Raw genomic sequence first — 57,671 nt, 5'->3', positions numbered from 1 at the left:
CTATCGAAGGGCGAATCTCACCGGATCTCTTTATTCCCTATGCAGAAGCTCAGCATTTGATTCAACCACTGACTCGGCATTTATTTGAATTAATCGTCAGTGACAGTAAGTTAATGGAAGATTACGTTCCTGCTGGGACGAAGCTTGCTTTTAATATCTCCCCTGTCCATCTTGCTGATGATGGCTTCCGTAAAGATGTCTTACACATGTTGCAGCAATTAAATACCGACATTTTTGCTCCGGTGTTCGAGATTACCGAGCGAGGTATGGTTGAAGAAGAATTAGCTATTGAGCAATTCGCCTGGCTGCGTTCCCAAGGGATACAAATCGCGGTTGATGACTTTGGGACTGGACACAGTGCGCTGATCTATTTAGAACGTTTTACTTTAGATTATATTAAAATTGATCGTGGCTTTGTTAGCACCATCGGCATTAATACGGTCGCGGCACCGGTATTAGATGCTGTATTAATGTTGGCGCAAAACCTCAATATCGAGACGGTTGCTGAAGGTGTTGAAACAGAACAACAACTCCAGTATTTGGCCCAACATGGGGTGAACTTCTTGCAAGGCTATTTACTTAGCAAGCCGTTATCTGTTGGGGATTTAGTCAAGTTTTGTAATAAAAAGAATTCGTAACAAAAACTCATTGGCTTAATGTTTGCTTTACCCCTGCAAACTGGTAATTTCATTTAAGAGTATTACTATTCGAATAACAGCAGGAGATCACCACCAATATGTTGTCACGCCTACTTGCTGCCTTAGCACTTGCGGCCCTGAGTTTTGGGCTACAGGCTGAAACTATTAAAGAAGGCAGCTCTTTTGCCATACTGGGTGAACCTAAATACTCATCAGATTTTAGCCATTTTGATTATGTTAATCCGGCGGCCCCTAAAGGCGGGGATATAACGCTATCGGCTATTGGTACCTTTGATAACTTTAACCGCTATGCATTGCGTGGCAACCCGGCTATACGCTCTGAGCGGCTATATGACTCGCTATTTGCCACCTCCGATGACGAAATTGGCAGCTATTACCCATTAATTGCCGAATCCGCGCGTTTTGCCCCAGACTTTCATTGGATTGAAGTGGATATCAATCCCCGTGCCCGTTTCCATGATGGCACGCCAATTACCGCGCAAGATGTTGCCTTCACTTTCAATAAATTCATGACCGAGGGTGTGCCACAATTTCGTATCGTCTATAAAGGCGTGCAGGTAAAAGCCATTTCTCGCCTGACAGTACGTTTTGAATTCCCGGAACCCAATAAAGATAAAATGCTGGGTCTATTTGGTTTGCCAGTGATGCCAGAGCATTTTTGGCGAGACCATAAACTCAGTGATCCTCTGAGTAAACCGCCAGTCAGCAGCGGCCCTTATCGTATTGGTAAATATAAAATGGGCCAGTTTATTACTTATGAGCGGGTCAGAGATTATTGGGCGGCTAATTTGCCAGTCAATCGTGGCCAATATAATTTTGACACCATCCGCTATGATTATTATTTAGACGATAAAGTCGCGCTAGAAGCCTTTAAAGCTGGGGCGTTTGATTTCCGTGAAGAGACCTCGCCAAAAAGCTGGGCCACACAATATGTGGGCGGCAACTTCGCCAAAAACTATATCGTTAAACAGGATATCGTCGATAACTCGGCACAAAATACTCGCTGGCTGGCATTTAATGTCCAACGCCCTATTTTTAGCGATCGCCGAGTTCGTCAGGCGCTCACCTTAGCTTTTGACTTTGACTGGATGAATAAAGCCTTTTATTACAACAGTTATCAGCGCACTAACAGTTTCTTCCAGAATACTGAATATGCTGCGACGGGTTATCCAGACAGTGCTGAATTAGCCTGGTTAGCCCCACTGAAAGGCAAAATACCGCCAGAGGTATTTACACAACTATATCAGCCACCACAAACCGACGGCAGCGGCGATTCGCGGGATAATCTGTTAAAAGCGCGCGAATTACTGAGTGAAGCTGGCTGGGAAGTAAAAAACCAGCAATTGGTCAATAGCAAAACCGGCAAACCTTTTGAGTTTGAATTGCTATTGCTCAGTGGCAGCAACTTCCAATATGTTCAGCCGTTCAAACATAATTTGCAGCGTTTGGGCATCACCATGAATATCCGTGAGGTTGACAGTTCTCAATTTGTTAACCGCCTACGCAGTCGGGATTACGATATGATCCCGACCGTTTACACTGCGTTCCCTTACCCTAGCCCAAATCTGCAAATCTTGTGGAGCTCGGCTTATATTGATTCCAGCTATAATGCTTCCGGTATTAAAGATCCGGCTATTGACCACTTGATTGAACAGATTATCAAACATCAAGAACAGCCCGAAGCCTTGCTGTCTCTGGGGCGCGCCCTTGATCGCGTCTTGACCTGGAATTATTTGATGATCCCGATGTGGTATTCCAATCATGCCCGCTTTGCGTATTGGGATAAATTCTCAATGCCTGCGGATCGCCCCACTTATTCGCTAGGGTTTGATAGCTGGTGGCTGGATGTCAACAAGGCAGCTCGCCTGCCAGCAGAACGTCACTAGGGGGCGGTTGTGGGCGCATATCTATTACGGCGGTTATTGCTGGTTATTCCCACATTGTGGGCGATTATTACTATCAACTTTTTTATTGTGCAAATCGCCCCAGGCGGGCCAGTTGATCAGGCGATAGCCAACATTGAACTGGGCCATTCCAGTGGCTATAGCGCAGGCGGCGGTGATGCTGGCTTGGGTGGCGCGAAAGTGGGCCTTAATGCTGCCCAGGTGGGTGACAGTAACTATCGCGGCTCACGCGGATTAGACCCGGAAGTCATTGCCGAAATCAAACAGCGTTTTGGATTCGACAAGCCGCTGCACCAACGTTATTTCGATATGTTATGGAGCTATGTGCGCTTTGATTTTGGCGACAGTCTGTTTCGTGGCGAATCGGTAATGTCATTGATTAAGCACAGTCTGCCAGTGTCCATCTCTCTCGGGCTATGGAGCACGCTGATAATTTATATCGTTTCCATTCCACTGGGGATTAAAAAAGCGGTGCGAAATGGCACAGCTTTTGATACTTGGAGCAGCACCTTAATCATTATCGGCTATGCTATCCCTTCGTTTTTGTTTGCCATTTTGTTGGTGGTGCTGTTTTCCGGCGGCAGCTATTTCGATTTATTCCCGCTGCGCGGACTGGTTTCCAGTAACTGGGATACGCTGCCGTGGTACAGCAAAATAACCGACTATTTGTGGCATATCACTTTACCGGTATTGGCCACAGTGATTGGCGGCTTTGCTACATTGACCATGCTGACTAAAAACTCCTTCCTCGACGAAATTCGCAAGCAATATGTTGTCACCGCGCGCGCCAAAGGGCTACCTGAAGAAAAAATTCTGTATCGCCATGTGTTTCGCAATGCCATGTTGCTGGTGATCGCCGGTTTCCCGGCCACCTTTATCAGTATGTTTTTCACCGGCTCACTGCTGATCGAAGTGATGTTTTCATTGAATGGCTTGGGATTACTGGGCTACGACGCCACCTTACAGCGCGATTACCCGGTAATGTTTGGCACTCTTTATATTTTCACCCTGATTGGTTTGCTGCTGAATATCCTCAGCGATATCACCTACACCTTGGTTGATCCACGGATTGATTTTGAGGGTCGCCAATAATGATACGGCTAAGTGCTATTAATCAGGCCCGCTGGGGGCGATTTCGTCAGAACCGCCGTGGCTACTGGTCGCTGTGGATTTTCCTGACTCTGTTTATTATTAGTTTGTTTGCCGAGCTCATCGCCAATGACAAACCGCTGCTGGTGAGCTATCAAGGGCGAATTTATATGCCCTTTATGGCTAATTACAGCGAGTCAACTTTTGGCGGCATTTTAACCACCGCCGCCGATTATCAAGACCCTTATGTTATTGGCCGAATTAAAGATCATGGTTGGGCTATCTGGGCACCTATCCGCTTTAGCAATAACACCATTAATTTTGCCACTGACGTGCCCTTCCCTTCGCCCCCCAGCCGCACCAATTTATTGGGGACTGATAGCACCGGTGGCGACGTGTTGGCTAAAGTCATTTATGGGTTCCGTATTTCGCTGTTATTTGGCCTGACACTGACGCTATTTTCCAGTGTGATTGGGATTTGTGCCGGGGCAGTTCAAGGCTATTACGGCGGCCGAGTTGACCTATGGGGCCAGCGATTTATTGAAGTCTGGTCAGGTATGCCAACCCTGTTTTTAGTGATTCTACTGTCCAGCATCGTACAACCCAATTTCTGGTGGTTATTAGGTATTACCGTGATATTTGGCTGGATGGGGTTGGTCGGTGTGGTGCGGGCAGAGTTTCTGCGCACGCGAAATTATGACTATATCCGGGCAGCACGGGCCATGGGAGTACGCGACCGAGTTATTATGTCGCGACATATGCTACCTAATGCCATGGTGGCCACATTGACCTTCTTGCCCTTCATTCTGTGTGGTTCTATTACCACCCTAACTTCGCTGGATTTCCTTGGTTTTGGCTTGCCTATGGGCTCTCCCTCATTAGGCGGGCTGCTCTTGGAAGGTAAAAATAACCTGCAAGCGCCCTGGCTTGGGATCACTGCATTCCTGGTATTAGCCGTGCTGTTATCTCTGTTGATCTTTATCGGCGAAGCGGTGCGTGACGCCTTTGACCCAAGTAAGGTGTACTGATATGGCGACCTCTCCACTCCTGGATATTCAGAATCTCAGTGTTGCATTTCGTCAGGCTGGCGTTGAACGTCAAGTGGTCAGCGAGCTGTCATTGCAGGTAGCACCGGGTGAAACACTGGCTTTGGTGGGGGAATCTGGCTCTGGCAAGAGTGTCACCGCCTTGTCAATATTGCGTTTATTGCCCTCACCGCCGGTAGTTTACCCGACAGGGGATATTCTGTTTGCTGGTAAATCACTGTTACATGCCGACGAACCGACATTGCGCAGTATTCGTGGTGACCAGGTTTCAATGATATTTCAAGAGCCTATGGTCTCACTCAACCCACTGCATACCATTGAAAAACAGTTGGCTGAAGTTTTGTCGCTGCACCGAGGTATGCGTCAAGAAGCGGCTCGAGCGGAGATTATTCAGTGCCTTGACCGGGTAGGAATTCGCAATGCCAAAGGCCGACTGGCTGATTTCCCGCATCAGTTATCCGGTGGGGAACGTCAGCGCGTCATGATTGCCATGGCGGTCTTGACCAAACCCAAATTGCTGATTGCCGATGAACCGACCACCGCGCTGGATGTATCAGTTCAAGCCCAGATTTTGAGTTTGCTGAAAGAGTTAAAGCAAGAAATGGGTATGAGTTTGCTGTTTATCACTCATAACCTGAATATCGTGCGCCGGCTGGCAGACAATGTGGCGGTGATGCGTGAAGGCCGCATTGTTGAGCAGAACAGCCGCCAGACACTGTTCAGCGCCCCGCAACACCCCTATACCCGTCAATTATTGGATGCCGAGCCACAGGGCGACCCACTGCCACTGACCATGGACTTGCAACCCTTACTGCAAGTTAAAGGGCTGCAAGTGGCTTTTCCCATTAAACGCGGCTTACTGCGCCGCACCGTTGCTCATCACTATGCACTGAAAGATCTCAGTTTTGATTTAAAGCCCGGTGAGAGTTTAGGTTTAGTGGGAGAATCTGGCTCAGGGAAAAGCACCACTGGGCTGGCACTGCTGCGCTTGCTGCCCTCTAAAGGTGAGATTTGGTTTAGTGGTCAGCCGCTACACAGCTTCTCGCCCAAGCAAATGTTGCCTTATCGTAGCCGCATTCAAATTGTGTTTCAGGACCCTTATTCAGCCCTAAACCCACGCTTGAATGTTCAACAGATCATTGCTGAAGGGCTGGAAGTGCATCAAAGGCTCAGTGCAGTACACCGTGAGCAGCGAGTAATTAAGGCCATGGAAGAAGTTGGTCTGGACCCAGTGAGCCGCTACCGCTACCCAACTGAGTTCTCTGGTGGGCAGCGCCAGCGCATTGCTATTGCGCGAGCCCTCATTTTGCAACCTCAATTACTGATTCTGGATGAGCCAACCTCATCATTGGATAAATCAGTACAGGCACAAATTCTGGCCTTGCTGAAATCCTTGCAGCAACGTTATCAACTCAGTTATCTGTTTATCAGCCATGACTTACAAGTCGTTCGTTCGCTCTGTCATCAGGTGATTGTGTTAAAACAGGGCGAGGTGGTGGAGCAAGGTGATTGTCAGGCGATATTTGCCGCACCCAAGCAGCAATATACTCAGCAACTGCTGCAATTTGCTGATTAATTTGGTGTAAATCAGGAATTAAGACACAAAAAAGCGCCAGCATATTTGCGTGACAAACAGCGCTGACGAAATGCCGCTAACGAGTGCTCGATAGCGTATCAGAAGGGATAAAGTGCCGTCATGGTTTCGGCAATGGCCACACCCACATCTTTCAGGCGGCAGATAGTGGCACTCTCATCTTGATTGTGAACAAATAAGCAAGGCTCGCCTTCCCATTCAACAATCGCGGAATCCACTTGTATCTCTTGTAACGAGAGATGCAACCGCTGCATGATAATTTGCGCGTGTTTACCATCGTGGCTAAGTAATTTCAGCCCCATGAGGTCATTATTGGTCTCGTCTATCGCCGTCAGTGGTATCGGCTCAACTTTCACGCCGATAAATCCAGATAACCAACGGTAACTTTGCGGCAGACGATGTACTACCGAAAGTTGGATATTATTCACGTGTTTTTCCTAGTCAAATATAAAAATGCAAAAAATCATAAAAGCACCACAATGACTCACACTTACTAAAGTTATAGCTGCTAAGTTGTCATTGTGCCTGGTTCAACCTCTACCAAAACACAACATTGATAACAATTTAGAAACTAAAAATCTACAATGTCATTTTTATGCTGTTTCTAACCTTGATTCAGCCACCGATGCCAAGCACGGGACTGTTGGTTTGGGATTTAGATCCCATTTTTTGTTATATTTATACCTTTATGGCGGCTATCTCAACCATTTTTCTTGCAAACTTGTTACTTAATACCAATCAACATTTTACATTTCAAGAACAAACAAAGACCAACACAAGCAAGAGAAATCCACTTAATTAGTTGATAAATAACTATATTCAATGATATCCATCACTCTTTTATGAGTACCAATAATGGATAAAAGTCCGGTTGATACAATTGAAACTTTTTTATTTCATCGCTCAAAAAGTTAACAATATGGTGTCAAACATAACTATGCAATAAATAATGATATGCATGCTTACTATATTGATGGAGCGCAATAATTTTGTGCTTTTTAGTGGCTATTAGAGCGATATTTAGCAGAGTGAAGGGAAAAGCAGAAAGGAAATATGAGCAAAATGTTAATTAATAAATAAGTGATACGAAGGGAGCGCTCGCCAGCCTCTCCTCTTCATATCACTCAATTAATTATTTTACCGCGCCCTTATGGGGGCGGCTGGCATAAAGATACAGCAGCATGGCGACAATAATACAGAAGGCCATTGAGCTCACCATTGGCCAGGCACTACGCGATGGTGCCATCGACAATAGCGTTCCCACTATCGCACCAATACCAAAGCGTAAAGTTCCGGCCAGAGAAGAAGCCGTGCCCGCCATATGTGGGAAGTCATCCAAAATAACGGCCATGGCATTTGAGGTGATCATCGCGATACAGCCGACATAAGCCGCCACACCCAATACCAGCGCCCAGAATCCCAGCCCGGTGGCACATACCACCAGCAGCCAGATGCCCATCACCAGTTGGACTAACATACCAAAGCGGAACATTTTCAGTGCGCCAAAACGGCGAACATTGCGGCTATTTATCAATGTCATCAAGAACAGAAAGACAATATTCAGTGCAAAATAGTAGCCAAAGTTCTGCGGAGAAACGCCGTTTAACTCAATATAAACAAAGGGACCGGCACTCAGGAATGAAAACATCCCGGCAAAAGAGAAGCCGCTGGCCAGCATATAGCTCAATACCCGCTTGTGGCGGAATAAGGTCGCGAAATTGCCGATAGTGGTACGCAAGTGAAATCGCTGTCGCTTCTCTTGCGGTAAGGTTTCTTTGATAAACAGTGAAACCAGTATCGCCGCCACCAAGGCGGCACCGGCCATGGTCCAGAAAATCGCATGCCAGCTAAACCACACCAGTAGCGCGCCACCAATAATCGGTGCCATTAGTGGGGCAATAGTCATCACTAAGACCACAAAAGACATCATGCGGGAGAAGTCATCTTTGGTGAACATGTCTCGCATCAATGCATTGATCACCACACTGGCGGCGGCGGCGGACAAACCATGCAAAAAACGCATGTTAATCAATTGTTCAATTGACTGCGCCATAGCACAGGCCATCCCCGCCAGTGCGAAGATAAGCGTTCCCCAGAAAATAACCGGCTTACGCCCGATGCTATCGGCCATCGGCCCATAGAACATCTGCCCGATAGCAAACCCCAGCACATAAGCGCTTAGGGTCATCTGCACCGCGCCACTCTCTACGCCAAACTCTTGCGCAATGGTAGGCATGGCGGGTAGATACATGTCAATCGCCAAGGGCATCAGCATCGACAGCAGGCCCAAGATAAAGATTAAGCCAAAGTGGGATGTCCGGGTCTTCCCGTCATTTTGATTACTGGCATGCACGTTCAACAGCTCCTTCCATAACCTACTGCGGGTTATATCAACGGCAAAACAGCGTGGAGACAGTTCGCCCACGCTGCAATAGAAAATCACTTACAGATGGGGAGCGCCGACACTCGCAATCTCTTCTGCCGTCAGTGGACGATACTCGCCAGGTGCTAAATCATCGTCTAACTTGATATCGCCAATTCGCTCACGGTGCAGTTCAAGCACCCGATTCCCGACGGCGGCAAACATCCGCTTAACCTGATGGTAGCGCCCTTCGCTAAGGGTCAGGCGCACCAACTGCGGCTCAATAACCTCAAGCTGCGCTGGTTTGGTCAGGGACGTTTCATTATGTAACTGTACGCCGTCCGCAAACTGCTGCGCCGTATCATCCGCCAGCGGATGCTCCAGTGTCACCAGATAGGTTTTTTCACAATGGTGACGCGGAGAGGTGATGCGATGTGACCACTGGCCATCATCTGTCATCAGGACTAGCCCGGTAGTATCAATATCTAATCGGCCCGCGGCATGAAGTTTGTAAGCTACTGGCTCATCAAGGAAATACAGCACCGTCGGATGATCGGGATCTTCGGTAGAACACACATAGCCCTGCGGTTTGTTCAGCATGAAGTAACGTGGGCCAACTGTTTGTTGCAGTGGGTTACCATCAAATCTCACGTCTTGTTCTGGCGTCAGCTTAATAGCGCCACTTTTGACCACTTCGCCATCAATGGTTACTCGTTTTGCCCGCAGCTCGCGCGCGACCAACGCCCGGCTGACACCTAATTGCTGAGATAAAAACTTGTCCAATCGCATTGAATCTACTTTGCCTGTTGTATAGTCGTGCCAGTAACAGGCACGATACCCGCAATCACGCCTACATCTTAAAGATGCGGGGGATTATACGGTGTGGAATGAATGAAGCAGTAAAGTGGTATAGGGGAAAATAATTTGCTGCCTAACCGACCTAATTCACCAGTATAGCGGCGGTTGCCATATCATCCTAGGAACAGTTGCAGTGAAACCCTTATTTAGCAACCACATCGTGGTAAAATTCAGCAATCGCCCTAATCCCGCCGATGGGCACAATAGAGAGTAGAAATTTTTTCACTACTCGTAGAGAGAAATATTGTTTATACCCGGTAAAAGAGTGTTGCAAATCATGTATTCAATCTATGGTCACGCAGTGTAATGGCATTCACATTACGCCCCTATCAGCAAGAAGCGGTGGATGCGACGCTGGCCCATTTTCGTCGTCACACTGAACCCGCACTGATTGTTTTACCCACCGGGGCCGGGAAAAGTCTGGTCATTGCCGAGTTGGCAAAACTGGCACGTGGGCGCGTTCTGGTGCTGGCACATGTTAAAGAACTGGTGGCGCAGAATCATGCCAAATACTGTGCCTATGGTTTAGAGGCTGATATCTTCGCCGCCGGTCTGCAACAGCGCCAAAGTGCAGGGAAAGTGGTCTTCGGCAGTGTGCAATCTGTGGCGCGCAATCTTACTTTGTTTGATAGCGCCTTTTCGTTGCTGATTATCGATGAGTGCCATCGCATCAGTGACGAGGATGACAGCCAATATCAGCAAATTATTCAGCACCTGCGTAGCACTAATCCGCGTCTACGGCTGCTGGGGCTGACCGCCACGCCTTATCGTCTGGGTAAGGGCTGGATTTATCAATTCCACTATCACGGTATTACCCGTGGTGATGGGAAATCTCTGTTCCGCGATTGTATTTATGAATTACCCCTGCGCTACATGATTAAGCACGGTTTTCTGGTGCCACCAGAGCGGCTGGATATGCCGGTGGTACAATATGATTTCAGCCGTCTGACCAGCAACAGTGACGGTATGTTCCGTGAAGCTGATCTAGACCGCGAACTTAAACAACAGCAAAGAATTACTCCGCATATTGTTAGCCAGATAATTGAGTATGCCGCCCATCGTCGCGGGGTGATGATTTTTGCCGCCACCGTTGAACATGCTAAAGAGGTTTACGGGCTACTACCCCAAGGTGAAGCCGCGCTGGTCAGTGCCGGAACGCCTCCCGCGGAGCGCGATGCACTCATTAGCGCCTTTAAGCAGCAGCAACTGCGTTATTTGGTCAATGTTGCCGTGCTGACAACCGGCTTTGATGCCCCACATGTCGACCTGATTGCGATTCTACGCCCGACTGAGTCGGTCAGTTTATATCAACAAATCGTTGGCCGCGGTTTGCGGCTCTCTCCGGGTAAAGAAGATTGTCTGATTCTGGATTATGCTGGCAATCCCCATGACTTATTCACGCCAGAAGTGGGTACCAGCAAACCTCACAGTGATAGCCAACCGGTGCAGGTCTTCTGCCCTGACTGCGGTTTTGCCAATATTTTCTGGGGTAAATGCACTGAGTCAGGCGAGATTATTGAACATTATGGCCGCCGCTGTCAGGGCTGGTTTGAGGATGACTCTGGGGCGCGGGCACAATGTGACTATCGCTTTCGCTTTAAGTCCTGCCCACATTGCGGTGCTGAGAATGATATTGCCGCCCGCCGCTGTCATCAGTGCCAGGAAGTGCTGGTCGATCCCGATGATATGTTAAAAGCTGCCCTGAAATTGAAGGATGCACTGGTACTGCGTTGCGGCGGAATGAGTTTGGAAGCGGGGCATGATGCGAAAGGCGAGTGGCTAAAAATCACTTATTACGATGAGGATGGCACCAATACCAGTGAGCGTTTTCGCCTGACCACGCCCGCTCAGCGAATGGCATTTGAGCAAATTTTCTTACGCCCTCACCAGCGGGCGCCCGGTATTACCCTCAAATGGCAAAACGCCGCAGATATCATCGCGCAACAGGCATTACTGCGTTACCCGGATTTTGTTGTCGCCCGTCCTCGCGGACAATGGTGGCAAATCCGAGAAAAGATATTTGACTATCAAGGGCGTTTTAGAAAAGCAGACTCACTGGCTTAATGAGTTGACGTTGCAGCAAGGCGGCAAGTGAGTGCATCCCGATGAGCTTACATCAGTAAGTGATTCGGGTAAGCGAACGTAGCCAACACCGCTGTAGCGTCAAATACGCAGGGAATATGCGGTATTGTTTGCTGTCTGGTTGAGACTTCGCTAGAATATCGCCCGCTTTGCTCTGGGTTTACCCAGTCAAAGCCGAGTATCGAACCTGTTGCTGGGTCGCCTGTAGCAGGGTAAATTTTCTTTAAGAGAAAACAAAATGACCACTATCAATGTAGAAGTACGTAACGACCAGGGTAAGGGTGCGAGCCGCCGCCTGCGTGCAGCAAATAAATTTCCGGCAATCATTTACGGTGGTTCTGAAGCAGCAATTTCTATTGCTCTTGACCATGACACCACCAAGAACCTTGAATTGAAACCGGGCTTTTATGATTCCGTACTGACTCTGGTTGTTGACGGTAAAGAAACCAAAGTTAAAGTACAGGCTGTTCAGCGTCACGCTTTCAAGCCAAAACTGACTCATATCGACTTCGTTCGCGTTTAATCGCGTCGCTGTCGATATTCGGGACGCCGAAGTAAAAAACGCCGCTTATGCGGCGTTTTTTATTGGCTAATTTTATAATTTTCTCATCACGCAATCTATTCTACTTACCGGCATTGCGCTGCAACTGATCGCGCAGATTCGGCGGCGTGCCTTTAATGGTCAATGTATCTGTCGCTGCATCCCAGAAAATACGCTCACCGAGTAATAGCGCGTCAAAATTGATACTCAACCCGCCGCCACTGCCTGCGAACTTGGTCAACTGACGTAGAGTACCGCGATCCGCCGGGAAGCTCTCTTCTAATCCATAGCCTTGTTCAGCAGAGAACTGTTGGAAATCTTTTTCGCCCAACTTCGGCAACTCTTGCGCAAGCTCTTGTAAGGCAATCTCCTCACCGGCCTGCAACTGCTCATTACAATAACTATAAACTTGCTGGCGATAGGCTTGACGCTCATTTTTACCCAGTTCAGCATCCGCACAGTAATCATCAACGGCTTGTAATAAACCGCGATTCTGCGCTTTGGTATCTAAACCTTCCGCAGCAGACAGGAAATCCATAAAGAAGTCAGATACTTTGCGCCCGATCCGCCCTTTCAGGAATGAAAGATAACGGGTAGATTCCGGGTTATTTTCCCACTCAGTCAAATCAACACGAGCCACAATGTCAGCGCGGTTTATATCAAGATAGTGAGTGGTGCTCAGATCTAACTGCTCGTTTACTCGCATGCTATTACAGCTGCTCAGCACCGAAATCAGCAAATATTCCACCGCCAGATAACGATATTGGCAAAACAGCACCACACCGCCTTCAGCAAAGGGATACTTGGCTAACTCATCGCGTAAGCGCCCAGTTGCCGCACGGCTAAAGCTGAGGAAGTCTTCATCACCCTTACGGCTTCGTTTCAGTGCTTCAGCCAGCTCACTTTGCTCATTAAATAACCCGTAAGCTTTGCTTTTGGCACTGTAGACCCGATGCAGCTCGGCCATCATTTCTTCAACTACAGCATTGGCAGGTAACAGCGAATCGCGCAACACCACATCAAGCGTTTGTTCATCACGTTTGATAAGCTGATGTAAGGCTATCTGGTCAATATCCAGACTCATGATAAATACTCCTTTTGGCTAGGGGCGTATTCAATCACTGATGCCTGAGAGCTGCAACCCAAAAGCTATCGCCGCCCTCAATTAATGGCTAATGATTCTTAATGCTATAAAATAGCGGAAAAGCGCGACTCTATACGGTAAGATATGGGACTTTGTCAGGTGTTGAGCACAATTTTTATGCCACAATCATCCCGTTATAGCGACGAACACGTTGAACAATTGCTGTCTGAACTGGTCAGCGTACTGGAAAAACACCGTACCCCAACCGATCTTTCTTTGATGGTTTTGGGAAATATGGTAACAAATCTGATCAATACCAGCATTGCCCCGGCGCAACGCAAAGTATTGGCGCGTTCTTTCGCTGAAGCCCTGCAAGCTTCAGTACGTGAAGATAAAGCTCATTAATTTATCGGCCAAGACTGCAATCTCAATATGGTGACAAATCGTCAGCGCTATCGTGAAAAAGTCTCCCAGATGATCAGCTGGGGGCACTGGTTCGCCTTGTTTAATATCCTGTTCAGCCTAGTGCTGGGTAGCCGCTATTTGTTTGTTTCCGATTGGCCTTCATCGCTGATTGGCCGTATCTATGCCCTTGTCAGTTGGCTCGGGCACTTTAGTTTTATCGTTTTTGCCGCCTATTTATTGGTGATATTCCCACTGACTTTTGTGGTGATGTCGCAACGATTGCTGCGCTTCCTTTCTGCGGCCTTTGCCACTGCGGGTTTAACCCTGCTCTTGGTCGATACTGAAGTTTTCACCCGCTTCCACTTACATCTTAACTCCGTGGTATGGGAGTTAGTGATTAACCCCGACCAAACTGAGCTAGCGCGTGATTGGCAACTGATGTTTATTGCCGTGCCGGTCATTTTTCTGGTCGAGATGCTTTTTGGTACCTGGGCGTGGCAAAAACTACGCAGTCTCAACCGGCAGCGTTTCGTTAAGCCATTGGTTGCGGTGTTCATTTCCGCATTCTTTGCTTCACATCTAATTTATATCTGGGCCGATGCCAATTTCTATCGCCCAATCAGTATGCAACGCGCTAACTTGCCGCTGTCATACCCAATGACCGCGCGTAAATTCCTTGAAAAACATGGTCTACTTGACCAACAGGAATATCAGCGCCGCTTGGTAGAGCAAGGGAATCCGGATGCATTAACGGTTGAATATCCACTCAGCCCGATTACTTTTAGTGATAAAGGCAGCGGTTATAACCTGCTATTGATTGTGGTTGATGGTATCCGCGTCGATAGCCTGCAAAAAGATATGCCCGCGTTAGCTGAGTTTGGTCACTCAAACATTCAGTTTGACCGACATTATAGTTCGGGTAACCGCCAAGATACGGGTCTGTTTGGCCTGTTTTATGGCATATCTCCAACTTATCTGGACGGGGTTCTCGCTGCCCGGAAACCTTCTGCATTTATTACGGCATTAGGTGCGCAAGGCTACCAATTTGGTCTGTTCTCATCTGATGGCTTTGCATCGCCGCTCTACCGCCAAGCGTTATTATCTGATTTCACCTTACCTGCGCCAACACAGCAGACAGACAGTGAAACGACAGCACAATGGCAACAGTGGTTGTCAACTCTGACCAGCAGTGCGCCGTGGTTCTCATACATTAATCTTAATGGCGCAGTCGAAGCACAAGACCCCATCAAAGGTAATCAAGTTGCCTTGCCAACTGACTTTATTCGTCACTATAAAGCCGGGGCGCAAGATGTGGATCAACAGATTGCGACCATTCTGGATACCCTGAAACAACGTGGGCAACTCGATAAAACAGTGGTGGTGATTACTGCCGCCCATGGTGTCGAATTTAATGACTACGGCAATGATAATTGGGGTGCAGGCAGTAGCTTCAATCGTCAACAGCTACAAGTGCCACTCATTGTTCACTGGCCGGGGACACCCGCGCAAGCAGTTAACAAGCTAACTAACCACGAAGACATCATGACGACACTGATGCAGCGGTTGTTGCACGTCAAAACGACATCAGAAGATTATTCGCAAGGGGAAGATTTATTCGCCGCGCAGCGCAATCATAACTGGGTGGCCACCGGCGATAACGGCATGCTGGTTATTACTACGCCAACACAAACGATTGTGTTAGATAATAACGGTGAATATCGGACCTATGATCAGCAAGGCAATGAAATCAAAGATGAAAAGCCTCAACTCCCATTACTGTTGCAAGTGCTGACGGATATAAAACGTTTTATTGCGAACTAGCTCTAAAAACTGAGCACGATACGTTTAAAAAACCGGCAACTGTTTTTATCCGGTATTGCATTAGTCACTGTAAAATGTAGTATAAATACCGTAGCATCGGCATGTAGCGCAGCCTGGTAGCGCACCGTCATGGGGTGTCGGGGGTCGAAGGTTCAAATCCTTTCATGCCGACCAAAATACCTAAAGAAAACCAACCTGTTAAGGTTGGTTTTTTTGTTTGTGGGGTTTGGTGAGGGTAAAACAATGGTAAGAGGATGGTAAAACTCCGACTATATTTGACCCGTGTGGTTCAATACTTCTATTCAATGTTTACCCGATGACACGCAATATGTCTAAAGCATTACAGATTTAAAGTTCTTCACCGTTGCTGGCGATAACTTTCTTATACCAGTCAAAACTCAGTTTACGCGAGCGCGCCATTGTGCCGCTACCATCATCATTTTTATCAACATAGATAAAACCGTAACGTTTGCTATATTCGCCAGTGGTAAATGACACGCAATCAATGCAACCCCATGGGGTGTAACCCATCAGATCAACACCGTCCTCAAATACCGCTTTTTTCATCTGCTCGATATGCGCTTTGAGATAAGCAATACGGTAATCGTCGTGGACCATGCCATCATCAGCCACTTTATCGATAGCGCCAAAACCGTTTTCAACAATAAATAACGGTTTTTGATAACGCTCATACAATACACTGAGTGAATAACGTAAACCGACCGGATCAATCTGCCATCCCCAGTCAGAGGCTTTAACATGTGGGTTAGGCACACTGCCCTCGAAACCAGACAGCGAATTGCCACTTCCTGGATTGGTCGCTGAAACCGCGTTACTCATGTAGTAACTCAGCCCCATATAGTCAGCACAGCCCTCACGTAGAGTCTCGAGATCGCCCTCTTCCATATTGATGGTGAAGCCACGGCGCTCCCATTCATTCAGAATGTACGAAGGATAATAACCGCGCATATGAACGTCACCGAATAAATAACGCTCACGCATAGCTTCCACGGAATACATCATGTCGTCAGGGTGGCAAGAGAACGGATATAGCGGCACCATCGCAACCATACAGCCAATCTTGAACTCAGGGTTAATCGCATGGCCCAGTTTGACCACTTTGGCGCTGGCAACAAACTGATGATGCAGAACCTGATACATCGTCTCTTCAGGATTTTCTTGTTCAGTGAACACCACGCCAGAACAGCAATAACCAAATAACGGATATTTCCAGTTACGTTGATTATTGATCTCGTTGAAAGTCATCCAATATTTGACTTTGCTTTTATAGCGCTCCATCACCACTTCACTGAATCTGACAAAGAAGTCGACCACTTTGCGATTTTTCCAGCCGCCGTATTCTTTGACTAAATGCCATGGCATTTCGAAGTGAGATAAAGTAATCACCGGTTCGATGCCGTATTTCAACAGTTCATCAAACATATCGTCGTAAAATTGCAGGCCAGCTTCGTTCGGTTGCAGTTCATCACCCTGCGGGAAAATACGTGTCCAGGCAATAGAAGTACGGAAACATTTGAAGCCCATCTCGGCAAACAATGCGATGTCTTCTTTATAATGGCCATAAAAATCAACCGCTTCATGGTTTGGATAGCGATACCCTTCCTGCACACCATCGGTCATAACACGGTCAACGCCGTGTGCACCGCCGGAAAGTACATCGGCAATACTTACCCCTTTACCGCCTTTATCCCAGCCGCCTTCGACCTGATGTGCTGCGACCGCGCCGCCCCATAAAAAATCTTTCGGCAATTGTTTGTGGCTCATAACTTTCTCCCTTAGTACTGTGGGCAACTATTCGCCCTGAAAATGAAATTCAATGGCGGGTGGTTGCCCGCCTAAATCTTAAAACTATTTTAGCCTTGATTCATTTGTGCCTGAGCAATAGGTGCTGCTGATGTTTTTTCCTCTACACTTTCACTCTCATCGGTAAACCCAACCAGCCAAGTGAACACGGCACCCAAGACGAAAGCGACAGTGATAGACAGTAAGAAACCGAGGAATTGGGCCATATGCCCCTCTTTAAAGAAGACGGGGAGCACAGCAATACCCGGTAAACAGTAGCTCCAGGACACCGCATTAAAACTCCCGGCAATAGCCCCGCCAATTCCACCAGCAGCGCAACTGCACAAGAAAGGTTTTTTCAGTCGTAATGCCACACCGTAAATGGCCGGTTCGGTAATACCGAATAAAGCGGTGATCCCGGCCGACAATGAAATACCTTTCATTTCACTGTTGCGAGTTTTTAGGTAAACACCAAACATGGTACCTGCCATCGCGAAGACGGCTGAAGCTTGCAGACCGGTAAAGGTGTCGTAACCCAGAGTTGCATAGTTACCCACCGTCACTGGCGTAATGCCCCAATGCACCCCTAAAGTCACCAATGGTTGCCAGAATGCCCCGACCATAAACCCTGCAATCGCTGGGCTAAGGTTATAAAGTGTATTGTAAACACCGCCGATAGCACCGCCAATCAAGTTACCTATCGGGCCGAAAACCAGCAGAGTTAATGGCACCATAATGGCGATACAGAACATGGGGGTAAACAGGTTACGCACCACCATCGGCAGGATACGTTCAAAGAAACGCTGCACATATGACATGGCCCAGACCATCAAAATGATCGGAATAACCGAGGCGGTATAACTCAGGTATTGCACGGGAATACCGAAGAAATCCAATGTTGGAGAGGATAAAGGAATACCGGCAATGGTATTCAGAATCTGGGCAATTTGTGGATTGTTCACCGCTTCATGCATCAGTTGCTGAACCGCCGGGTCCGCTGAATTGACAGTCACTATCTTATTGGCGGTCAGCATATTCATGTAATCAGGGCTGATCAGTGCACATGCCGTAATGACGGCAGTAAAAGGGTTAACATTGAATTTTTTAGCCGCGGTGAAAGCCACCATGACCGGCAGGAAGGTAAAGCCCGTCCAGGAAACAAAATTTAGAATTCGATAAGTACCACTAGCAGCATCCATCCAACCAATAGCCGCGAGGAATGAGATAATCCCCTGCAAAATACCGCATGCCGCCAATGGATAAAGGAAAGGAGCAAAAATACTGGAGATAATGTCCATCAAACGGCTAACAATACCGACTTTAGGAGCGGCAACTGGCGCGCTTTCATCGATGTTAATTAAGTTGGTGACATGTTTGTAGGCATCACCAACATGGTTGCCAATGACCACCTGCATTTGCCCGCCAGCTTCAATAACAGTAATAACGCCTTTAACACGATTTAATTTTTCTTTATCGACCGCTTTATTATCTTTCAATATAAAACGTAAACGCGTTGCACAATGTGTGACGGTAATCACATTATTATCACCGCCAATATACTTAATAATTTCCTGAGCGGTTAATGAGTAATCAATTGCCATTATTAGTCTCCTGTTAAGGACGCTGGTATAAGATAAACAGAGCGTTATCGGCTTATTATTAATATTTTTGGTCGATTGAGACTGGAGTTTAACAAAAAAAGAAGTGAAGTCACGATATAACAAAAATCGCAACTTGGAATATGTAACAGGTAAAAAACACCCTGTTTTATTTCGCGTTTTTATTAATTAATGGCGGGAGTTTCTTACCTATAGTTTCAATAATATACAACACCGGAATTTGAGTGGTAATATTATAATGACCTTCCAATACAATAGGTGGCATATGATAAGAGATATTCAAATCAGCCATCTTAGCTAATGTTGAGTTATCACTGTTGGTTAGGCTGATAATTTTACAGTTGTGCAAGCTGAACTGATTGGCAATACGAATAATCTCCTCGGTCTCGCCGGAGACTGAGAGGATGATCGCAATAGCATCCTGATACATATCACTATTAATAGGATAATAAGGATCGTCAATATAAGTGCTATATTTCCCTATATTAGAAAAGAAACGAGCACTGTATTTACCTAATGCACCTGAGGTACCTATTCCAACAAAAATAATTCGACGCGTTGCCGCTATTTGTTCTGCGGCCATATCAATCAACTCATCAAACTCACTATTATTAATACTTTTAAAATAGCTAATTATTTCACTGATACCAAAACTAACCAGTGGCTTTTCGTCATGCTCTAAATACAGTTTAAAACGCACGCGGAATTCAGAGTAGCCATCACAATTCATTTTTTTGCAAAAACGCAAAACCGTGGTAGTTGAAACACCCGCAGCATCAGCCAGTTCTCTGATGGTCATATACATCACTTTGTCAGTGTTTTTTATGATGTAGTTATAGACAATCAGTTCCAGTTCGTTTAGCGATGATATTTCTTTATAGGTAAACATACTGGTACCTGAAACGATGCATTGGCCTGTGATATGAGAATTTACCATGAAATGAGGAGAGTCACGAGAGGGGATTGGTGTAGGGTTGGGGAAGACAAGTTATAGTCAGTTGATAAGTTACCGGGCAACCAAGCCCGGTTTTAACCAGTATTTTAGGTTGAACGAAATCATTAAGCGCATAAAGATGTTAATCTTTAATTGGTTTTACGCTCATTAACTTCAGGTGGCCAGACTGGTACCTGAAAACCTTGATTAACCGCTTCAATCAACAACCACTGTGGTAGCTCTGGTAATTCAATCATTGGCCAGTTTTCCAATGTCGGCCACACCCGGTATGCAGAGCGAATTACAAGCAGTTCACTACGCTGCGTTTCTGTCAATGGGATATCATCAATTGAATAATCACTGATCATCAATGAATCAGTAGCAGTAATAAAAGCATCTCGATGAGTGCGAGCAAAACAGGCAACTCTGTCACTATCCACATGCCATGCGCTACCATCCCATTTATCAAATAGTGTTAATGGGGCTAATGCTGTATAGATATTCGGAAGTGGCCCTAATTTATCTATAGTGATGGGTTGACCTGTCACCGAGTCAAAAACAATTTGTTGCCGGTGATCTTCAATTAACTGCCATTTCTCATCGATAAATACGGCAGCATGACCTTCCTCTATCTGCGGAGGAGCAATAAAAACACAATATGCTGGTAATCCAGTATTCGCCGGTATAAAAACATCACTTTGCCCAATAAACTCACCAGTCACGCGCGAGTAGTTATATATAGTAATAATACGATTCTTATCCGAGAACATAAATTGTTGTTTCATGCCAACCTCACAATGTAATTATAAGCCATGTTTTTAACTGTGGTTTCTGCATTTCCTTGTTCAATAATAGAAATGCTATGTCCGTGGGCGCCCATCACGATGGTGTGAGCATGGGCACCGATACCCACATTATGGGCATGATTACCTGCAGCTGAGGTATTTGGGTTACTGCCAACACCATTGGATAACACCGGAGCACCACCACCACCAACACCACCAAGGGCATAGGTATGAGTATGTTGGCCTTGGGTATCAGTAACCTTGTTGCCATAATCAAATGTGGAGGCCCATTTCGTTCCCAAGTCAGTATCAGAAAGGGTAGCGCCATGCGTATGCGATTTATTGCCATCTTGTTCTTGTGACAAAATCGCTCGGCCATTTTCTGGTTTGCCTTTGATCACCCAACCTCGCATATCGGGAATAACTCCCGATGGGTAGGCTTTCGCCAATAATGGACATTCAGCTTTATTAAATGTTTGCCCTTGCATGAGAGCATAACCAGCCGGAAGTATTTCACTTGGCCACGGAATAGGTACACCAACTGGAATGGATTTATCATCACTCAACCCAAGATTTTTCAGAGCCGCTGCAACGGCGGTTGGGCCAGCGGCTTTGATTTCGGATAAATTATTACCCGACTGTAAAAACAGTTTCTTCAGGGCGGCTAATACCTGGGTATCGTCATTGGGATCTAATGCTAATCCTCCGTCTTGCACGACTTTAATTAATTCGCGTTGCAAGGTATTAAACCATTCAGCCGGTAATATGGTTGGTGGCACACCGGCGGCAACATTACCGTCGGTGAACTCGCCATTACTGTCGGCGCGTGTATTAGGAATATCGCCAATTTTTTGCATAGAAAATCCTCGCCAGTTAAGGCACTTAAAAATAAATGAAAGGGATTAGTTAACTAACGTAGCCGAATTTCAAAATCGTATGAGACGGATTTAATACTGCTAATCTGCACTCAAGCTGTTTATTACCCCATGAACGTAATGGGTCACTGCAATAAGTTAGGCCACTTTGGGCATCATTAATGGTGGTTTTAGGGGCGGTAATTAACCAGGTGAATGGCCACTCTTCGCCATTCAAGGCATCTCGACAAACCGCCATCCCTGCGCAAGCTTGTCGGTATTGGGTCACCATAATGGAGTAGCCCAGCGCCTTTGCTACCCGGATAAAATAAGCGGCGGACTGCCCACCGATACCAAATAACTTCGACACCACAGCGCGCTGACGCTGGATCATACTGTCGACTTCACCAATAGCACACAAATCCGGTAACCCAAGTGTTGCTTCCCACTCCGGTAGCATTGACGTGGCTGTGGCCGGAAAAGCGCCAGACAGCAAGTCTTGTGCCTCTTCATCACTGCGCCGATAAGCCTGAGCCAACGCCCGTAGGACTTCGGTTTGTACTCCATCGGGCCGTCGCGGCCAGACCAAACCAATTGGCATTAACGCCTGCAAAGCTTCGGTATATTCACTGACAGAATAGCGGCTCATAAGTAGCTCACTGTACCCCTAATGGGGAGTTTGCCGGTTTGCAGCTCAATATTTGCTGCTGGAGATTGCATGATAAAGCCCCCGGTACCGGCGATTTCACCGATGGCTAACAGCAGCGATGACCACAGAATTTTGCCTCCGGGTTCTCCTTCGGTGAAAAATACCTCGTCGATGGCTGCATTAATGGCCGCGGTAGTTGCACTATCAGCATGGGAAATACCACTAATAATAAAATCAATGGATTGCGCGACAGGGGCACAGACATAAATCAGTGCGATAATCGGTTGCTGCGGATAAATTGCATCCGCGACTCGCCGCTGATCACCACTGGCTTTTATCGCCCCCCACTCCTCAAGAGATGAAATCCCGTCGCTGCCCTGTGGGAAGCCCGCATAATCATTATCATCACACATAATATAGATGCCGACGGTACCGGCCCCCATCAAGCGCCGTTTAACCCAACATCGGGTCACTCCCGGCACCGACAATGCCCAAGATTGATAGTCAGTATCATTACCGCCTTGTGGGATATTTTGGTAAGCCAATAACATGCGGGAGCGAAATGCATCTTCGGATTCAATATCAGCTCCGCCGCTAATTTTACTCAGCGCCGTGGCCGTGGCCTGCACCCCATCAATGGCAATATCCAGCGTCAGTACAGTTCCGAGTGCACTGTTCCCCCGATTTCCCCCGCCAGTCGCATCGTCCAATGGGCTAGGTAAAATGGCGGTAATTTCTCCGATTACGCTGCCATTGGTAGCGATGGTGACTGTATTATCCAGCCTATATTGATAGCCATCAGCTCGATTTAGCCGCCGACCGGCCGGAATAACTCGCCCCGCAATACCACTGAAGCGCACATCGGCACAGCGGGCCGGATTAGCGGCTTTGCGAAAGACATCTTTCAGCGCCGCCCAAGCCGCAAGGTATTCATCGCTAGCATTATAAGGTGTCGCTTGCCGGGCAATATAATCAAGATAGCCGTAATGCAGGTGAGCCATCCCAGCATCCGCGTCACTGATCACGCCAATGTTAGAAAAACGCAATAAATTGCCGCCAGTTTTCAGTTCCGATTGGATATAGGACTGATTTCGCTGTCGCAATTCGCTTAATGTGGGTCGATTAAATGGCATGAATTACTCCTCCCATACCCATGAAAATTTAACTGATGATTGAGTTTTACCCGGTTGTTGATAAGCAATAATCAGCAATAATGTATTGGGGAAGATTATTTGCGCCCGAGGACTAATAGCGCTGACAACGGCATCTTCCATCAGCCAGGTCAATGCTTCACGAGCATAATCTTCAGCTTTGATAGCAACTTGAGTGGTCAGTTTTTGCCGCCGTAATAGCCAAAGCCGTGAACCAATGGCCGATGTTGCACCACTGTCCCCCCACCAGCCGCGACGATCATCACCATCGATATCGTCATCAGCGCGGGCCAGACGATCAGTGAACAAACTCAGTAAAATGGCAGTATGCAGATCATCACCATCCAGCAACCCACCATGGCCGGTCCGCCAATCCCCCAGCGAGGCATCGACATCCCAAACTGTTTTAATATCCGTTGTCATCGCACCACCTTAGCGGGTGTTTCACTGGTGAGTGTTGCACTACCCGACTGTACATTTTTGAGTTGATGATTATGACTGTTGTAGGTGTCACGTAAGGTTTTCAGCGTCGTCGCATTACTGTCGGCGTTATCCACAATATCGCCGCTGACCTCCAGTAGCGGGGTGTTTAACCGTACTTTTACCGATGCATTGACGGTCACCTCGGTGGCATCATTTACCGTCACTGGCTGGTTATTGGCCTCAATGATCACTCCACTTTCGGTCAATTTAATAAATTGCCCCCATTGGGAATAAATCACTGTTTCTCCTGGATTTAATTCTTTATGGCGGTAAGACGGATGGTTAGACGCAATGATCATGCCGCTGGAGCGATCCCCACCCAGAAACCCCATCACCACGTCACTGCCCGCTGGTAATCCCGACGAAAAACCAAACTCGGCTAACCGTGGCGTATCGCTGTGAACTTCCAGCGAGGTCTGATATTGCACGGTTTGTACCCCATCACTGTCATCGAAAGCCGTTGCTCGCCCGATCCCCAACAGCATTTTTATCTGCCGGTACAGGGTCGAGATTTGCCCACTAACGTTATGCATATAACCCCCTGTTTCATTTGATTTTATAGAGCTGAACTGCAAAGGCCTCAGGAGGCATCAGCGTCATGGTCGCCACGGTTCCGCTGGTATCTTTCTGATAAACCACCTCTGATAGCAGCCACAGTTCATCTTGCAGCCCCAAGGACGGGATAGTTATAGGAATCAGTGAGTTGGTTTGCCAGAGTTGCTGCTCCCGGTCACGCCAGTTATCAACTTGCACCTTAAGGGCTTTGGAACGACCGTTATTACGATTTATGCTCCAATCAAGGCTGTTCCTCACCAAGTTTGGTGAATTCATTGTGCTTTCGACGATAACTATCTTGTTGCGGTGGCGAGCCGGAAACTGTTCAGCCAGTTGAGTATCCTGAGTTCTCACCAGAGCCGAGGTATTATTGCCGCCCGAAGCAGAACGGCGGGCGACCGCATTGCTGGAAAGGGCGACACCGGTGTAGTCAATAAAACGCTGATTGATATCCGTATGCAGGTTGGCACTCAAGATATTAACCCCCTGCTCCACGCCGCTGGCAGCTTGACGCGTACCAACCCGTGTCAGGTATAAATTGCCATCGGGTTGGTCGTAATAGAGCAATGCTGCCCAGCGGGTTACATGCTCAATGACCGCCTGTGCGGTTTCCCCCCAGTTAAGGGTAAATTTCGGCACTACCACCATGTCGTTAATGTCTGATGTCACCTTAATGCCGTAAGGTTCGGCCAGTTTTTGTGCAATTTGTAATACCGTAGACTGGCTGATCACGCTGTTGGGCCATTCAGCGGAGCAATCCACTAAATCCTGGCATTTGCTGCGCCCTTTGGCTGTCACCTCACGGCTGGTAGCCGTAATGGTGCTATCCCAACTGTCGATATAGCCGGTCAAGACAGCATCGTTGCCCAGCTTAACTACGCAGGGATCGCCAGGATTTATCCATTGCTGCCCTTCGCTACCGGGGTAGTGGTCCATTAATGACAGCTCAAAGCTGCTGGGTAATTTTTCAATGCCTCTGGTAACCTGAATTTTGCTCCAGCCGGTGATTGCCCGGCCACCGACTTCGAGTGTTAAATCATCGTTTATCCGTTCATCATTCATAAGTTCAATGCCTTAAAACGGATAGGCATAAATGCCGGATGAATCGGGTCGGCCATTTTCACTAATGCATCAGTGCGAGAAGCATCCTGATACAGGCGATTTGCCAACATCAAGGCGGGCTGTGAGCGGCTAAAATTCACCTCAGCGACTCGCGATAAATTAGCGCCAGCTTGCTGTAATTTCAGGACGATAGACTCTCGCATCAGCATTAATGCGCCATAGGTTTCATCATTTCCATTGTCAGCGGCAGTCAGCGCTTTACTGTCGATGACCTCACACACTCGCGCCAAAACATCGACAGCATCGTCATAACTTTCCGGCTGATATTGCGACGCGGCATAGACCATCGCGCCCGCGCACAATGTCGTCATTAAGTGCTGGCTGGCGTCAGCAACCGCAACATCGCTATTATTGGCACGAAACATATCGTCTTGAGATATAGCCAGATTTTCCATCATGCGCATGACATCTACGATACTGACGCCGCTGCTTTGCAGTGTATTGACCAGCGCTAACATCTTGTCGGCATGAGCATTGATGCTGTTCGCATCGAGCAGTTCATTTACCGCCGTATCCACAGCCGCCCGCCCCTCAACTGTTAATGCCAGCCGCTGCGACACCAAAAGTGCCAGATCGGTAGTATCACTTTCCAGCACGATGGCTGCCGTGGCCCCCGAACTGCTGCCGCCTACTGTGCCGTGGTTGTAGCGGCCATAGCGTTTGCGACCAAAAGTTGAGCGCAGTGCATTTCCCAAATTACTGGCTTCATTGGCGGTATTGGTGACCATTCGCCCCCAAAACGCCGCCGTACTTTTCAGTGTTTTTATCGCCTGAGTTGCAGAGCGCATTTCTCCTTTCACAGTAGCGATAAAACCCGCGACGGCTTTAGCACTCAAACCCAGCCAGGAAGATTGGATTGATACGCCCATTTCTGTCGCGCCGGTGATGGCAAAGGCGCGTAAACCAGATTCGTGCGCTGTTAAGCTGAATGAAAATATCCGCCCGCCAGCAGTATTTTCATCAATTTTCAATTCGCTCACACTGACGGTCATTTCGCCAAGCGTCGGGTGCACTAATGTCCCCGGCCCCGGCATTTCACAGGCAGCAATCAATGAGTCACGCTGGGTCATCACATCTGGTGCGGTATAAATCTGACTGTTCTGCACCAGAAAACCGCCCAAAGTCATGCTTCTGGCACTGCGCCCCAGATCCTCGATATAGCTGGTATCACGATAAGGATAACTGTGTACTGCCTGACGACGACCAAAGGTGCCGGTGCTTTTTTCAATGACAAAAGGAACACCGCGAAATGAAGCTTGATGTAAATGTTCCGACCATTGCCAACGGGTGTCACCGCCGCCTAATAGCGCTGATAAGGTATTGCCGATGAGTGACATGGCGTTCTCCTGTTGAGGATCCTAACGATAGAAAGTTAAAAACCCGCCGCAGCGGGTTATTGCAAAAACGAAGTAATATGGCTCACGCCATTACATTGGCATGGCCATCGCATAGCTAATCCGCCCGCCCCCCTGCGCCAATAGCATTGAAGTTTCCCCGCTCCGGCTGTCGATTAATGTCAGTTCGATCTGCACTCGGTTATTCTGCATTGCAGTTGCAATAACATCGGCAATATCACCGGAATTAAAGCCTCCCGCCGACTCTGGATAAATAGGCGATATAGATGTAGAAGCTGTTGCAGGAAATGTATTCATTAGATTGCTGGCTACAGCCTGCTCAGATGAAATAGGAGGTAATGATGACAACAGTGGCCAAATATAATAATCCGTTGGTTGATTATCACTCCACGTATCATCAGCTTCCAGATCAAATGTATTCTTATCAGAATAAGATTTGTTTCCCAGATTAAATATATCCGTCAATGGATTCGGTTCAGGCTGAGGTAATGTAAGTCCTGGAATAGCACCCGCCATAGCTTCTTTATAGACTAATGGTTCAGCATTTTTGAACTCAGAGTAATCTTGGTACTTTTTGCGAAAACCATCAGTCATAAAACCAAGCTTAAGCATTTCTTTTTCATATCGATTTAGCTGTTGATAAAAATCCGAATCATTATATGCCGAGCGCATTTTATCGGATTCTTCGCCACTGATTACCCCAAGGGTTCGCGTAATGGCGAAGCTATCTAGACCATACGTCATCAGATCAGTTACTCCTCCTATACCATCAGCTATAGAGCCATCGGAAACTAGAGCGCCATATAATTTATTGGATACTTTATCTTTCAACCCATCCCAAGCCGCACTTAACTCATTAGTCTTGCGGTCTAGTTCTGTTAACTGCGTATTGAGTTCAGGGTCAATCATTAACCCAAATCTAGTCGATTTAGCCAGTAAGTCCCTTAGCCGTACACCCTCTCGTAATAACTCAATAGCATTACTGTCCAAGCCAAGAGAACTAATCAACGTGCTTTGTGCTTTGGGATCCATTTGCGAAAAATCATTGGCAATGTTAGCCATAGTTGCAGGAACATCCGCTGTACCATTTTTATTACTGATAATTTCAAAACCGAAGTTACGTAGCTGAGCTAATCCCTTCTCATTACGCCCCCAAAGCATATCATTCAACTGACTATAGAGCTGCTCAGTCGATTTGATTGAAGCATTTTGCTCAGCACCGCGAATGCGCATAGCACCACTAATCTGGCTAAATTGGTTAATAGGCGCACTGACATTTAGAGCTGCCGTATTTACTGTATGAGCCTGCTCAGCCGCTCTATTTAGCCCGCTGGCAACCTCAGCGCCAGCTGTATAAATAAGATTAGCTCGTCTGGTTAATTTATAAATATTTTTCGCTCTATCTGAAGTTTTATCCTCCTGGCTTTCTAAAGCTGCGCCAACAGTATTACCTTTAAAACTCTTATTATATTTTTCAAGACGTTTTTCTATCCTCTTAATTGGGAGAGGAATTACCTGATCAACCGCCACAACACTTTTACGTAGTTCATAAAATTGAGGCACTAATTCTTTTACTGCCTTATTCATACGCTTAACTGACTCAGTTATCTGAGCATTAGTGGTTAATTCAAAATCAAATTTATTAGCCATTTTTGCCAGCCTTAATTTTATTAATCCGCTCGGCCTGCTGGCACCACCACATTAATTTACTGTAGGTCAGGGACCAGGCATCGCCCGGCCCCCAGCTATAGTAGTAAGTGACGTCAGCGATTATTTCGCGCCATCGTCCCCCATTGGGGAGTAGGCTAAAAAACCCATCATGTAGACCTCGCAAGCTTTGTAGTCGGTGAAAGCCATCTTTTTGATGGCCTCACGCGGTACCCCAGACACTAATGCAATCAGCAATCCCATGCCGCTAAGTGAACCGGTCTTGGTTTGCTCATCGTAAAATTGCTGCACTTGCAATAGAGTGGGTTCGCAGAGTTCGACCACCTCATAAGTGGTCTTGGTAGCCTCGTGCGAAATGGGTTTAACCAGCGAAATGGTTTTACTGCGCTCCAATTCAGCCATATCAGTTCTCCGTCACCGAACCGCCTTCCCAACTGACATCAACCGTACCTTCGGTACTGTCCACCACCAAAGTACTCACTGACCACATGCCGCTACCGATAATGGTTTTGCCGTTAGCCAATTCACACACGATATTGACATTGGTTTGGTCATTGAAGTCACTGATAGAAACACCGCCACTATCGCGGATGGTGCAAGAAATTGACGGTGCAACCACGGTTTCTTTATAGCCGTGAATGCCGTCCATCCCCATCACGGTTTCACGTTTAACTTTTGACGGGCTGTATTTGAACTGACCGGCGACCATGATAGTAATGCCATCAACAGTGACATAAGCGGTACCCGCCAGGCGGTTTGAAGAATCGCTCATAATTTATTTCCTTTTATTTTTAACGAGTTGAGAATTAGCAGATGGCAGTTAAACTGCAGCTTGCAGACGGAATTGATTGAGTACCGCGAAGATACGCAGCTGATTAATCAGTACACCGGTCCACAACACATCGACGCGATTTGGGTTACTGGTGTTTTTCTCAACAATCAGCCCGCGGGCGAAACCTTTGGCGTCCTGCACATAGCCATTAAATTCCAATGTCTGATACTGGGCAATAAGCTCAGCACGAATAACATTGGGGGTGATAATCGCCGAACCGGCGGCAAAACGGGTGCCATCTGCGGCTAACTTCATACGAGCAAACTTAGAGGTCACTTGCGTACGCAGGTAGCGGGTGACAAACATCAGCAAGAACAAGGTTTCGATTTGCAGGTAACTATCATCTTCAGCACCGTATTTATTGGTCTGATAGGTAGTAATGATATTTTCCACTTGGACCCTACCGTCATCCGCCACTGTCACGGTGGATATACCACTGTGCAACAGGTTATTGCGCTCCGTTAGAGTGAAACGGCTAGATAATGGCGGAGCCAGCACCCCACTGACCGCCAGTGTTTGCAATGGGCGACCGGGATCATTGCGCAGGCTCTGAGCAATTGCCCCCACATAAGCTGCTGACCAGATGTAGGCCGGAGTCGGTGAGTTATGAATGCCCAGCAATGAAGCATGTTGATCATTACGTAGCTCTCCGGCAGCGGTCAGTTGGCCATAAGTGCCCGATTGCGCGGCGAAACTGTGCCCATACAACTGCTGGCTGTAGCTCCAACGTCCAGTGCTATCGGAGAGAAAAGCTTTGATAGCATCCAATGACGCCGTATCGGTATAAGGGTTAATGATGAAATCGAAGGTGCGATCCTGCAAATTCGCCAGGCCATCAGCCAGTTCAGGCACACCGGCGCCACCAGCCATCGGGGTCATCGTCAGGACCAGACTGTCTGGGGTTACTTCCCCACCTGCACTGCCTAAGTAGTTCAAACGCAAGTCAATATTATTACCGTGCGCGCCTTTATTTTTCGCTGTCAGGACGACGACGCCATCTTCCGCCGCCACACCTTCGGCATGAACAACCGTCACGGGCAATTCGGGTTTGCTCTCAATGGCCGCAGCCAGTGCGGCGGCAACAGCATTAGCATCATCGGTCGCAACCACGGTGGTTTGTACCCGAATACCGCCGATATACAGTGAAATGACCCCAGTTGCCGAGGCTGGCGTGGTGACAGTGATTTTGCCCGTAGCAGCCACCATGGCATCAGTATCACTCAGCGGAAGAAGATAAATTTCACCGGCAGTGTCGTTCGCCAAATAAGCCGCCATTTGCCCATGTAGCATCGAACCGGCCCCGGCTAAACCGGCCACTGTCGCCGTTGATGAAACCAGTAATGGCACATTGGCTGGCAAACTACTTTCTGGCAAAGTTTGTCCGATAATCAAAGTCCGCTGAGTAGTACTCGCCGTATTAGCCTGGGAATTATCAAATTCCGCAAAGAACAGCGGCGTGCGCAAATTGCTTGGGATATTAGTGAAAGGAATGGTCATAGTTTTGTACTCTCCGTTGTTGATACTTCAAATGCAGATATCACTGATTTAGCGGCTATCTGCATCACATCGCCGTCTTGAATTCGACGGCGCCAAAATGTGTTATCAGGAACCTCAGTACCCGATTCAGGCAAAAAGGTGCCCTTGACCGGGTCACGTACCGCGCGACCAGTCATAGGTTTGACGAACATAGGGTTACTCCGGGAAGGTGATGGCGATCAGCGGGTCGGTGGTGCCATCGGGCATAGCAATAGTGACGTCGATGCCCGCCAATGGCGTGGTTTCCAGCGGGAAGAAATCTTCCGGCCCTTGGTAATACTCCAGATCCAACTCTACTTTGACTTCAGCAAAGTGCTGCTCACTGCTGGTGTCGATACCCATGGTGGTGCGCACTTTGGCAAATTGCTGAATCTGCCGGGTCAACTCATAGCTGTTAATCACCGCGCGTTGAATTTGCTCACACAAACGCTCAAGTGCAGCAGCTGCTGCAGTGACCCGATTTTCCGTCTCACTCAGTTGGATATGCCCACTGATTCGCAAAGTGGTCATGGTCTTAAACTGCGGCGCATTACGGCCAATGGACTCTTTAACTTCCATCGGTGTTTGCAACAAAATGGCCGGATAAGTCGTTAGCGGCCAGGCGTCAGTTGAATAGATCCGATCTTCAGCATCGGTTTTTCCTACTAGCGCTGCGGCTGCCAGTTGCCTGATTTGAGCTGCATTCATGATTTCACCCGATAGAAAATGCGAATTCCGACATCAATACATGCCATGATTATTCTCCTGATAGATAGTTGCCCCATTAGGGGATAAAGCTCGAGCGGCCACTAAGGGCGAGTCACCGAACAGCGGGAATTTCTCAGGGGCGCAGGGAGTTACGCCAATGGATAACCTCATCTAACCGCCCTTTGCAGATGAGCAACTCCCGCTTGAGGGTCAGGGCATATAAGGCGCTATCACCCCATGTTGATCCGGTAAACTCGGGGATTTCACATGCAGTCATCGCCGACTCTGGCGGCAATAACAGCGGGGGATTGACTAAAAGAGTGCGCGGTTTATTCGCGCAGGATGCTAATACCAGACTCAGGCATGCGGCTAACAGCACAGTTGTCAGTTGCCGACGCAGCCGCAAAACGCTTGAGACGATCCTCGGTTTCATGTCGTAACGCCCTTTCGTTTTCTAACTGTCGGGCGGCGGCCGCTCGATTGGCGGCGTCGTTTAACTGATAGGCATCAATGATGTTACCCAACGTCTGATTCACCAGTTGTTCCGCCTGTAACTGTGTATGTTCTTGTTTTTGCTTAGCGCTAAGCCGATAAGTATTTGCTGTAAGGCCAAGGAGCAAGAACAACAGCAACCCAATGCTGATAATCCGTCGCTTCATTTATCCTCCGCGGCTTTTTTCGCCACCGATAGGGGCATCAAGCACAGCTCGCGTTCTATCTCGCGCCGATTAATCAAACCTTGCCACCGTTTACCGCCCGCCATAATCCAGCGCCGTAACTCGTCGCACGCAGTAGCCATATCGCCACTATTCAATTTTTTTAATAAAGTTGAGTTGATGAATGCGGTTTGACCGACGTTGTAGGTAAAAGAGTAGAGTGCTGCCCGGGTGTATTCCCCGATGGGAACCTGTACGGCGCTATCAACCCGCGCCTTTACTGGCAGTAAATCCCGCTGTAGCAGAGCATCACACTCCTGATCGCTGTACTGCTTATGGCGAATAATATCGCTGCCAGTGTGGCCATCGCATACCGTCAGAACCCCCGCGACATCATAATAAGCACGATATTCGCGGCCCTCGATGCCGCCATGCCCGCCAAGTAATACTCCGGCAATCGCAATAGCACCTCCGGCAGCAGCGCCCAACACTTTGTTGCGTAATGCTGGTGTCATATCAGCTCTCCATCTTGTGCAATGCGTCATTGCATACCGCAATGGCGGCTGGAATATTCTCTATTGTTTTATTCCGTAAAAAATCTCGTAATATTTCGGTTCGACGTTGCTCCTCTTTAATTATTGCGGCCTTCTCATGTAAATTGACGTAATAAGTTTTAATCGTGAATATCACGCTAATCACTGTGCCGAGAATAAAGATGTAATCCTGTAAGCTCAGAGCCGAAAATAGTGCCAGCGATCCTGTCCACCAATATGGCAGTTGACTTTGTTCATTCATTTATTACCTCCCATTCTGATACACTGGAACGTATTACCAACAGAAACAGGAAAGCCCCGACATTGCGAGGCTTTCCTGTTTTTAATCAGTATGTAACTAACCAGTGATATCAGACTAATATACTTTTTGCGGACCGCGCTAATGTTTTTTAATGAATATTTAAAAAATTATTTGTTTACACTAACAATCAGAATTATAAAAAGAAAAACCCCGCATTAGCGAGGTCTTAAAATATTATTCTTGCGTAACATACCAACCAGTAATATCAGACTAATACACTTTTTGCGGACCGCGTTAATGTTTTTTCATAAATATGTAAGTTTTCAATTAATGGGTCCATTTCTAATTTTACATTCAACATAGCCAGACAACCATCAATAAAGCCTTCAGCCATTTGCATATTAATCCTTACCAGCTTTTCATCTCTTTTTTGCTGACGTGCAATAGCTCGCTTTGATTGGTTAAGAACATAATGACGAATAATCAATTCATATTCATCTGGTCGGTATTGTTTTAATCGCGCCACACAACCATCTACGACTAAGCCATCATCATCACAGCAGGAGGCTTTACTTTTAGAGGTATCGGGCAAAAGCCCTTTGAAGCCAGCGGCAATAGATGAATAATCCAGCCCCGAGCTATATCTCGCCCAAACCCCCCAGCGCGCTAATACTAATTGAATATCTCTCATGCCCGGCATCTTCTGACTATGGTTTCCGGCTTTCGGGCCGTTGATTGAACTCATATATAGCTACTCCACAAAAGGCGGGGTCACAGGATGACACCTCAACCTATCGATTGTTCAGCAACGGAAACCCCAATACGCCTGGCTGCCGTCTTCTTGTGATAACCAGAGCAACTCACGGCACGAAGGCTGATGACACGACTAACAGTGCGTGTTGCAGGTGCGATTCCATGCGTTTCTCTTATATATTTTGATTGATTATTACCGCAAGTGATTTTATAGTCAATACCGCAGGTGATTGGATATTATTGCTAACGGTAATAAAATTGACTGATGAAAAAGAAGCCATTGACGCCAGAACAGTTAGACGACGCTAAACGGCTGAAAGAGCTGTTTAATGCCAAGAAGAAAGCACTGGGTATATCCCAGGAATCGGTTGCGCACGAATTGGGCGTGGGCCAAAGTGCGGTTAACCAATTTCTGAACGGTATAAATCCGCTCAATGTGACCAATGCCGCTGCTTTTGCCAAAGTGTTGAATGAACCTATCAGCAGCTTTAGCCCTTCATTGGCAAAAGAGTTGGCGAAGATGGCTGAAAGTTTGTCTATATCTACCCGCAGCGGACTAAATGATAAACCGGCGGGATCGGTTGCCAACAGTTATCCGCTGATCAGTTGGATCAGTGCGGGCAACTGGTATGAAGCAATAGAGCCCTATACCCTGCGCGATATTGAAATTTGGCCGGAGTCGACCAAGAATGCACATGACAATGCATTTTGGTTGAGTGTAAAAGGCGATTCTATGACCTCGCCGTCAGGTATCAGTTTTCCCGAAGGGATGATTATTCTCGTCGATCCGGAAAAAGAACCGATGCCAGGTAATTTTGTTGTCGCCAAACTCACTGATGATAACGAAGCCACATTTAAGAAATTGATCGTCGACGCCGGAGTTAAGTATTTGAAACCATTGAATCCTGCCTACCGATTAATTGAACTCAATGGTAACTGCAAGATACTCGGTGTCGTGGTCGATGCCCGCTGGTTAGAGATAGATTAACCAGATACATCTATTCTGATCATTTTACTGCTTCGGCAAAAAAATCTAAATTGCCTGCATAAACAAGCAGATAAAATCTCAAACAAAAAATAACCGCCAGTGATTACTCAATAAATCACCTGCGGTTATTTTTAATATAACCAAATCGCCTAAAAAACAGTCAGTTAACCTAATTCCTTGCCCACAAAGCTAAAATCCTATTGTCTCACACCCAATATAACTGTATATTAATACAGTATTTTAATTTGAGAAAACTTAGGAAGAAGCGATGCGAGTTGAATTAATTTATGACAAACGGAATGTCGCCGGCCTGACCAATGCGAATGAAATGATTAAGGCGGAGCTGACCAAGCGCGTACACCAGGTATTTCCTGATGCAGAAGTTAAGGTCAAGCCGATGCAAGCTAACGGCATAAATACCGATGCCAGCAAACAAGAGAAATCGGTACTCAATCGTTTAGTTGAAGAGATGTTTGACGAGGCCGACCAGTGGTTAGTCAGTGAATCATGATTATCTTATAAGCTCGAATATTTAGCATCAATCTAGATACATCCCCGGATTTCAGCCGATTGGTGCTTATTTTACCCTTTAAATTTTTCTATTTTTTTCAACTTTATCGCTATTCAATCCAATAAAATCAAGATCAAAAAACAACCAAGTTTATGTTTTCATTGGAAATCGATATCAACAAAATGGACCACTGTCGTCACTATTACATAAAAAAGAATTAACAATGGTGCATATATTACACTTTGTTACTGTGACTCAGCTCAAGTTTCCCTACGCCAAGCCGTTACTTGAATCATGCATTCCCCTTTACTTAGGACGCTCTATGCTTGATTCCATTCGTTCACGTATCTTGGCTGCCTGTATCATTATCGTGGCGGGTTCCCTTGCCATTAATACTTACTTTAACTATTCCGTTGCTAACAAATATAACAGCAGTGCCATTGATAATACTCTGACGGCAGTGACTGCCAGTCATGGTGTTGGCATTGCAGACTGGGTCGCCTCTAAAACACAAATGATTGTGTCACTCAAAGACACGGCTCTGGCGGCTGATCCAACCGCCGCACTGCGTCAGGTTGCGGCGGCCGGTAATTTTATTAATGTGTATATTGGTTACGCGAATAAGACTGCCATCTTCTCTAATCCTGAGGGTATTCCTGCAGGTTACGACCCCACTGGACGCCCATGGTATTTGCAAGCTGTGAAAGCAGGAAAGCCTGTCGTCACGCCGCCTTATGTCGATGCCGGAACAAATCAGTTAGTGGTCACCTTTGCCTTACCCATCATCCAAGATGGCAGTGTTAAAGGGGTATTGGCTGCCGATGTCACCATGGACAGTGTGATTGCAAACGTAAAATCTATACACCCAGCGGAAGGTAGCTTCGGGATGTTGATTGATGCTGATGGCACCATCATCGCCCACCAAGACGCGCAATTAACCCTCAAACCACTGAGTGAAATTGCCCCCACACTGGATCTTAAGGCACTCTTGTCCGCCACTCAGCCTATGACTGCCGACATCGGTGGCAGCAGTAAGTTATTGCTGGCGCAGGCCGTGCCGGGTACACAATGGTTTACTGTTGTGGCACTGGACAAAGCTCAGTCTACTGCCGGGATGCGCTCATTATTAACCACTTCGCTGGTGACGCTGATTGTGATTATCCTCATTGCCGCAGTGATTATTGGCCTTATTACCCAGCGCGCTCTGACACCACTGACCCACGTGCATAAAGCCATGGATGCAATCAGTTCGGGTACCGAGGATTTAACACAGCGTTTGCCGGTAGAAGGCCGTGATGAAGTGGCAAAAATAGCGCGTTCATTCAATAACTTTGCTGACAAACTCAGTGCTGTCATGGCTCAAATTCGCGATACCAGTGAGTCGGTAAGAATTGCCGCCAATGAAATTGCCGCTGGAAATCAGGACTTGTCGGGCCGAACTGAATCAGCGGCCGCCAGCTTGCAACAAACCTCTGCGGCATTAGAACAAATTTCAGCAACTGTGGCTCAGTCGGCCAGTGCAGCAAGGCAAGCTAACACTGCGGTGCTCTCCGCAGCCAATGATGCCTCGCGTGGTGGCGATGTTATCGCCAAAGTTATCACCACCATGGAATCAATTGAGGCAGCATCTGGCAAAATCGGCGATATCACCAGCGTGATTGATGGTATTGCCTTCCAGACGAATATTTTGGCACTGAATGCGGCGGTAGAAGCTGCCCGAGCAGGTGAACAAGGTCGCGGTTTTGCCGTGGTTGCCGGTGAAGTGCGCACATTGGCACAACGCAGTGCACAAGCCGCGAAAGAGATAAAAACATTAATTGAATCAACCGTCAGCAGTGTAGCCTCCGGTTCGGGTCAGGTACGTCAAGCCAGTAATACCATGACCGAGATTGTCAGCAGCGTCTCTGATGTCACCACCATCATGTCAGAAATCACCAACGCCGCAGATGAACAGATGCGCGGCATTCATGAAATCAATAGTGCAGTGGCTCAATTGGATACCATGGTGCAACAAAATGCGGCACTGGTGCAGGAATCAACTGCCGCCTCTGCGGCATTACAAGCTCAGGCGGCTGATTTGACCGGTGCCGTGAATCAATTCAGAATCTAGTGCATCAAATTCAATAAAAACTGAGGGTTAGCTTCAGCGGGTGGTCATTAAACCCGCTGGAACGCCCTACTCCAGCACTATCCGTGCGCCAATCTTAATCGGCGCAAAATTCTCTTGTGAAACACCGGCTTCAGCTAACGCCAGCGCTAATTGTTGCGGCGGCTCATCCAGTGACTCATCGGCCAATTCAAATACCCCCCAATGCATAGGCACTGTCATAGGTTGCTGTAATTGCTTAAATAATTGTACCGACTGCTGCGGATCCATATGTTGTGCATTCATAAACCAGCGCGGAGCATAAGCGCCAATAGGCAAGGCCGCGTAGTTGAATGGCCCCAATCTTTCACCAATGGTCAACAGTTGCTGGCAATAGCCGGTATCTCCGGTGAAATAGAAGTTAACATTGTCGCGTTTAACCACCCAGCCCGACCATAGACTTTGGTTACGATCCCACGGCGTGCGCATACTCCAATGGCGCGCTGGGACACAATGAAACTCAAATTCAGCAGCCAGATGCTTGTCCCACCAATCCAACTCATGAACATGCTGCGCACCATGTTGTACGAACCAACTTTTTAGCCCTAGTGGCGCCAAAAAAACCACCTCGGGGAAGCGCCGGATTAATTGGGTAATGGTCGTCACATCCAGATGGTCATAGTGATTGTGAGAAATCACCACCACATCAATAGGTGGCAACTCTTTTACACTGGCGGGAGCCGGGGTTCGGCGTGCTGGCCCATAAAAATTGAGGGGCGAAGCACGGCAAGAGAGTACCGGGTCGAACAGGACAGTTTTCCCCCCGACGCGCAATAATAATGAGGCATGACCCAACCACCATAAGGCATCTTGTTGACCACCGAAATCCGCCGCTTGCCACCAGTCAGTGACAAACTGGGCATAACCCTGCTGCGGAGGTTTGGGTAACGACTGGCGTTTGCGCTCTTCGCGCCAACGTTTTAGATCCTGCGGATGGTGGATAACAGGTTCCAGATTCTGAAATCCAAATTCGGTGTGGTGTGGCTTACTGGCATCATAATAGGGGTTTTTCTTCGCCATTTTACATCCTTCACTGCTAGCCACTGGTGCAGCCAGAATACATTCATATGCTACGGAACCATTCCCATATATCAAATATTGATATTTTCACTATGTACGCAACAGACTTAATACAGATGCCGATTTTTCATGCCATTGATTAAAATCTTGCCACATTTGTCACGGTGATGATTGCCGTAAAAGAGCATTATCACTCATTAGTATTCTTATGGATATTTTGTTTTTTTGCCGAATATTCCCTCCATCCATTAACTTGATTCACATCAATTTTTACTGTAATTCGCGCCATTTCAGACCGAAAAACCCTTTTTCGTGATCGACCACTCATTTTTATGAACGCCATACCTTTATAAAGAAAACGCTTATCCATTATTAATGAAACATTGTTTTAATTTGAGGTGGCGGTAAAAATGAGTAAAGCTATTACAACAAGACATACCTTGGCGTATGGGAGCGCCAACTTACTGGGGAGCGGCGCACTGGCAATTAGCGGTGCCTGGCTGATGTATTTCTACACCACCTTTTGCGGACTCTCTGTCGTAGAAGCTGCCACTATCTTTTCAATCGCCAGTATTATCGATGCCATTAGTAACCCGGTTATGGGTTATATCACAGATAACTTTTACAATACTCGACTGGGCCGCATCTTTGGCCGCCGTCGCTTCTTCATTTTACTGGGGATCCCACTGGTATTGGTCTATCCAATGCTGTGGATGAGTGGCTTTGGCTTCTGGTATTACTTACTGACCTACGCGCTGTTTGAACTGATTTACACCTCGATCATGGTGCCTTATGAAACACTGGCAACCGAGATGACCACCGATTTTGCCAAGCGCTCAAAACTGACGGGTTCTAAAGCTATCTTTGGCAAAGTCGCTAACTTTTTAGCTGCTTTCATTCCCGGCCAGTTTATTGCCATTTATGGTAAAGATTCAGCGACGCCATTCCTCTATACCGGGATCGCCTATGGTCTGATTATGTGCTGCGCCATGATCTGGCTTTACAGTTCATCTTGGGAACGTCCAGCCAGCGAAGTGGTTAGAGAAACCACGAGCAGCTTAGGCCAAGCCCTGAAAAAACTCTGTGTGGATATGGCATCAACTTTCCATCTGCGCATTTTCCGCAAACACTTGGGGATGTATTTGTTTGGTTTTGGTGCTGAATGGTTGTTCGCTTCCGCATTTACTTACTTTATTATTTTTGGTTTAGGTCAGGATGCCGCGCTGGTCTCTCAGCTCAATAGTTTTAGCTCAATCATGCAGCTGATTTCTACCGCGATCTTTATTGGTATCTGCGTCAAAATGGGCTTTGCTCGCCCGTTCCGTATCGCGCTGCAAGTCGTGATTGTCAGTGTGATTGCGTATGCCGCACTCTATTTTACTGGCTGGTCTCAGACCACCACAGTGATTGTGTTGTTCTGCATCACTGCTGTTTTCGGTTTGAGTACCGGCGGCATCTACTACATCCCATGGACGGTTTATACCTTCCTGGCTGATGTGGACGAAGTATTAACCGGCCGTCGCCGTGAAGGGATCTATGCCGGGGCCATGACTTTTGCCGGTAAAATGGTGCGCTCGATTATCGTCTTCGCCATGGGGTGGACGTTAAGTCGCTTTGGTTTTGTCTCCGGGCAATCGAGTCAGCCGGAAATGGCTGTGCAAGCCATTGTCGGGGTCTTCGCTATCGGCGTTATTGCTCTAGCATTAGTGGCTATCTACTACACCACGCAGATGAAACTGGACCGTAAAAACCACAAAATCCTGCTGGAAGAAATTGAGCGAATCAAAGGTGGCGGTGCCATGGCTGATATCCCAACCCATGCTCGAGCCGTCGCGGAAGAACTCACCGGCTGGAAATACGAACAGTGTTGGGGCAATAACCCACTCGGTATGAAAGAGTCATCTAACGTGGTGCCTAAACCGGTCACTGAAAGCTAATAGATGTCTGATAGTCAGCGCAAGCCGCACCGGCCCTAACCCGGTGCGGTTTTTTATCATGCTGAATATCATTACCATTCTACTATTTCCCCTCTCCCGCTTTCCCTTTCTATCATGCTATGGTGTTTAGCTCCCCTTTTCTCCAACAGGATATTGGCTAAAATGATTGTAAGAACTTGGCATGGTTGTGTCCCAGTAAAATATGCGGAAGGATTCAGGCAGCATTTGGAGCTCACCGGTGTGCAACATGCCCAAGGAATTGCAGGGAATAGAGGTGCATTTGTACGCCATGAAACTCAGGGGATGTGGGAGCATTTCTTTTTAGCCACTTACTGGCAAGATATTAATGCCGTTAAAGCATTCGCTGGCGAGAATTATCAGGTGGCAGTCACCTATCCCGATGACGAACAGTTCGAATTACTCTCAGACCCTTACGTTTTTCAGCACGAGGTTCGTCAGATATCCCCTATCTAAGCCACGTCTAATGTAATAACAGGATATAAAGCAGAAAAAACAGAGTGGCTCTCTTTGTGGGTTGACTCGCAATGAGGCCACTGGCCCGATAAGTTCTGCCCGCTAATGTAAATTATTCGTCTATCTGAAAATTTCAGCATGTTTTATACAAATATCCGATTACTATAAGTCCACGACCACTTATTTATTTTTTGAACATGGACAAAAGATTGCTGAAACATTTCTCCGCCCCATTGCTGGCTGCAGCATTATTTACAATCCCTATGCACAGCTATGCCAATACTGAGCTTTTGACATCACAAGTTGTTGATCAATATGCTGAACATATCTTCTATAACAGTGGGGCCATGGGAATGGCACTGGTGGTTATCGATAATAACCAAGTGGTCAACCGCAGCTTTGGTGAAACCAAGCCCGGTAATAATCTGCGCCCGCGGCCAGACTCATTGATTCGCATTGCTTCTATCACCAAGCTGATGACCAGTGAAGTGATGGTTAAGCTGGCTGAAGATGGCACGGTAAAATTGACCGACCCACTGCGAAAATATGCGCCAAGTGGGGCCAAAGTTCCGGCTTATAATAGTAAGCAGCCAATTACCCTGCTGAATTTGGCCAGCCATACCAGCGGCCTGCCGCGTGAACAGCCGGGTGGCCCGCAGAAAAGGCCAGTGTTTACCTGGCCGACTAAAGATAACCGCTGGCAGTGGCTTAAACAGGCAACTGTCGCTGTTCCCCCCGGTGTAAAAGCGGCTTATTCCAATTTGGCCTACGATTTGCTGGCGGATGCACTTTCACGAGCCTCTGGCAAACCTTATACCAGCTTATTGCGCGATAAAATCACCGCTCCGTTAGGCATGCGCAATACCACCCTCACCCCGACGGCAGAGCAATGTAGCCGTTTGATGGTTGGTGTTGGCAGCAGCCGTTGTGAGAACACCACAGCCGCCGCTGGCAGCGGTGGGATTTACTCAACACCGGAGGATATGCAGCGCTGGATGCAGCAATTCTTATCTTCAGATAACAGCGCGCGTAAGAATTCAGCCAAACGTGAACAAACCCTGTATTTCCAACGCCGCGACTTAGTTTCATTAAAAGGGATGGATGTTGCCGGTCAGGCAGATGCACTGGGTTTGGGATGGGTTTATATGGCACCCAATGATGAACTACCGGGAATTATGCAAAAAACCGGTGGCGGCGGCGGGTTCATCACCTACATGGCCATGATCCCGGAAAAGAATATCGGCGTCTTCGTGGTAGTGACCCGCACGCAGTTGACTAAATTCACCAATATGAGTGATGGCGTTAATCAGTTGGTGGCCCAACTAGCCAAGAACAGCTAATGCTATTGGCGGCAGCGACGGTAGCTGCCGCCATTTCGATAGATATGAGCCACCCCGCCTCGCTGAGTCGCGATGTAAAGCCCATAGCAAAAAGCCCGCTATCTTATTCAGATAGCGGGCTTTTAATTGGTGCCGGCACCAAGAGTCGAACTCGGGACCTACTGATTACAAGTCAGTTGCTCTACCAACTGAGCTATGCCGGCGTAATTTGGCGGAAGGATAGAGATTCGAACTCTAGGACCTGTTACAGTCGACGGTTTTCAAGACCGTTGCCTTAAACCACTCGGCCATCCTTCCAATGAGCGGCATTATCATCTATAGCGTGATGATATGTCTAGTGTTTGGTTCAGAAAAAATTGAAATTCGGTTCGTTTGGTTAAACTTCATGCCGAAATTGGTCAAAAAAAACCAACTTGGTCAAAAACGCAACGATGCTGGATTGAATTACTGCTCGGTTACTGCAATGACAAGTATAAAAAAACGCGGCCAAGTGACCGCGTTTTATCAGAACCTACCCTGCTATCAGGATTAGAACTGGTAAACCAAACCAACCGCTACGATATCATCAGTGTTGATACCGGCATTTTTGGTGAATTGGTTTTCATCCAACAGGTTGATTTTGTAATCAACATAGGTGGACATGTTTTTGTTGAAGAAGTAGGTAGCACCGACATCAACATATTTCAGCAGATCTTGGTCACCATAGCCGTTGCCGAGGTCTTTACCTTTAGATTGCAGGTAAGCTACGGATGGGCGTAGGCCGAAATCAAACTGATACTGAGCCACTAACTCAATGTTCTGTGCTTTGTTAGCAAAGCCGTAAACCGCGTCAGCATCTTCATTGCTAAAGTTACCGAAACGGGTCTGGTTGTAAGTCTGAGTATAAGTTGCGGCCAGATAAACGTTGTTGGCGTCATATTTCAGACCACCAGCATAGGCATCAGCACGATCACCATGACCATATGCCAGTTTATTTTGATCAGTAGTACGCAGAGAGCTTGCCATCGCAGCAGACGCACTCACGCCCCAACCAAGGTCGTAAGATACAGACATACCGTAACCGTCACCATTCTGACCTTGTACATCACGGCCATTGTTGGTTTCAGTGCCGCTGCCGTTCTTGCCTTGATATTGCAGAGCAAAGTTCAAGCCATCAACCAAGCCAAAGAAGTTGGTGTTGCGGTAAGTCGCAATGCCGTTACCACGTTGTGACAGGAAGTTATCCGCACCGTAGGTATCGCCACCGAACTCTGGCAGTACGTCAGTCCATGAGTTTACGTCGTAAAGCACACCATAGTTACGGCCATAATCGAAAGAGCCGTAATCAGCAAATTTCAAACCAGCGAAACCAATACGGGTAAAGTTACCTTGGTCTTGATCTTCAGCTTTGTTTAAATTTGCCTGATATTCCCACTGGCCGTAACCGGTCAGTTGGTCGCTAATCTGAGTTTCGCCTTTCAGGCCAAAACGCATGTAAGACTGGTCGCCATCTTTGCTCTTATCATCAGAAAAATAATGCAAACCATCGACTTTGCCGTACAGATCCAGCTTGTTGCCGTCTTTGTTGTAAATTTCAGCCGCGCCTGCACTACCTGCGACTAATAAGGCTGGAACAAGCAGGGAAAGAACTCGAAGTTTCATCGTTATTATCCTCTAATTATTAGATCTAACTATGCCACTGCTCTTGCGAGCATATAATCCCAATGGGGTTATTCTATTGTGGTAATAAGATTAGGATTTATCTATACAGAAAATGCTACCAAGTCTCGGATAATGTTTCATATGTCCAAAAATCATTTCAAAATGTAAATGCTGGCGAACTTTCACAAAAATAGAAAATACCAATAAATATAGCACCTATAATCAATAATGATTATTTTTTAAATAAATACAATAAGTTACAAGAAAATTCATACCGCACAAATTGACAAGTAATATCTTAGAAACAGCAACTATAATAAATCCGCTATCATCATTATTTTACTATTACTTTCATTGTGGCCTCCGCGGCCAGATAATTCGTTAGTGTTACGGCCGGTCTTTTGACCGGCTTTTTTATTGTCTGCAATATATATAGTGAAGTATATTTATAATGACGGGCATATTTCCAAAATGAAATAATAGGCAAAACATATAGTTTCATCATAATATTTGAGCACGAATAGCTTAAACATCACGGGCTAATAATTAGCCTGATTGGTTAACTAGCACCCAACTATTTATTGGCATAGTTTAAAATTTATCAGAAAATAAAGGGCATTCAGCGTCAACTGTAAAACGCCAATAGAGACAAATAATTAAGCAGCGTTATTAGCGCTCCCGCAATGCTTCATTCACTTTATTCAACGGCTTTATTAGGTAGTCTAATACCGTTTTCTGCCCGGTTTTAATTTCTACACTCGCCACCATTCCCGGTAATATTGGAAATGACTTCCCGGCTTTATTCGTCAAATCAGCCCGATTAGTGCGCACATAAATACGGTAGTAAAATTGGTCTCGTTTAACTTCATCTTGCAAGGTATCCGGCGACACCGTCTCTACCTCGCCATTCAGATTGCCGTAGATGGATGAATCATAAGCGGTTATCTTTACCGTCGCCGGTAAGCCGGGGCGGATGTAAGCAATGTCACGCGGGTTAATACGCGTTTCAATCAATAATTGCTCTTCGATAGGGACGATTTCCATCAACTTACCGCCGGGTTGCAGCACCCCCCCGACGGTGGAAACCTGAATATCCTTTACGATCCCACGAACCGGTGAAATGAGTGTGGTTCGCGTGAGTTGATCCTGCTTGCCGGAGACCACCTGCAACTGTGCATCTAAATCGGCATTATTTTTAAGCTGCTCCTCTCTGGCTCTAACCGCATACTGGTTGCGAGCTTCATCAATTTTGCCCCGCAGATCACTGACTTGTCGCTGTAGCCGGATCACCTCGACCTGGCTGGCGGCACCTTTAACCACCAGCGGTTCGGTCATTCTCAGCTCCTGCTGGACCAGTTTCAGTGATTGCTGCAAATTGCTGACAGTTTCATTGAGATTTTGCCGGCGAGAGAGATAGAACTGAGTCTCGCGCGCCACCAGTTCCGGCTCTTTTAAGGTATCGACACTGAAAGCCAATGCCGCACCGGTGAGCTCAGCGCGCAAGCGTTCTGAAGAGGCGCGCAAAGTACGCACTCTGGCGGCGGCTTCGCCGTAGTTAGATTGAAAACGGGTGGGATCAAGGCGGGCCAGAATTTGCCCTTTATTGATGATAGCCCCTTCATGCACCAGCAACTCATTAATGATACCGCCATCCAGACTCTCTATTAGCTGCGCGCGGCTCGAGGGCGTCACTTTCCCAGTACCCACAGTGACTTCATCCAGCGTGGCGAAATAAGCCCAGATAAACATCACTATCATCCCCACCAGCATGAGCCACACAATGGCCGACATGCGCCGCTCCTGCTGTACCCTTTCTTGTTGCAGGCTGAGATTGCTCATGACCAACTCCTGTTAGGCAGCACCTTGTTGAGATTTATTGCTCATCGCATTGAGAATATGGTCGCGCGGGCCATCAGCCACCACTCGGCCGTTATCCATCACAATGATGCGGTCTACCAATTTTAATAATGCAGGTCTATGGGTCACTAGCACCAACATGCGGCCATCCAACCAGCTATCCATTTGACGAATGACATAATCTTCCAGTTGTTCATCCATTGACGCCGTCGGTTCATCCATCAGTACAACCTGTGGATTACGTAAAATCATCCGGCTCAGCAATACCATCTGCCGCTGCCCGCCGGATAACCCTTGCCCCCCTTCATTAATAATCCGATCAAGGCAAGCCGCATCCTGCTGCACCATGGCGATTGCGCCACTGATCCGCAGCGCCTGAATCATCTCCTGCTCGCTGGCATGGGGGTGGCCCAGCATCAGGTTTTGCCGCAGTGAGCCAAAGAACAGGCGAGAGTCCTGCGACAGAAAGCCCAGTTGACGGCGTAAATCTGCCGGTTCTATCCGCTTGATATCAACTCCGTCAATCACCACTTTGCCTTGCGTGGCACTGGCCTGACCGGCTAACAGCTTCAGTAAAGTAGATTTACCGGCCCCTACTTTGCCCAGAATTGCCACCTTCTCGCCGGGTTTGATTTCCAGAGATGCAATCGCAATGACGCTTTGCCCTTTCTCTTCATCATAGGTGTATTGCAGGTTGTGCAGCTGATAGTGGCCGTTCAGTATCGGGCAGTGAGCCAACTCGCTCTCATCAGGGCGATCTAGGGGTTTTTTGAGTAACTCATTCAAGCCGGTCATGGCGCTTTTCGCATGTTGCCAGCGCGAGAAAACCATGGTCAGTTGCATTAACGGCGCGATAGTTCTTGAGGAGAGCAAACTGCTGGCGACCAGTGTCCCGGTGGTTATCTCCCCGGCCAACACCAGATAGGTGCCAAAAACCAGCATGCCCGCATAGGTCAATTGTGAAACTGTCGAGGCCCAACCGGTAAGGCGCGCGCCCCATAAGCGCTGTTTCATCCCTACCGCCGCGCTCACCTCGTGGGTTTGCTCCCATTGGCGCTGAAAATAAGGTTCGGCCTGCAATGCTTTGATATCTTCAATACCTTCAATGGTTTCAACCAAAATGGCATTGCGCAGTGCCCCTTCACGCATTCCTTCCTTCGCCAGTTTCGCCATGGGGAACTGAATCAATAAGCCGGGGATAACAATTAGCGGAATAGCCAATAGCGGGATAATAACCAGAGGGCCACCCATAAAGGCCATGATGACCAGAAACAGCAGCACGAACGGCATATCAGCCGCCGCCCCTACCGTCGTGGATGTGAGTAATTCACGAACTTGATCAATTTCACGCAGTTGAGAAATAAAGGAGCCGGTCGACTTGGGGCGAGCTTCATTTTTAATCGCCATCGCGCGGACAAACAGCATCGACGAAACATTGAGGTCGATTTTTTTACCCATCAAATCAGAGATCTGAGTCCGGGTCAGCCGAATGACATACTCCATAACCGCGGCCAGCAATACACCGAAGAACAGCACCCACAATGTAGCGTAAGACTGTGCTGGAATTACCCGGTCATAGACTTGCATGGAGAACAGAATCCCCCCCAGTGCCAGCACATTACCCAGCACCGAGGCGAGAGAGATCTCAGCAATTTTACGTCCGGCACCCCGGAAGTTTTGCCAGAACCAGTGCTTGCGATAGGGTCTGACAAACTCATCAATCCGTTGATCACGGCCGCGCATGGCGGTGCCCACCATAACCACCCGCCCCTGACTGCGCGCCAGCAACTCGGGTAGGCTCGCCTCACGAATCACATCACCACCATCACTTAGCCAATAGCTCACCTGCTCGTCATCACTCAGGTGTTCTAATACCGCCACACTGCCGGGTTCCAATTCCAGTAACACCGGCAGCAGTTCATTGCGCCAGCGGACTTTCTTCAATGGCATCACGTTGACCTGCAAACCCAGCAGGCCACTGAGTCGCTCCAGTTGACGCAAGCCATTTAATTGCTCAAACCAGCGCATTTGCTGGGTCAGAAAATTAACATCAGCGGGTTTGCCATAACGGCTGGCAACCCTCGCCATTGCGGTTATCCAGACTTCTGTTGGCGTAGATTGCGTTGTCATGTTACCCCTGTCGCGCGCACATTTGCGTCAATGAAACCCGATCCCCCCCCGTCAGTGGCAGGTGAAAATGCCGCTATCAGAGTGTCGGTAACCTTTCGCCACTTTGAGCAACCCGGTCGATACCGAGCATGTCGACCAAATTATCGACCGCCGAGGCATAGCGCGCGGTGGCATCCCAGCCGTCATAGAGCGCCATCAATCGCATTGAATCTGCCTGTGATACATCCTGCTCAACACTCAGTAAGTCATTCAGGCTGCGTTTGCTTAACTTATATTCATCCTGATAGACACTGCGGGTATGGCGGGCACTCTCCAGTTGCTGTTCCCCTGCTTGCTGGCGCTGTATGGCACCAATCATGTCGGCGTATGCCGTTGCGGCTTTTTGATTCACATCCAGCTTGGCTTTTTCAACTTCCGCCTGTGCCGCCGCGCGCGCGCCTTCTGCCGCACGAACTTTGGCACTCACCGCGCCGCCCTGATAAACCGGGGCTTCAACCGCCAGTTGCACCTGATCATCCCAGTAAGAGCGGGAGTCATTTTCATAGCGTGTCCGGCCCGCCTGAATCTTTAAGGTTGGCCAGTGTTGCGCCTGACTCTGCCGCACCCGCTGCATGGCGGCCTGCTGCTTGGCCTCGGCACTGCGCACTGCGCTGCTGGTATCGTAAGGAATAGCGTTGAGCGTGATTTTTTGCTTGAGCAGATCTTTGGGGAGATCCGGCAGATTGTCGGACACCACACCGGTCAAGACCGTCAGTTGCGCCTGCGCTGAGCGCTGCTGCGCGCGATACTGCTCCAAAGTGGCAACCATACCGGCGATGCGGGTTTCAGCTTGTAAAACATCAGAGTGCGAGCTCAAGCCAGCATCAGCCCTGAGTTGGGCGGTCTCTTTAACGCTTTCCAGCGAGGCAATATTACTGCGCGCGACCACACTTAATGCCTGATAGCGCTTGACCTGCAAATAAGCCTGAACCGTACTCAGCCCCACCGCGGTCATGGTGTTAAACAGTTCATAGCGATAAGCATCTGACAGAGCTTGTTGCTCATCAATACTGCCGCCGGTTTTACCGAAGTCATACAATAATTGGCTCAGTTGAACCCCGGCAGAAGCATTGCTATTTAAGCTGCCAGCAGAGTCGGTTTGATGCGATTTTCCGGTCGTGCCTTGTAGGGAAATTTGCGGATACCAGCCACTTTCGGCGATATCCAAATCACCTTGCCCCACTTTGATCTGCGCCGCCGCTTGGGCAATTTGCGGATTACGGGCAAAAGCCCGCAAGATAGCTTCACGCAAGCTGAGCTCCGCCAATTGCTCTTCGCTCGGTGCAGCCTGCCAGTTAAAAGCCGCCACCGGTGGGGGTTGTGCCGCCCACAGCGGCGGCCCTCCCAGTGTGATTAACGCCGTAATACCCCATAATGCGCCAGGAATGCACCGGCCAGTAAAGCCGCTTATTTTTCTATTCATCGCCGACATACTCCCGTGCCGATCATTTTCTAAGTGTTTTTTGCTCTTAACCGAGCCGGTGGTTTCACACTAAATGCACTTGCAAACCGTGCTGAATCAACACATCTCCCAATGTGTTGCTGCTATCCAGTGATGAGTTGTGGTAGACGTCAAATGCTTGCCCATCAACATTGCGTTGCCCGACACTGCTCCACACTCCGTCTGGCGTATTGCTGAGTGTGACTTGCCCGCCTTCTGCTCCTTTAATCAACAAGTCATCTTGCGGTTTATCGGTTAGCGTCAGCGCATCATGCAAATCAAGCTGGATACTGTTGGTGCCGCTATTACCTAAATCAATGATTTCGATATGCTCCACCTTCAGCCCCAAACTGGTCAGATCCAGGACCTGATGAGTCCCACCCAGCAGCAAGGTATCCATCCCCAAGCCGCCGTCGATATGGTTGAAATTCAGGGAACTGACTGTGAAAACATCCGCGCCGCTGCTGCCGGTCAGTGCTTCACCGGACATCACCACTCCATCCGCCAGATTGAGCGTGACGCCGCCGATGGTGTAGCCGCCTTCGGTCACCGTGGTGGTCAGCGTGCTGTCGATAGGCGCAGTCAATGATTCAGCAGTTGTGGACTCCACCTGAGCAGTGGCGGATTGAGCCGCAACCGAGTCGGCCGAGTGCTCGCTGGGGGTCGCCACGCTTTGGCTTGTCTCTGTTGGATTGGGTGCGCTGGCAGAATGCGATAAATCACTGTCAGGGGTGACCATCATGCTGGCGGCCTGAATATCCTGATCAGCAGAGAGTAACTGAACCCCCGACCCCGAGAGCAAACCGACCGCGATCGCTTTGTGGTTACCGGCTTCATCGGTGACCGATACCGCCACTGTGGTGGTCAATATGCTGACAACATTCAATGCACTAAGGAAACTCCCATAGAATTTGACACTCCAGTGGCCCGTGCTGTCGACCGTGCCCTCAAGGGATTGCCCCAGCAGAACCACGGTGACCTTAGTATTGGGCAACACATTTAAGCTGGAGCCAGAAACAGTCAGTCCGTTAGCCGGCAGCAGCAACAGATTGCCAATATTGCCGAGCACGTCGACCCCCAAGAGCGGTAAGGCATGGGTTTTTACTGTGAAATCAGTGTCTACCGCGACCTGATTGCCGACGGCATCAGTGACAGAGACAGCAATTTTGGCGGAACCGTCCGCCAGACCGGTCAGAAGCGACGGCGTAATCGGCACACTCCAGCTACCATCACTGGCAATGGTTCCAGTGAGAACCGCACTACCGATGGTCACCTTAATCTGTGAGCCAGCGGCGTGGGTGCTGGTACCGGAAATCACTTGTGCCGCGGTTGATTCAGCACCATTGAGATAGTGATCGGTGGCAAAGAAAGGATTCAGTGTCAGTGTTGGTAAGCTGATCCCCACCGTAACGGGCGCGGTGGCGCTGGTACTGTGCCCGGCGGCGTTAGTCAAGCTGGCACTGGCGGTAAAACTCCCATCCAGCAGACCAGCCAACATCAATGGCGATACCGCAATGCTCCAAGTGCCATCAGCTTTTACGGTGGTATTTAGCGTCAGATTACCGACAGTCACACTCAGATTGGATCCGGCGGCAAAAGTACTGTGCCCACTGATGGTTTGGGTCAAGAGTGCATCAGCAGCATTGAGTAGACCATCACCAAAGATAGGGTCCAGTGTCAGGGTCGGCAAACCATTGGCTATCACATTCAGAATGCCAGAGCCACTGGCTGGGTTACCCACCGAATCTTGCAGCTCGGCAGTCACTGTCAGGTTACCATCGGTCACCAATGCTTTTAAATCAATAGGTTGAACCAGTACACTCCAGTTCCCCCCCGCGCCAACCGTGGCAACGTAGGGTTTACCATTTAGCGTAATACTAATTTGGGTACCCAATGCCACATTGGTGGTAGTGCCGCTGATGGTCTGCGCCACCAGCAAATCCGCCACACTCAGGATGCCATCGCCAAAAATAGGATTGACTGACAGTGTCGGTTGGGCATGAATCAGCACATTGACTAACCCGCTGGCGCTACTGGTATTACCGACACTATCAACCAAGGATGCACTGATTGTTTGGCTACCATCCAACAACCCACTCAATATATTGGTCGGAACCTGCAGGCTCCACGAGCCATCGGCCGCCACAATTGCCGTCAGTTGGTTAGTACCCACCTGAACCAGTATCTGCGTACCGGCAATGCCATTGACGACCGTCCCGCCGATAGTTTGCGCCGTTTGGCTATCCAAAATGCTCAGCAGCCCGTCACCAAAAATCGGGTTCAGTACCAGCTTAGGCACATTATTGATAATGACATTGGCATTGCCGGATGCTGCTCCGGTGTTACCGGCTAGGTCGGTAACCGAGACGTTGACCGTCAAATTGCCATTCGATAACGCGGTCAAGTCAGCCGGTTGCAGCGTCACCGTAAAACTGCCATTGGCGGCGGTGGTCGCAAAGAACGTTTTCCCGCCGACTGTGACACTGACCTGAGTTCCAGCCGTCACTCCGCTGACGACCCCACCAATGGTTTGGGCAATCGCGGTATCCGCCAAGCTAAGTTTGCTATCATCAAAGATAGGACTTAGCGTGATGACAGGTAGCGTCACATCCACCAGTAATGGGCTCGTCGCGCTACCGCTGTTCTGGGCAGAATCGGTCACCGTGGCAGTGACATTGAGGGTACCGGCGAGCAAGCCATTCAATATGCTAGCATCGACTGGCACACTGAAAGTGCCATCCGCATTCACGGTTGCCTCTAGCGACGCCGTCCCCAATTTAATGGTGACCTTGGCACCGGCAGGCAGATTTTTAATCGTGCCGCTGATGGTTTGGGTTAGCAGCAAGTCAGCCGCATTAAGAATACCATCGCCAAAGATAGGATTAAGGCTAACCTGCGGCAGATTATGGATAAGAACATTGGCCGTGGCTTGGGTATTGACGATATTCCCCGCCACATCTTTAACCGAAATATTAACCTGTAAACTACCGTCTTGCAGGCCGCCGAGCAGGGACGGCAGTAAGTCAATATGCCACACACCCCCGGCCAGTACTTGTGTGGTCAACACTTGGGTGCCGATGGTCACCGTGACCGTCGCCCCTACAGCCACATTATTAATCACCCCACTCAGTGTTTGCGTTGTCGCCGCCTCCACCGCATTAAGAATGCCATCTGCACCAAACAGTGGGTCTAATGCGCCAAACGTCGGCAGATTGTGTGTCAGCACATTCAACACCGGTGCGGGGCTGACGTGCACCACATTATTATTGGCATCAACTATCGTGAGATCCAGTGACAGCGGGCCATCCGCTAATTGACTCAGCTGTGCCGTTGGTAGCGTCAGCGACCATTTGCCATTAGCCCCCACATCGGCCGTCAGTTCGACACCATTGATAGTCAGTTTTACCTTGGCACCCAGACCGGCATTTTGTGCCGTACCGGACAAAATTTGATCCACTGTCGAGCCAATGGCATTGAGATAGCCGCCGTTGAACAGAGAGTCGACCGCCAGAGCCAACCCTTTATTGAGCGCGACATTGACTGTCACATTGCTGCTGCTTGGGTTACCGGCAGTATCTGTCACACTTAATCCGACAACCAGTGGGCCATCCGCAATACCGGATAAATTCGCCGGAAAAACATTGATACTCCATTTACCGTCATTTCCTACCACTGTCGTCAGTAAGGTACTGCCCAAGGTCAGCGTTAAGGTTTTCCCTTCTGATCCCAGCGCCGTCCCGGACAATATTGAGCCCAGGAGATTGCTGTTAAGGATTGGCGCACTGACATCCAAGGTGATGAGTGTCGGTACCGTATCAACCAAAACAGTGATTGGCGTGGCATTGCCACTATTTCCCGCCAAGTCGGTCAAGGTCGCCGTCAAGGTATTATTGCCCTGTGGCAACGCCTGCAAATCGGCCACCGGAATAGCGACACTCCACGCGCCATCCGCCCCTATCAGAGCCGAATAATTTTTACTGTTTAGCGTTACCGTCACCGTGCGGCCAATGTCATTCGCTGAGGCAATACCGCTGACCAGTTGCGGCACTTTGGATTCCAGCGCATCTACTATATTGTTGAGGGCAAATGGCTCCAGGGTCAAGGTCGGAGGAACTCGGTCAACCAGCAGTCCGACCTGTTCGGAGGCAGTGCCCCCAACCAACGACACGGTTATTTGATAATTGCCATCCGGGAAGTCACCTTTGGGCAGGGTCACTGACCAACTCCCATCAACCCCGATGGTGAGCGGTACGCCAATTATGCTGCCATTGATTTTAAGTATGACGGTGTCGCCAGTGGTAGCGCCGGTAACGTTACCGCTAATAATGATGTCCTGCGGGTCATTTAGCTTATTGATAATATTGTTAGTGGTGATTGGATCTATCGTGAGCACCACCGGAGGAGCAATGATATTCACATCGACGTTAATTGGAGCGAGGGTATGGCCCTCATTGCCGACACTGTCGGTGACTGATGCATTGATCGTCACATTTCCGGGTGCCAAACTCCCCAACTGAGCACTGCTCACCGTGGTTGACCACACCCCATTGAGCCCCACAGTCGCGGTCAGATTAAGGCCACCAAAAGTAATATTGACCAGACTGCCGACGGCCATATTGGTGGTGGTGCCGCTGATAATCTGTGGCACTTTACTCTCGAGGAAGTCTAGTTCAGCGCCAAAGAGTGGAGTATCAATGGTGACCGTTGGCAAAGTATGAGTTTGTACGCCGATGCTAAGCGAGCTGCTGCCGCTATTACCGCCGCCATCCAGCACATCCACCTTGATAGTAGGGTTGCCATCAGGAATAAGTTTTAAATCTGCCGTCGGCAACGTGACCGTCCATACTCCCGTCGCGGTATCCACATTGGCGTTGTATTGCTTGCCATTGAGGGTGACTTTCACGGTTTGCGCGGTGTTAAGCAGCCCAGTGGTGCCAGTCAATATCTGGTCAATCCCGGCCTCATTCAGATTCAGTACTGCGCCAAACGGCGGTGTGTTAATGGTCGGCAGAGATGGCGTCAGGAAGCTGTCAAAGCCGAGCAAGCCGGAATTACTGTTCCCTGCGGAGTCAGTGACAATGACATTAATTTGGTGTGAACCATTAACCAAACCATTAAGTGCCCCTGACGGGATAGTGACCGTCCAGTCGCCGGTGATGGGATCGACCACACCGGAGTAGCTTATCCCGCCGACATCAATCTTCAACTGCACATTCTGGTTATTACCGATTATCCCGGTTTTACCGGTGATAGTGATTGCCGCTCCGGCCTCAGCAATATCAACACTGGCACCAAAGGACGGTGTATTGATGGTCGGCTGCGGCAGCAGCTGTTGCGAAATAAAGATGATGGGTTGGTTTGGCAGAATATCCACCACATTGCCGCCGCGATCGGTGACCGTCACGCCAATGGTATGTGAGCCGCCACTTAACCCGGTTAATAGCCCCGTCAGCAGTGGCAGTGACCAACTGCCATCCGCACCGGCAATCACAGTTTGTATCAACCGGCCATCAATAGAGATAGCCACCGTTTGCCCGCTGCCCGTCACCCCAGTGGTGCCGGTCAATGTCTGCCCAACTAGCGCCTCTAAATGGTTCAGTACTCCATCGCCAAATGGCAATGTCAGTGTTGGCTGCGGTAAATTATGGGTCATGACCTCCACGTTTCCGCTCAGGGAACCGGTATTGCCCGCCGCATCTTGCGCGGTAACCGTGACAATCCAGGTTCCCTCCGGCAGGGCTTGCAGCACGGTTGGCGTCAAGGTCAAGGTCCACTTACCGTCTTCGGTGACAGTTGCCGCGTAACCGGTGCCATTAATATAGACAGTGACCTGTTGCAGCTTATCGCCCACAATCCCGGTAGTCCCGGTTAAAACTCCGCCAGCGGCGGCTTCAGCCGCATTGAGAATACCATTGATAATTGGCCCGGTATCAAACGTAGGAGCTGGGCTAAGCACCAATTGAGAGTTGAAGTTAACCGTCTCAGTATCGCTGTTACCCACCCGGTCAGTCACTGTGACCGAAATCGTATGTGATCCGTCCAATAACCCACTTAATGCCCCGGCTGGCAGAGTGCAAGTCCAGGTTCCATCAGCAGCCACCGTGGCCGGGTAGCTCACGCCATCAACTTTCAGCGTGATGGTTTGCCCACTCCCGGTGGCTCCGCTGCTCCCGGTCAGCGTCTGGCTGGCGGCGGCTTCTAGCTTGTTTAGGTAACCATCACCAAACGGCAAGGCTGGCAGAGTAATATTGGGGACGTTATGAATTAAAATATCGAGGTTGGCACTGGCTGAGGCACTGTTTCCCGTGTCCGCATCAATAGCACTGACCGTCACTTGAGTCTTACCGTCAGCCAGACTTTGCAAAGCTGCGGCGCTGATATTAACCGTCCAGACCCCAGTCGATGTCACACTGCCGGGGTAATCTTTACCATTAATCGACACCACAACCGCGGTTCCGACAGCCAAATGGTCACAGCTGCCCGTCAAGGTTGCATTTGCACTTATCTCGTTAACACTCAATATGTTATCGCCAAAGAGCGGCGCAATTGTCAGTGTCGGCACATCATTGATAGCCACTGTGATATCAGTAATATCGTGGCTTTCATTACCGGCGATATCCGTTACGCTGACTTTAATTCCCCCCGCCAGAGTGCCATCCCCCAAGAGCAACAAATCTGCCGATGGAATCGTCAGGCTCCAGGTGCCATCACTCTGCACCGTAGTTTTGTAATCACGACCATTAAGTGTGACTGTCACGGTAAGCCCGGCATCACCGGCGCAGGTTCCTTTGACAACCACCCCCAGCAAGGCATCAGCCAGATTCAATACATTGTCGAGATTGGTTTGGACATCAACAGTGAGGATCGGCGGGTGAGTATCAACCGTGACATTGTGGCTGGTGTTGGCCGGGTTTTGTGCCACATCATTTACCGTGGCGGTAATGACATTAGTGCCCTGCGGCAGCGCCTGCACATCCGCGGCAGGCACCGAGACACTCCAGCTACCGTCGGCCAGTACCACCGCCTGATAGTATTTACCGTGCAAGCCAATCGTCACTGTTTGCCCTGCCTGCACATGCAAGCTGTTGCCACTGATGGTCAGTGCTGACTGACTTTCCTGATAGTTGATGATGTCGTCACTGGTGACTGTCGCAACCGTTAAGGAGGGTTGGTCAGCCAGAGAGGCAATCACCGTCACCTGATGGCTACCACTGGCAAGGTTCCCCCCCAGATCAGTGACCGTCGCCACTGCTGTGGAAGGCCCTTCCGGCAATAGATTCACATCTGCCGCCGGGACTGTCACTTGCCAGCGACCATCACTTTGTACGATGCCCGTGTAGCTCTTGCCACCAAGAGTGACGGTGACAGTGCGCCCCGCTTCTACATGGGTCGACACCCCGTTGATGAGTGCGTCCTGCGCATATTCAATGCGATTAATAAAGTTATCGCCTGAGATAGTGTTAATGGTAACTGTCGGCAGATTAGCCGAGTCAGCATCAATTATCAGGGTGCGATCGACAACTGTCTGGTTGCCAGCGCTGTCGCTGAGGGTAACTCGAATCGGATAATTGCCATCAGTCAGGCTTTGCAACAGCGTGTTGCTCAGCGGAATACTCCAGGTGCCATCCGATTGAACCAGACTGCTGTAGGTCACACCGTTTAGCACTACAGAAACCATACGCCCGGCGTCTGACAATGGCGCGCTCCCGGTGATATTGACGGTACTCAATGCTTCGGTGGCATTGATAATATTGTCGCCACTGATAGGGTCTACCACCAATGCTGGCGCAACTTTATCCACAATGGCACCACCGGTGAAGGTGCTGCTGTTGCCGGCACTGTCCGTGGCCGTAACCGAAATGGTCAGATTACCGTTGGGCAGATTTTGTAATTCAGATGGCGGTAGAGTGAGTTGCCAGTTGCCGTTATTGTCGGCAACCAGTTGATGGGCAACACCTCCCACCGTCACTACCACCGTCTGCCCTGCACCACTGACACCGGTGGAGCCGGTCAGTGTCTGGCTGGTGGTCACTTCTGCTGCATTAAGGTAACCATCAACAAAGGGGATATTCAGTGAGGGAGCCGGAACCGCGTGAGTCACCAGTGTAATGTTGCTCACTTGGGTGGTGGTATTCCCCACACTGTCGGTGGCCGAAATGGTAATCGGGTAGCTTCCGTCCGCCAATAGATTCAGGGTGTTGGCGGGGATACTTACACTCCAACTCCCGGAAATACCTACCGTGGTCCTGTAAGTTTGACCATTAATCACCACATTGATGGTGGCCCCGACGTCATTGGAAGTACCAAATACCGAGATACTGGCTGCCGCTTCACTGGCATTTATCACTCCATCACCGGCGATTGGCCCCACCGATAACTCAGGGGCCAGAGTATCTACCGTTATCGGGGTAATCTGGCTATTGCTGTTACCGGCGGCATCCGTCACCAAGACTGAAATTGACTGC

Annotated in this window: 48 protein-coding genes and 3 tRNA genes (2 of these 51 only partly in view); 16 read left to right on the top strand and 35 right to left on the bottom strand. The window is 48.5% G+C overall.

Annotated features, from left to right (window positions below):
- From N0H69_RS10715 to yejF, 5 genes are all read left to right on the top strand, one after another.
- A protein-coding gene (locus tag N0H69_RS10715; protein WP_050151029.1) for a cyclic di-GMP phosphodiesterase crosses the window boundary here: on the top strand, nucleotides 1-638 show its 3' end. It extends 925 nt beyond the left edge of the window; the window shows 638 of its 1,563 coding nt (coding positions 926-1,563); the start codon falls outside the window, past its left edge; it ends in the stop codon at nucleotides 636-638.
- A 98-nt stretch (nucleotides 639-736) separates the two neighbouring features.
- Nucleotides 737-2,545: an extracellular solute-binding protein gene (locus N0H69_RS10710; protein WP_050106182.1), complete on the top strand. Its 1,809-nt coding sequence runs from the start codon at nucleotides 737-739 to the stop codon at nucleotides 2,543-2,545.
- 9 nt (nucleotides 2,546-2,554) lie between these two features.
- Nucleotides 2,555-3,655: a microcin C ABC transporter permease YejB gene (locus N0H69_RS10705; protein ID WP_050106180.1), complete on the top strand. Its 1,101-nt coding sequence runs from the start codon at nucleotides 2,555-2,557 to the stop codon at nucleotides 3,653-3,655.
- Nucleotides 3,655-4,680, top strand: coding sequence for an ABC transporter permease (locus N0H69_RS10700; protein ID WP_050106177.1), 1,026 nt, complete (start codon nucleotides 3,655-3,657; stop codon nucleotides 4,678-4,680). The genes N0H69_RS10705 and N0H69_RS10700 overlap by 1 nt, the downstream gene beginning before the upstream one ends.
- Nucleotide 4,681: 1 nt before the next feature.
- Complete coding sequence (gene yejF, locus N0H69_RS10695; protein WP_050106176.1) at nucleotides 4,682-6,274, top strand: microcin C ABC transporter ATP-binding protein YejF; 1,593 nt, start codon at nucleotides 4,682-4,684, stop codon at nucleotides 6,272-6,274.
- 98 nt (nucleotides 6,275-6,372) lie between these two features.
- On the opposite strand, the gene N0H69_RS10690 is transcribed toward yejF, so the two are convergent.
- The 3 genes from N0H69_RS10690 to rsuA all read right to left on the bottom strand — a co-directional run bounded on the left by N0H69_RS10690 (nucleotide 6,373) and on the right by rsuA (nucleotide 9,443).
- Entirely contained in the window at nucleotides 6,373-6,720 is a 348-nt protein-coding gene (locus N0H69_RS10690) for a YejG family protein (protein ID WP_004710851.1), read from the bottom strand.
- A 704-nt stretch (nucleotides 6,721-7,424) separates the two neighbouring features.
- Nucleotides 7,425-8,645 carry a Bcr/CflA family multidrug efflux MFS transporter gene (locus N0H69_RS10685; protein ID WP_050145410.1) on the bottom strand — a complete coding sequence of 407 codons (1,221 nt, stop codon included), beginning with the start codon at nucleotides 8,643-8,645 and terminating at the stop codon, nucleotides 7,425-7,427.
- Nucleotides 8,646-8,735: 90 nt separating this feature from the next.
- Nucleotides 8,736-9,443, bottom strand: a complete 708-nt coding sequence (gene rsuA, locus N0H69_RS10680; protein WP_050120891.1) for a 16S rRNA pseudouridine(516) synthase RsuA — start codon at nucleotides 9,441-9,443, stop codon at nucleotides 8,736-8,738.
- 375 nt (nucleotides 9,444-9,818) lie between these two features.
- On the opposite strand from rsuA, the gene radD reads away from it, so the two are divergent.
- Nucleotides 9,819-11,576 (top strand): DNA repair helicase RadD, encoded by a 1,758-nt coding sequence (radD, locus tag N0H69_RS10675; RefSeq protein WP_050120890.1) that lies wholly within the window; start codon nucleotides 9,819-9,821, stop codon nucleotides 11,574-11,576.
- Nucleotides 11,577-11,832: 256 nt separating this feature from the next.
- Entirely contained in the window at nucleotides 11,833-12,117 is a 285-nt protein-coding gene (gene rplY, locus N0H69_RS10670; protein WP_004700538.1) for a 50S ribosomal protein L25, read from the top strand.
- Nucleotides 12,118-12,217: 100 nt separating this feature from the next.
- Here rplY and yejK read toward each other — a convergent pair whose 3' ends face one another.
- Nucleotides 12,218-13,219, bottom strand: coding sequence for a nucleoid-associated protein YejK (yejK, locus tag N0H69_RS10665; protein ID WP_050106171.1), 1,002 nt, complete (start codon nucleotides 13,217-13,219; stop codon nucleotides 12,218-12,220).
- A 177-nt stretch (nucleotides 13,220-13,396) separates the two neighbouring features.
- Between yejK and N0H69_RS10660 the strand changes: the two genes are divergently transcribed.
- From N0H69_RS10660 to N0H69_RS10650, 3 genes are all read left to right on the top strand, one after another.
- Nucleotides 13,397-13,624, top strand: a complete 228-nt coding sequence (locus N0H69_RS10660; RefSeq protein WP_002208836.1) for a YejL family protein — start codon at nucleotides 13,397-13,399, stop codon at nucleotides 13,622-13,624.
- 27 nt (nucleotides 13,625-13,651) lie between these two features.
- Nucleotides 13,652-15,445, top strand: coding sequence for an LPS biosynthesis-modulating metalloenzyme YejM (gene yejM / locus N0H69_RS10655; protein WP_050106170.1), 1,794 nt, complete (start codon nucleotides 13,652-13,654; stop codon nucleotides 15,443-15,445).
- A gap of 97 nt (nucleotides 15,446-15,542) precedes the next feature.
- Nucleotides 15,543-15,619, top strand: a tRNA-Pro gene (locus tag N0H69_RS10650).
- 174 nt (nucleotides 15,620-15,793) lie between these two features.
- Here the strand turns inward: N0H69_RS10650 and N0H69_RS10645 are convergent.
- The 23 genes from N0H69_RS10645 to N0H69_RS10540 form a co-directional block, all read right to left on the bottom strand.
- Nucleotides 15,794-17,230 (bottom strand): 6-phospho-beta-glucosidase, encoded by a 1,437-nt coding sequence (locus N0H69_RS10645; RefSeq protein WP_050145415.1) that lies wholly within the window; start codon nucleotides 17,228-17,230, stop codon nucleotides 15,794-15,796.
- Between the two features lie 89 nt (nucleotides 17,231-17,319).
- Entirely contained in the window at nucleotides 17,320-18,849 is a 1,530-nt protein-coding gene (locus N0H69_RS10640) for a PTS transporter subunit EIIC (protein ID WP_050151028.1), read from the bottom strand.
- Nucleotides 18,850-19,015: 166 nt separating this feature from the next.
- Nucleotides 19,016-19,756: a MurR/RpiR family transcriptional regulator gene (locus tag N0H69_RS10635; RefSeq protein WP_050151027.1), complete on the bottom strand. Its 741-nt coding sequence runs from the start codon at nucleotides 19,754-19,756 to the stop codon at nucleotides 19,016-19,018.
- A gap of 194 nt (nucleotides 19,757-19,950) precedes the next feature.
- Nucleotides 19,951-20,586, bottom strand: a complete 636-nt coding sequence (locus N0H69_RS10630) for a hypothetical protein (protein ID WP_050151026.1) — start codon at nucleotides 20,584-20,586, stop codon at nucleotides 19,951-19,953.
- Entirely contained in the window at nucleotides 20,583-21,443 is an 861-nt protein-coding gene (locus tag N0H69_RS10625; RefSeq protein WP_050132989.1) for a phage tail protein, read from the bottom strand. The genes N0H69_RS10630 and N0H69_RS10625 overlap by 4 nt, the downstream gene beginning before the upstream one ends.
- Nucleotides 21,444-21,492: 49 nt before the next feature.
- A complete protein-coding gene (locus N0H69_RS10620) occupies nucleotides 21,493-22,089 on the bottom strand; it encodes a YmfQ family protein (RefSeq protein ID WP_050151025.1) in 597 nt (198 codons plus the stop codon).
- Nucleotides 22,086-23,222: a baseplate J/gp47 family protein gene (locus N0H69_RS10615; RefSeq protein ID WP_050151024.1), complete on the bottom strand. Its 1,137-nt coding sequence runs from the start codon at nucleotides 23,220-23,222 to the stop codon at nucleotides 22,086-22,088. The genes N0H69_RS10620 and N0H69_RS10615 overlap by 4 nt, the downstream gene beginning before the upstream one ends.
- A gap of 3 nt (nucleotides 23,223-23,225) precedes the next feature.
- Nucleotides 23,226-23,663 (bottom strand): phage GP46 family protein, encoded by a 438-nt coding sequence (locus tag N0H69_RS10610; RefSeq protein WP_050151023.1) that lies wholly within the window; start codon nucleotides 23,661-23,663, stop codon nucleotides 23,226-23,228.
- Nucleotides 23,660-24,256: a phage baseplate assembly protein domain-containing protein gene (locus N0H69_RS10605; RefSeq protein WP_050151022.1), complete on the bottom strand. Its 597-nt coding sequence runs from the start codon at nucleotides 24,254-24,256 to the stop codon at nucleotides 23,660-23,662. The genes N0H69_RS10610 and N0H69_RS10605 overlap by 4 nt, the downstream gene beginning before the upstream one ends.
- Before the next feature lie 13 nt (nucleotides 24,257-24,269).
- Nucleotides 24,270-25,325: a phage baseplate assembly protein gene (locus N0H69_RS10600; protein ID WP_050151096.1), complete on the bottom strand. Its 1,056-nt coding sequence runs from the start codon at nucleotides 25,323-25,325 to the stop codon at nucleotides 24,270-24,272.
- 11 nt (nucleotides 25,326-25,336) lie between these two features.
- Nucleotides 25,337-26,737, bottom strand: a complete 1,401-nt coding sequence (locus tag N0H69_RS10595) for a DNA circularization protein (protein ID WP_050151021.1) — start codon at nucleotides 26,735-26,737, stop codon at nucleotides 25,337-25,339.
- A 90-nt stretch (nucleotides 26,738-26,827) separates the two neighbouring features.
- A complete protein-coding gene (locus tag N0H69_RS10590) occupies nucleotides 26,828-28,405 on the bottom strand; it encodes a hypothetical protein (RefSeq protein WP_050151020.1) in 1,578 nt (525 codons plus the stop codon).
- A gap of 120 nt (nucleotides 28,406-28,525) precedes the next feature.
- A complete protein-coding gene (locus N0H69_RS10585; RefSeq protein ID WP_050106159.1) occupies nucleotides 28,526-28,825 on the bottom strand; it encodes a phage tail assembly protein in 300 nt (99 codons plus the stop codon).
- A 1-nt stretch (nucleotide 28,826) separates the two neighbouring features.
- Complete coding sequence (locus N0H69_RS10580; RefSeq protein ID WP_004708659.1) at nucleotides 28,827-29,195, bottom strand: phage tail tube protein; 369 nt, start codon at nucleotides 29,193-29,195, stop codon at nucleotides 28,827-28,829.
- A 48-nt stretch (nucleotides 29,196-29,243) separates the two neighbouring features.
- Complete coding sequence (locus N0H69_RS10575; protein ID WP_050145422.1) at nucleotides 29,244-30,752, bottom strand: phage tail sheath subtilisin-like domain-containing protein; 1,509 nt, start codon at nucleotides 30,750-30,752, stop codon at nucleotides 29,244-29,246.
- Complete coding sequence (locus N0H69_RS10570) at nucleotides 30,749-30,943, bottom strand: DUF2635 domain-containing protein (RefSeq protein ID WP_050106157.1); 195 nt, start codon at nucleotides 30,941-30,943, stop codon at nucleotides 30,749-30,751. The genes N0H69_RS10575 and N0H69_RS10570 overlap by 4 nt, the downstream gene beginning before the upstream one ends.
- Nucleotides 30,944-30,947: 4 nt before the next feature.
- Complete coding sequence (locus N0H69_RS10565; protein WP_050151019.1) at nucleotides 30,948-31,478, bottom strand: hypothetical protein; 531 nt, start codon at nucleotides 31,476-31,478, stop codon at nucleotides 30,948-30,950.
- 33 nt (nucleotides 31,479-31,511) lie between these two features.
- A complete protein-coding gene (locus tag N0H69_RS10560; protein ID WP_155410765.1) occupies nucleotides 31,512-31,649 on the bottom strand; it encodes a hypothetical protein in 138 nt (45 codons plus the stop codon).
- Nucleotides 31,612-31,911: an Rz1-like lysis system protein LysC gene (gene lysC, locus N0H69_RS22315; RefSeq protein WP_422645779.1), complete on the bottom strand. Its 300-nt coding sequence runs from the start codon at nucleotides 31,909-31,911 to the stop codon at nucleotides 31,612-31,614. The genes N0H69_RS10560 and lysC overlap by 38 nt, the downstream gene beginning before the upstream one ends.
- A complete protein-coding gene (locus N0H69_RS10555; RefSeq protein ID WP_050145423.1) occupies nucleotides 31,808-32,137 on the bottom strand; it encodes a DUF2570 domain-containing protein in 330 nt (109 codons plus the stop codon). The genes lysC and N0H69_RS10555 overlap by 104 nt, the downstream gene beginning before the upstream one ends.
- Complete coding sequence (locus N0H69_RS10550; protein WP_050151018.1) at nucleotides 32,134-32,649, bottom strand: lysozyme; 516 nt, start codon at nucleotides 32,647-32,649, stop codon at nucleotides 32,134-32,136. Before N0H69_RS10550 ends, N0H69_RS10555 begins: the two co-directional genes overlap by 4 nt.
- A gap of 1 nt (nucleotide 32,650) precedes the next feature.
- Nucleotides 32,651-32,929 carry a hypothetical protein gene (locus tag N0H69_RS10545; protein WP_050120874.1) on the bottom strand — a complete coding sequence of 93 codons (279 nt, stop codon included), beginning with the start codon at nucleotides 32,927-32,929 and terminating at the stop codon, nucleotides 32,651-32,653.
- Nucleotides 32,930-33,194: 265 nt separating this feature from the next.
- Complete coding sequence (locus tag N0H69_RS10540) at nucleotides 33,195-33,620, bottom strand: antiterminator Q family protein (protein WP_259705583.1); 426 nt, start codon at nucleotides 33,618-33,620, stop codon at nucleotides 33,195-33,197.
- 327 nt (nucleotides 33,621-33,947) lie between these two features.
- Between N0H69_RS10540 and N0H69_RS10535 the strand changes: the two genes are divergently transcribed.
- From N0H69_RS10535 to N0H69_RS10525, 3 genes are all read left to right on the top strand, one after another.
- The gene (locus tag N0H69_RS10535; RefSeq protein ID WP_004708676.1) at nucleotides 33,948-34,670 is read left to right on the top strand and encodes a LexA family protein; all 723 of its coding nucleotides are present in this window, start codon (nucleotides 33,948-33,950) and stop codon (nucleotides 34,668-34,670) included.
- A gap of 268 nt (nucleotides 34,671-34,938) precedes the next feature.
- Nucleotides 34,939-35,181 carry a DinI-like family protein gene (locus N0H69_RS10530; RefSeq protein ID WP_050106151.1) on the top strand — a complete coding sequence of 81 codons (243 nt, stop codon included), beginning with the start codon at nucleotides 34,939-34,941 and terminating at the stop codon, nucleotides 35,179-35,181.
- A 322-nt stretch (nucleotides 35,182-35,503) separates the two neighbouring features.
- Nucleotides 35,504-37,291: a methyl-accepting chemotaxis protein gene (locus N0H69_RS10525; protein WP_050151017.1), complete on the top strand. Its 1,788-nt coding sequence runs from the start codon at nucleotides 35,504-35,506 to the stop codon at nucleotides 37,289-37,291.
- A 66-nt stretch (nucleotides 37,292-37,357) separates the two neighbouring features.
- Here N0H69_RS10525 and N0H69_RS10520 read toward each other — a convergent pair whose 3' ends face one another.
- A complete protein-coding gene (locus N0H69_RS10520; RefSeq protein WP_050132972.1) occupies nucleotides 37,358-38,347 on the bottom strand; it encodes an MBL fold hydrolase in 990 nt (329 codons plus the stop codon).
- A 410-nt stretch (nucleotides 38,348-38,757) separates the two neighbouring features.
- On the opposite strand from N0H69_RS10520, the gene N0H69_RS10515 reads away from it, so the two are divergent.
- The 3 genes from N0H69_RS10515 to ampH all read left to right on the top strand — a co-directional run bounded on the left by N0H69_RS10515 (nucleotide 38,758) and on the right by ampH (nucleotide 42,098).
- Nucleotides 38,758-40,284, top strand: a complete 1,527-nt coding sequence (locus tag N0H69_RS10515; RefSeq protein ID WP_050151016.1) for an MFS transporter — start codon at nucleotides 38,758-38,760, stop codon at nucleotides 40,282-40,284.
- 162 nt (nucleotides 40,285-40,446) lie between these two features.
- On the top strand, nucleotides 40,447-40,758 hold the full coding sequence (locus N0H69_RS10510; RefSeq protein WP_050151015.1) for a hypothetical protein: 312 nt from the start codon (nucleotides 40,447-40,449) through the stop codon (nucleotides 40,756-40,758).
- Nucleotides 40,759-40,955: 197 nt separating this feature from the next.
- Nucleotides 40,956-42,098: a D-alanyl-D-alanine-carboxypeptidase/endopeptidase AmpH gene (ampH, locus tag N0H69_RS10505; protein ID WP_050120868.1), complete on the top strand. Its 1,143-nt coding sequence runs from the start codon at nucleotides 40,956-40,958 to the stop codon at nucleotides 42,096-42,098.
- A gap of 127 nt (nucleotides 42,099-42,225) precedes the next feature.
- Here the strand turns inward: ampH and N0H69_RS10500 are convergent.
- The 7 genes from N0H69_RS10500 to N0H69_RS10470 form a co-directional block, all read right to left on the bottom strand.
- Nucleotides 42,226-42,301 (bottom strand) — tRNA-Thr (locus N0H69_RS10500).
- Between the two features lie 6 nt (nucleotides 42,302-42,307).
- A tRNA-Ser gene (locus tag N0H69_RS10495) sits at nucleotides 42,308-42,395 on the bottom strand.
- 231 nt (nucleotides 42,396-42,626) lie between these two features.
- Nucleotides 42,627-43,739 carry a porin OmpC gene (locus tag N0H69_RS10490; protein ID WP_050120866.1) on the bottom strand — a complete coding sequence of 371 codons (1,113 nt, stop codon included), beginning with the start codon at nucleotides 43,737-43,739 and terminating at the stop codon, nucleotides 42,627-42,629.
- A 669-nt stretch (nucleotides 43,740-44,408) separates the two neighbouring features.
- Complete coding sequence (locus N0H69_RS10485) at nucleotides 44,409-45,578, bottom strand: beta-barrel domain-containing protein (protein ID WP_050120865.1); 1,170 nt, start codon at nucleotides 45,576-45,578, stop codon at nucleotides 44,409-44,411.
- 12 nt (nucleotides 45,579-45,590) lie between these two features.
- Nucleotides 45,591-47,726: a type I secretion system permease/ATPase gene (locus N0H69_RS10480; RefSeq protein ID WP_072077465.1), complete on the bottom strand. Its 2,136-nt coding sequence runs from the start codon at nucleotides 47,724-47,726 to the stop codon at nucleotides 45,591-45,593.
- 76 nt (nucleotides 47,727-47,802) lie between these two features.
- Nucleotides 47,803-49,188, bottom strand: a complete 1,386-nt coding sequence (locus N0H69_RS10475) for a TolC family outer membrane protein (protein ID WP_050151013.1) — start codon at nucleotides 49,186-49,188, stop codon at nucleotides 47,803-47,805.
- 64 nt (nucleotides 49,189-49,252) lie between these two features.
- Nucleotides 49,253-57,671: the 3' portion of an Ig-like domain-containing protein gene (locus tag N0H69_RS10470; protein ID WP_050151011.1), read on the bottom strand. It continues 4,388 nt past the right edge of the window; the window shows 8,419 of its 12,807 coding nt (coding positions 4,389-12,807); the start codon falls outside the window, past its right edge; the stop codon is at nucleotides 49,253-49,255.

Source organism: Yersinia alsatica, assembly GCF_025133195.1.
Classification (GTDB): Bacteria; Pseudomonadota; Gammaproteobacteria; order Enterobacterales; family Enterobacteriaceae; genus Yersinia; species Yersinia alsatica.
This window is presented reverse-complemented; position numbering and strand designations above follow the sequence as displayed.

Bases quoted from the DNA above. Each gene is read 5' to 3' on its own strand.
- yejM (WP_050106170.1), top strand. From the start codon at position 13,652: ATGGTGACAAATCGTCAGCGCTATCGTGAAAAAGTCTCCCAGATGATC.
- N0H69_RS10550 (WP_050151018.1), bottom strand. From the start codon at position 32,649: ATGACACCAGCATTACGCAACAAAGTGTTGGGCGCTGCTGCCGGAGGT.
- rplY (WP_004700538.1), top strand. From the start codon at position 11,833: ATGACCACTATCAATGTAGAAGTACGTAACGACCAGGGTAAGGGTGCG.
- yejF (WP_050106176.1), top strand. From the start codon at position 4,682: ATGGCGACCTCTCCACTCCTGGATATTCAGAATCTCAGTGTTGCATTT.
- N0H69_RS10535 (WP_004708676.1), top strand. From the start codon at position 33,948: ATGAAAAAGAAGCCATTGACGCCAGAACAGTTAGACGACGCTAAACGG.
- N0H69_RS10615 (WP_050151024.1), bottom strand. From the start codon at position 23,222: ATGCCATTTAATCGACCCACATTAAGCGAATTGCGACAGCGAAATCAG.
- N0H69_RS10475 (WP_050151013.1), bottom strand. From the start codon at position 49,188: ATGAATAGAAAAATAAGCGGCTTTACTGGCCGGTGCATTCCTGGCGCA.
- N0H69_RS10515 (WP_050151016.1), top strand. From the start codon at position 38,758: ATGAGTAAAGCTATTACAACAAGACATACCTTGGCGTATGGGAGCGCC.
- N0H69_RS10530 (WP_050106151.1), top strand. From the start codon at position 34,939: ATGCGAGTTGAATTAATTTATGACAAACGGAATGTCGCCGGCCTGACC.
- N0H69_RS10590 (WP_050151020.1), bottom strand. From the start codon at position 28,405: ATGGCTAATAAATTTGATTTTGAATTAACCACTAATGCTCAGATAACT.
- N0H69_RS10630 (WP_050151026.1), bottom strand. From the start codon at position 20,586: ATGAAACAACAATTTATGTTCTCGGATAAGAATCGTATTATTACTATA.
- N0H69_RS10595 (WP_050151021.1), bottom strand. From the start codon at position 26,737: ATGTCACTCATCGGCAATACCTTATCAGCGCTATTAGGCGGCGGTGAC.
- ampH (WP_050120868.1), top strand. From the start codon at position 40,956: ATGGACAAAAGATTGCTGAAACATTTCTCCGCCCCATTGCTGGCTGCA.
- N0H69_RS10545 (WP_050120874.1), bottom strand. From the start codon at position 32,929: ATGAATGAACAAAGTCAACTGCCATATTGGTGGACAGGATCGCTGGCA.
- N0H69_RS10510 (WP_050151015.1), top strand. From the start codon at position 40,447: ATGATTGTAAGAACTTGGCATGGTTGTGTCCCAGTAAAATATGCGGAA.
- rsuA (WP_050120891.1), bottom strand. From the start codon at position 9,443: ATGCGATTGGACAAGTTTTTATCTCAGCAATTAGGTGTCAGCCGGGCG.
- N0H69_RS10540 (WP_259705583.1), bottom strand. From the start codon at position 33,620: ATGAGAGATATTCAATTAGTATTAGCGCGCTGGGGGGTTTGGGCGAGA.
- N0H69_RS10555 (WP_050145423.1), bottom strand. From the start codon at position 32,137: ATGAAGCGACGGATTATCAGCATTGGGTTGCTGTTGTTCTTGCTCCTT.
- N0H69_RS10585 (WP_050106159.1), bottom strand. From the start codon at position 28,825: ATGGCTGAATTGGAGCGCAGTAAAACCATTTCGCTGGTTAAACCCATT.
- lysC (WP_422645779.1), bottom strand. From the start codon at position 31,911: ATGAAACCGAGGATCGTCTCAAGCGTTTTGCGGCTGCGTCGGCAACTG.
- N0H69_RS10565 (WP_050151019.1), bottom strand. From the start codon at position 31,478: ATGAATGCAGCTCAAATCAGGCAACTGGCAGCCGCAGCGCTAGTAGGA.
- yejK (WP_050106171.1), bottom strand. From the start codon at position 13,219: ATGAGTCTGGATATTGACCAGATAGCCTTACATCAGCTTATCAAACGT.
- N0H69_RS10560 (WP_155410765.1), bottom strand. From the start codon at position 31,649: ATGAGGTTATCCATTGGCGTAACTCCCTGCGCCCCTGAGAAATTCCCG.
- N0H69_RS10520 (WP_050132972.1), bottom strand. From the start codon at position 38,347: ATGGCGAAGAAAAACCCCTATTATGATGCCAGTAAGCCACACCACACC.
- N0H69_RS10570 (WP_050106157.1), bottom strand. From the start codon at position 30,943: ATGTTCGTCAAACCTATGACTGGTCGCGCGGTACGTGACCCGGTCAAG.
- radD (WP_050120890.1), top strand. From the start codon at position 9,819: ATGGCATTCACATTACGCCCCTATCAGCAAGAAGCGGTGGATGCGACG.
- N0H69_RS10605 (WP_050151022.1), bottom strand. From the start codon at position 24,256: ATGCATAACGTTAGTGGGCAAATCTCGACCCTGTACCGGCAGATAAAA.
- N0H69_RS10645 (WP_050145415.1), bottom strand. From the start codon at position 17,230: ATGAGCCACAAACAATTGCCGAAAGATTTTTTATGGGGCGGCGCGGTC.
- N0H69_RS10610 (WP_050151023.1), bottom strand. From the start codon at position 23,663: ATGACAACGGATATTAAAACAGTTTGGGATGTCGATGCCTCGCTGGGG.
- N0H69_RS10480 (WP_072077465.1), bottom strand. From the start codon at position 47,726: ATGACAACGCAATCTACGCCAACAGAAGTCTGGATAACCGCAATGGCG.
- N0H69_RS10635 (WP_050151027.1), bottom strand. From the start codon at position 19,756: ATGTTTACCTATAAAGAAATATCATCGCTAAACGAACTGGAACTGATT.
- N0H69_RS10575 (WP_050145422.1), bottom strand. From the start codon at position 30,752: ATGACCATTCCTTTCACTAATATCCCAAGCAATTTGCGCACGCCGCTG.
- N0H69_RS10710 (WP_050106182.1), top strand. From the start codon at position 737: ATGTTGTCACGCCTACTTGCTGCCTTAGCACTTGCGGCCCTGAGTTTT.
- N0H69_RS10620 (WP_050151025.1), bottom strand. From the start codon at position 22,089: ATGAGCCGCTATTCTGTCAGTGAATATACCGAAGCTTTGCAGGCGTTA.
- N0H69_RS10700 (WP_050106177.1), top strand. From the start codon at position 3,655: ATGATACGGCTAAGTGCTATTAATCAGGCCCGCTGGGGGCGATTTCGT.
- N0H69_RS10490 (WP_050120866.1), bottom strand. From the start codon at position 43,739: ATGAAACTTCGAGTTCTTTCCCTGCTTGTTCCAGCCTTATTAGTCGCA.
- N0H69_RS10640 (WP_050151028.1), bottom strand. From the start codon at position 18,849: ATGGCAATTGATTACTCATTAACCGCTCAGGAAATTATTAAGTATATT.
- N0H69_RS10625 (WP_050132989.1), bottom strand. From the start codon at position 21,443: ATGCAAAAAATTGGCGATATTCCTAATACACGCGCCGACAGTAATGGC.
- N0H69_RS10660 (WP_002208836.1), top strand. From the start codon at position 13,397: ATGCCACAATCATCCCGTTATAGCGACGAACACGTTGAACAATTGCTG.
- N0H69_RS10485 (WP_050120865.1), bottom strand. From the start codon at position 45,578: ATGAGCAATCTCAGCCTGCAACAAGAAAGGGTACAGCAGGAGCGGCGC.
- N0H69_RS10580 (WP_004708659.1), bottom strand. From the start codon at position 29,195: ATGAGCGATTCTTCAAACCGCCTGGCGGGTACCGCTTATGTCACTGTT.
- N0H69_RS10525 (WP_050151017.1), top strand. From the start codon at position 35,504: ATGCTTGATTCCATTCGTTCACGTATCTTGGCTGCCTGTATCATTATC.